The sequence below is a fragment of the Weizmannia acidilactici genome (assembly GCF_008974225.1).
GTDB classification, from domain to species: Bacteria; Bacillota; Bacilli; order Bacillales; family Bacillaceae_C; genus Weizmannia; species Weizmannia acidilactici.
In genome coordinates this window covers 1-57,671 of record NZ_BKZR01000009.1, presented here as the reverse complement: position 1 = coordinate 57,671, position 57,671 = coordinate 1, and the positions used below count along the sequence as shown (strand labels likewise).

Annotated in this window: 45 protein-coding genes, 6 pseudogenes and 1 riboswitch (1 of these 52 running past the window's edge); of the genes and pseudogenes, 47 read left to right on the top strand and 4 right to left on the bottom strand. The window is 45.7% G+C overall.

Translation table 11 applies throughout. The features are described 5' to 3' along the window. From GBH70_RS05005 to GBH70_RS04990, 4 genes are all read left to right on the top strand, one after another. Positions 1 to 275, top strand: partial view of a DUF8042 domain-containing protein gene (locus GBH70_RS05005; protein WP_151680005.1) — the 3' portion only. Its footprint begins 241 nt before the window's first position; 275 of the gene's 516 nt are visible here — the last part of the coding sequence; its start codon lies beyond the left edge, outside the window; it ends in the stop codon at positions 273 to 275. Positions 276 to 657: 382 nt separating this feature from the next. Next, the gene (locus GBH70_RS05000; protein ID WP_151680004.1) at positions 658 to 3,078 is read left to right on the top strand and encodes a Lon protease family protein; all 2,421 of its coding nucleotides are present in this window, start codon (positions 658 to 660) and stop codon (positions 3,076 to 3,078) included. Positions 3,079 to 3,397: 319 nt separating this feature from the next. Continuing rightward, positions 3,398 to 3,727, top strand: coding sequence for a hypothetical protein (locus GBH70_RS04995; RefSeq protein ID WP_253693511.1), 330 nt, complete (start codon positions 3,398 to 3,400; stop codon positions 3,725 to 3,727). Between the two features lie 22 nt (positions 3,728 to 3,749). Further along, complete coding sequence (locus tag GBH70_RS04990; RefSeq protein WP_151680003.1) at positions 3,750 to 4,349, top strand: DNA-3-methyladenine glycosylase; 600 nt, start codon at positions 3,750 to 3,752, stop codon at positions 4,347 to 4,349. A gap of 446 nt (positions 4,350 to 4,795) precedes the next feature. Here GBH70_RS04990 and ymaG read toward each other — a convergent pair whose 3' ends face one another. Next, positions 4,796 to 5,074, bottom strand: a complete 279-nt coding sequence (gene ymaG, locus GBH70_RS04985) for an inner spore coat protein YmaG (protein ID WP_151680002.1) — start codon at positions 5,072 to 5,074, stop codon at positions 4,796 to 4,798. 214 nt (positions 5,075 to 5,288) lie between these two features. Between ymaG and flaG the strand changes: the two genes are divergently transcribed. From flaG to GBH70_RS04860, 25 genes and pseudogenes are all read left to right on the top strand, one after another. Further along, entirely contained in the window at positions 5,289 to 5,666 is a 378-nt protein-coding gene (gene flaG, locus GBH70_RS04980) for a flagellar protein FlaG (RefSeq protein ID WP_151680001.1), read from the top strand. A 21-nt stretch (positions 5,667 to 5,687) separates the two neighbouring features. Further along, positions 5,688 to 7,763, top strand: coding sequence for a flagellar filament capping protein FliD (fliD, locus tag GBH70_RS04975; RefSeq protein ID WP_151680000.1), 2,076 nt, complete (start codon positions 5,688 to 5,690; stop codon positions 7,761 to 7,763). A 16-nt stretch (positions 7,764 to 7,779) separates the two neighbouring features. After that, positions 7,780 to 8,184, top strand: coding sequence for a flagellar export chaperone FliS (fliS, locus tag GBH70_RS04970; RefSeq protein WP_151679999.1), 405 nt, complete (start codon positions 7,780 to 7,782; stop codon positions 8,182 to 8,184). Beyond that, positions 8,181 to 8,528, top strand: coding sequence for a flagellar protein FliT (fliT, locus tag GBH70_RS04965; protein WP_151679998.1), 348 nt, complete (start codon positions 8,181 to 8,183; stop codon positions 8,526 to 8,528). The genes fliS and fliT overlap by 4 nt, the downstream gene beginning before the upstream one ends. 262 nt (positions 8,529 to 8,790) lie before the next feature. Next, a complete protein-coding gene (gene hpf / locus GBH70_RS04960) occupies positions 8,791 to 9,351 on the top strand; it encodes a ribosome hibernation-promoting factor, HPF/YfiA family (RefSeq protein ID WP_151679997.1) in 561 nt (186 codons plus the stop codon). A 165-nt stretch (positions 9,352 to 9,516) separates the two neighbouring features. Continuing rightward, entirely contained in the window at positions 9,517 to 10,059 is a 543-nt protein-coding gene (locus GBH70_RS04955; RefSeq protein ID WP_371862235.1) for a chromate transporter, read from the top strand. Then, positions 10,056 to 10,586, top strand: a complete 531-nt coding sequence (locus GBH70_RS04950) for a chromate transporter (RefSeq protein ID WP_151679996.1) — start codon at positions 10,056 to 10,058, stop codon at positions 10,584 to 10,586. The genes GBH70_RS04955 and GBH70_RS04950 overlap by 4 nt, the downstream gene beginning before the upstream one ends. 379 nt (positions 10,587 to 10,965) lie before the next feature. After that, positions 10,966 to 13,482: a preprotein translocase subunit SecA gene (secA, locus tag GBH70_RS04945; protein WP_151679995.1), complete on the top strand. Its 2,517-nt coding sequence runs from the start codon at positions 10,966 to 10,968 to the stop codon at positions 13,480 to 13,482. A gap of 196 nt (positions 13,483 to 13,678) precedes the next feature. Then, positions 13,679 to 14,780, top strand: a protein-coding gene (prfB, locus tag GBH70_RS04940; RefSeq protein ID WP_151679994.1) for a peptide chain release factor 2 whose coding sequence is annotated in 2 segments (ribosomal slippage) — positions 13,679 to 13,750 and positions 13,752 to 14,780 — 1,101 coding nt in all. Because the reading frame shifts where the segments join, the coding sequence is not laid out codon by codon here. A 246-nt stretch (positions 14,781 to 15,026) separates the two neighbouring features. Beyond that, entirely contained in the window at positions 15,027 to 15,890 is an 864-nt protein-coding gene (locus GBH70_RS04935; RefSeq protein WP_151679993.1) for a YitT family protein, read from the top strand. Positions 15,891 to 15,942: 52 nt separating this feature from the next. After that, positions 15,943 to 16,269, top strand: a complete 327-nt coding sequence (gene cccB / locus GBH70_RS04930) for a cytochrome c551 (RefSeq protein WP_151679992.1) — start codon at positions 15,943 to 15,945, stop codon at positions 16,267 to 16,269. Between the two features lie 633 nt (positions 16,270 to 16,902). Continuing rightward, complete coding sequence (gene ftsE, locus GBH70_RS04925) at positions 16,903 to 17,589, top strand: cell division ATP-binding protein FtsE (protein ID WP_151680043.1); 687 nt, start codon at positions 16,903 to 16,905, stop codon at positions 17,587 to 17,589. Continuing rightward, a complete protein-coding gene (ftsX, locus tag GBH70_RS04920; RefSeq protein ID WP_151679991.1) occupies positions 17,579 to 18,463 on the top strand; it encodes a permease-like cell division protein FtsX in 885 nt (294 codons plus the stop codon). The genes ftsE and ftsX overlap by 11 nt, the downstream gene beginning before the upstream one ends. A gap of 160 nt (positions 18,464 to 18,623) precedes the next feature. Then, positions 18,624 to 19,913 (top strand): murein hydrolase activator EnvC family protein, encoded by a 1,290-nt coding sequence (locus GBH70_RS04915; protein WP_151679990.1) that lies wholly within the window; start codon positions 18,624 to 18,626, stop codon positions 19,911 to 19,913. 289 nt (positions 19,914 to 20,202) lie between these two features. Further along, a complete protein-coding gene (cls, locus tag GBH70_RS04910) occupies positions 20,203 to 21,651 on the top strand; it encodes a cardiolipin synthase (protein ID WP_172967418.1) in 1,449 nt (482 codons plus the stop codon). A 138-nt stretch (positions 21,652 to 21,789) separates the two neighbouring features. Further along, positions 21,790 to 21,897, top strand: a riboswitch (SAM riboswitch). 136 nt (positions 21,898 to 22,033) lie between these two features. Further along, positions 22,034 to 23,332, top strand: a complete 1,299-nt coding sequence (locus tag GBH70_RS04905) for an O-acetylhomoserine aminocarboxypropyltransferase/cysteine synthase family protein (RefSeq protein ID WP_151679988.1) — start codon at positions 22,034 to 22,036, stop codon at positions 23,330 to 23,332. A gap of 29 nt (positions 23,333 to 23,361) precedes the next feature. Further along, positions 23,362 to 24,420 (top strand): homoserine O-acetyltransferase MetX, encoded by a 1,059-nt coding sequence (gene metX / locus GBH70_RS04900; protein ID WP_253693506.1) that lies wholly within the window; start codon positions 23,362 to 23,364, stop codon positions 24,418 to 24,420. Positions 24,421 to 24,422: 2 nt separating this feature from the next. Continuing rightward, on the top strand, positions 24,423 to 25,403 hold the full coding sequence (locus GBH70_RS04895) for a homoserine dehydrogenase (RefSeq protein ID WP_151679986.1): 981 nt from the start codon (positions 24,423 to 24,425) through the stop codon (positions 25,401 to 25,403). A 118-nt stretch (positions 25,404 to 25,521) separates the two neighbouring features. Then, positions 25,522 to 26,958: a S41 family peptidase gene (locus tag GBH70_RS04890; protein ID WP_151679985.1), complete on the top strand. Its 1,437-nt coding sequence runs from the start codon at positions 25,522 to 25,524 to the stop codon at positions 26,956 to 26,958. A gap of 84 nt (positions 26,959 to 27,042) precedes the next feature. Next, complete coding sequence (locus GBH70_RS04885) at positions 27,043 to 28,239, top strand: PDZ domain-containing protein (protein ID WP_253693502.1); 1,197 nt, start codon at positions 27,043 to 27,045, stop codon at positions 28,237 to 28,239. A gap of 410 nt (positions 28,240 to 28,649) precedes the next feature. Continuing rightward, positions 28,650 to 28,883 (top strand): annotated as a pseudogene (locus GBH70_RS17100) (aldo/keto reductase); the annotation flags it as partial. 280 nt (positions 28,884 to 29,163) lie between these two features. After that, positions 29,164 to 30,108 (top strand): annotated as a pseudogene (locus GBH70_RS04875) (ABC transporter permease). Continuing rightward, a pseudogene (locus tag GBH70_RS04870) lies at positions 30,101 to 31,050 on the top strand (iron chelate uptake ABC transporter family permease subunit). The pseudogenes GBH70_RS04875 and GBH70_RS04870 overlap by 8 nt, the downstream one beginning before the upstream one ends. Further along, positions 31,044 to 31,787, top strand: a pseudogene (locus tag GBH70_RS04865) (iron ABC transporter ATP-binding protein); the annotation flags it as partial. The pseudogenes GBH70_RS04870 and GBH70_RS04865, both read left to right, overlap by 7 nt. A 12-nt stretch (positions 31,788 to 31,799) precedes the next feature. Further along, a pseudogene (locus GBH70_RS04860) lies at positions 31,800 to 32,359 on the top strand (siderophore ABC transporter substrate-binding protein); the annotation flags it as partial. 289 nt (positions 32,360 to 32,648) lie between these two features. On the opposite strand, the gene fdxA reads toward GBH70_RS04860, so the two are convergent. After that, positions 32,649 to 32,885 (bottom strand): 4Fe-4S ferredoxin, encoded by a 237-nt coding sequence (gene fdxA / locus GBH70_RS04855; RefSeq protein WP_172967415.1) that lies wholly within the window; start codon positions 32,883 to 32,885, stop codon positions 32,649 to 32,651. 299 nt (positions 32,886 to 33,184) lie between these two features. Here fdxA and GBH70_RS04850 point away from each other — a divergent pair, with 299 nt between their 5' ends. Both GBH70_RS04850 and pnpS read left to right on the top strand, forming a co-directional pair. After that, complete coding sequence (locus tag GBH70_RS04850) at positions 33,185 to 33,883, top strand: response regulator transcription factor (protein WP_151679981.1); 699 nt, start codon at positions 33,185 to 33,187, stop codon at positions 33,881 to 33,883. Positions 33,884 to 33,913: 30 nt separating this feature from the next. Next, positions 33,914 to 35,701, top strand: a complete 1,788-nt coding sequence (gene pnpS / locus GBH70_RS04845; RefSeq protein ID WP_151679980.1) for a two-component system histidine kinase PnpS — start codon at positions 33,914 to 33,916, stop codon at positions 35,699 to 35,701. A 185-nt stretch (positions 35,702 to 35,886) separates the two neighbouring features. On the opposite strand, the gene hemG is transcribed toward pnpS, so the two are convergent. After that, positions 35,887 to 37,293, bottom strand: a complete 1,407-nt coding sequence (gene hemG / locus GBH70_RS04840; RefSeq protein WP_151679979.1) for a protoporphyrinogen oxidase — start codon at positions 37,291 to 37,293, stop codon at positions 35,887 to 35,889. A gap of 224 nt (positions 37,294 to 37,517) precedes the next feature. Between hemG and GBH70_RS04835 the strand changes: the two genes are divergently transcribed. The 15 genes from GBH70_RS04835 to GBH70_RS04765 all read left to right on the top strand — a co-directional run bounded on the left by GBH70_RS04835 (position 37,518) and on the right by GBH70_RS04765 (position 55,364). After that, on the top strand, positions 37,518 to 38,417 hold the full coding sequence (locus GBH70_RS04835) for a phosphate ABC transporter substrate-binding protein (protein WP_151679978.1): 900 nt from the start codon (positions 37,518 to 37,520) through the stop codon (positions 38,415 to 38,417). 118 nt (positions 38,418 to 38,535) lie between these two features. Beyond that, a complete protein-coding gene (gene pstC, locus GBH70_RS04830) occupies positions 38,536 to 39,474 on the top strand; it encodes a phosphate ABC transporter permease subunit PstC (RefSeq protein WP_151679977.1) in 939 nt (312 codons plus the stop codon). After that, positions 39,474 to 40,358, top strand: coding sequence for a phosphate ABC transporter permease PstA (gene pstA / locus GBH70_RS04825; RefSeq protein WP_151679976.1), 885 nt, complete (start codon positions 39,474 to 39,476; stop codon positions 40,356 to 40,358). The genes pstC and pstA overlap by 1 nt, the downstream gene beginning before the upstream one ends. A 17-nt stretch (positions 40,359 to 40,375) precedes the next feature. After that, on the top strand, positions 40,376 to 41,221 hold the full coding sequence (gene pstB / locus GBH70_RS04820; RefSeq protein WP_151679975.1) for a phosphate ABC transporter ATP-binding protein PstB: 846 nt from the start codon (positions 40,376 to 40,378) through the stop codon (positions 41,219 to 41,221). A gap of 28 nt (positions 41,222 to 41,249) precedes the next feature. Further along, a complete protein-coding gene (pstB, locus tag GBH70_RS04815) occupies positions 41,250 to 42,035 on the top strand; it encodes a phosphate ABC transporter ATP-binding protein PstB (RefSeq protein ID WP_151679974.1) in 786 nt (261 codons plus the stop codon). Between the two features lie 15 nt (positions 42,036 to 42,050). Then, complete coding sequence (phoU, locus tag GBH70_RS04810; RefSeq protein WP_151679973.1) at positions 42,051 to 42,710, top strand: phosphate signaling complex protein PhoU; 660 nt, start codon at positions 42,051 to 42,053, stop codon at positions 42,708 to 42,710. A 152-nt stretch (positions 42,711 to 42,862) separates the two neighbouring features. Then, positions 42,863 to 43,507 carry an HD domain-containing protein gene (locus GBH70_RS04805; RefSeq protein ID WP_151679972.1) on the top strand — a complete coding sequence of 215 codons (645 nt, stop codon included), beginning with the start codon at positions 42,863 to 42,865 and terminating at the stop codon, positions 43,505 to 43,507. 87 nt (positions 43,508 to 43,594) lie between these two features. Then, positions 43,595 to 43,840 carry a CsbA family protein gene (locus GBH70_RS04800; RefSeq protein WP_151679971.1) on the top strand — a complete coding sequence of 82 codons (246 nt, stop codon included), beginning with the start codon at positions 43,595 to 43,597 and terminating at the stop codon, positions 43,838 to 43,840. Positions 43,841 to 44,014: 174 nt separating this feature from the next. Then, the gene (uvrB, locus tag GBH70_RS04795; protein ID WP_151679970.1) at positions 44,015 to 45,997 is read left to right on the top strand and encodes an excinuclease ABC subunit UvrB; all 1,983 of its coding nucleotides are present in this window, start codon (positions 44,015 to 44,017) and stop codon (positions 45,995 to 45,997) included. Between the two features lie 5 nt (positions 45,998 to 46,002). Further along, positions 46,003 to 48,867 carry an excinuclease ABC subunit UvrA gene (gene uvrA, locus GBH70_RS04790; protein WP_151679969.1) on the top strand — a complete coding sequence of 955 codons (2,865 nt, stop codon included), beginning with the start codon at positions 46,003 to 46,005 and terminating at the stop codon, positions 48,865 to 48,867. A gap of 324 nt (positions 48,868 to 49,191) precedes the next feature. Further along, the gene (gene tagD / locus GBH70_RS04785) at positions 49,192 to 49,590 is read left to right on the top strand and encodes a glycerol-3-phosphate cytidylyltransferase (RefSeq protein WP_151679968.1); all 399 of its coding nucleotides are present in this window, start codon (positions 49,192 to 49,194) and stop codon (positions 49,588 to 49,590) included. Beyond that, a complete protein-coding gene (locus tag GBH70_RS04780) occupies positions 49,583 to 50,773 on the top strand; it encodes a CDP-glycerol glycerophosphotransferase family protein (protein ID WP_151679967.1) in 1,191 nt (396 codons plus the stop codon). Before tagD ends, GBH70_RS04780 begins: the two co-directional genes overlap by 8 nt. Positions 50,774 to 50,780: 7 nt before the next feature. Next, complete coding sequence (locus tag GBH70_RS04775) at positions 50,781 to 52,928, top strand: CDP-glycerol glycerophosphotransferase family protein (RefSeq protein WP_151679966.1); 2,148 nt, start codon at positions 50,781 to 50,783, stop codon at positions 52,926 to 52,928. Continuing rightward, positions 52,925 to 53,728 carry an ABC transporter permease gene (locus GBH70_RS04770; protein ID WP_151679965.1) on the top strand — a complete coding sequence of 268 codons (804 nt, stop codon included), beginning with the start codon at positions 52,925 to 52,927 and terminating at the stop codon, positions 53,726 to 53,728. Before GBH70_RS04775 ends, GBH70_RS04770 begins: the two co-directional genes overlap by 4 nt. A 52-nt stretch (positions 53,729 to 53,780) precedes the next feature. Further along, the gene (locus GBH70_RS04765; protein ID WP_253693500.1) at positions 53,781 to 55,364 is read left to right on the top strand and encodes a glycosyltransferase; all 1,584 of its coding nucleotides are present in this window, start codon (positions 53,781 to 53,783) and stop codon (positions 55,362 to 55,364) included. A gap of 288 nt (positions 55,365 to 55,652) precedes the next feature. Here the strand turns inward: GBH70_RS04765 and GBH70_RS16655 are convergent. Continuing rightward, positions 55,653 to 56,723 (bottom strand): annotated as a pseudogene (locus GBH70_RS16655) (IS1380 family transposase); the annotation flags it as partial. A gap of 442 nt (positions 56,724 to 57,165) precedes the next feature. On the opposite strand from GBH70_RS16655, the gene GBH70_RS17095 reads away from it, so the two are divergent. After that, entirely contained in the window at positions 57,166 to 57,480 is a 315-nt protein-coding gene (locus GBH70_RS17095; protein WP_253693497.1) for a hypothetical protein, read from the top strand. Positions 57,481 to 57,671: the final 191 nt, after the last annotated feature.

Here is a 57,671-nt window from a genome sequence, read left to right as displayed (position 1 = left end):
AAGTGCTGGAAGTCTTAACCGGCCCTTTAGCTGAAGAAGCATGGCAAATGTTATCCGGGCTTATGGAAAAAATGCGGTGGATGGTCCGGGCAGTTGGAATAATTAAACAAAATAAAGAGAAACTTTTCAACTGGCTGCAAGTCGCCAAAACTGCTGATTCAATGGAAGAGTTCCTGCAAGATTTGTCAGCAGCGATTGAAGAAAAAGAAGTGGTGCAGGCAGTGGGCGCTTTAAAGCCTGATTTCCTCAGCCGAAAAATTGCTCGATGCGCTTGAAGTTTCCATGGCAACGGCATGTTGCCGTTAAACGAAACAGGGGCAGCATCTGTTCAATGCTCCCCCTGTTTTTTTATTTGCTGTTTTCTTCCTCCCTATCCATCGCCCGTCGGCCTGCTTCTTTGTTTCCCTTTGATTTTTTCTTCTTCCTTTTTCAGCTGCTTTTCCGCCATCATTTCCACTTCTTTTTTCTAAAATATTTCCCTTCGTGCATCGGCATAAAACATATCGGCTGGAGTCGGCCATTTCCGTAAATATGCCTGCTTTTTTGCTCACCCTTAAACATTCTTCCCGAACTTTGCAGGGAATCCGGTGAACATGTCGAATGTTTTATGTAAGGGCATGCCGTATGCCAGACATGGCCCATATGGGAGGGATTGGTATGAATCAGGAAGAATATGAAACCGTCTTATCTATTCACCGGGTGCCTGTCTCAAAATTGCGTTCGGAATGTAGCCCAGAGCAGTTTCCCTTTGAAACGACAGCAGATTTGGAAACGCTGCCGAATGAAATGATCGGGCAGCAGCGGGCGGAGCAGGCAATGGATTTCGGGTTGTCTGTGGAACAGTCCGGCTACAATTTATTTGTTGTCGGCCCGTCCGGAACAGGGAGAATGACGTACACACAGCACAGCGTCAAGAAACTGGCGAAAGAGCGGCCGGTGCCGGATGACTGGTGCTATGTGAACAATTTTGAAAACCCGGACCGCCCGCTTGTCATTAATTTGCCGGCAGGAAGCGGCATCCAATTCCAGCGCAGAATGGAAAACCTTCTCATTGACATTGAAAGGGAAATCCGCGCGACATTTTCCAATGAAGAAACGGAAAAGAAAAAGCGCAGCATCATTGATGAGTCTCAAAACCAGGTCGAAGCGCTTTGGAAAGAGACGGAGGCGTTTGCGGCTGATTTGAATTTTAAATTGGAGCGCACGCCCGCAGGCATTCAAAGTTTCCCGCTCTTTTTCGGCCGGCCGATGGAAAAACAGGAATACGAACAGCTGTCGGATGCAAATAAAGAAAAGTTGAAAGAGCGGGAAAAACAGCTCGGAGAAAAAATCAACGAAACCCTTTACCAAATCCGGAAAATTGAAGAACAGCTCCGGAAAAATTTGGACCGTTTTAATAAACAGACGGCTGCGTTTGCAATTGAAGGCCTTTTCCAGCCATTGAAAGAAGCTTATCACGATATTCCGAAAGTGCTCAACTATTTGGAAGAATATTACCATGATGTAGTCGAGCATTTTTCCCTTTTCTTAACGGACCAGGAAGAGGAAAACATTGTCGCTCAGGCGCTGGCCGGTAGCAAAGAACAGCAGCTGCACCGCTACGCCGTCAATTTGCTTGTCAGCCATAAAAATCGGTCGGGCGCTCCTGTCATTTACGAAACGAACCCGACGTACCAAAATCTGTTCGGGAAAATTGAATACCGCGGCGCTTTCGGCAGCTGGACAACCGACTTCACGTTTGTTAAACCAGGCGCCATGCATCTGGCCAATGGCGGGTATTTAATTTTACAGGCAGCGGAACTGCTCCAGCAGCCGTATGCGTGGACGCTGTTGAAACGCGCGCTGCAGACGGGGCAAATCCAGATCGAGGACCCGTTTGCGGAACGGGGCGTATTTCCGGCAAGCGGCCTGAAGCCGGAGCCGATTCCGCTGAAAATTAAAGTGATCATCATCGGTTCCTATTATTTGTACGATCTTTTGTCGAGCGTGGACGAAGATTTCCATAAGCTTTTTAAAGTAAAAGTCGAATTTGACACCGTCATGAAGCGGAATGAAGAGAACCGGATCAAAATGGCTCACTTTATTAAAAACTACGCCGAAAGAAAAGGGCTGCTCCCGTTCCACCGGCGCGCGGTCGCAAAAGTCATTGACCACAGCTCCCGGCTTGCGGAAGAACAGGAAAAATTGACGGCACGCTTCCAGGACATCACAAAAATATTGGTCGAATCAAGCTACTGGGCGAAAAAAGAAGGGGCCCCGTTTGTGGATGAGGGCCATATCCGCAAAGCTTTGGAGGAACAGTCGAACCGTGCGAACCATATATCCGAGCAGTACCGCGAAATGATTGCAAACGGCACGATCATGGTGGATACGGACGGTGAACGCATCGGTCAGATCAACGGGCTTGCCGTGATGGGCACAAGGGATGCGACGTTCGGCATTCCGACGAAGATTACGGCCCGGACATTTGTCGGAAAAAGCGGCATCATGAACATCGAACGCGAAACGTCATTGAGCGGTCAAATCCACAATAAAGGGCTTTTGATTTTAACCGGCTTTCTATCCGGCGTGTTTGCGAAAAACCATCCGATCCCGCTTTCGGCAAGCATCACCTTTGAACAAACATACTCGCTCATTGACGGTGACAGCGCCTCGAGCACGGAACTGTATGTATTGCTTTCTTCTCTTGCCGGGGTGCCGATTCAACAGGGTATTGCCGTGACGGGTTCGGTCAACCAATGGGGCGAGATCCAGCCGATTGGCGGCGTGAATGAAAAAATAGAAGGATTTTTTGCGATTTGCAAGGAACGCGGCTTGACGGGGCGCCAGGGGGTCATCATCCCGCAGCAAAATATTGCCAACCTGATGCTCAACGATGAAGTGGTGGAGGCGGTGAAAGTCGGCAAATTCCATGTCTGGGCCGTCCGCCATATTTCGGAAGGCATTGAAATTTTAACAGGGGAAAGCGCGGGTGCGGAACGGAATGCCGGGGGCCGTTTTCCGGAAGGGACCATTTTCGCGAAAGTGGAAGAACGGTTTCATAAAATGTATGAATCCGTGAAAGAAGCAAATCAATAATTGGAAACATGCAGGCGGGCAGAAATGGAAGCCCGCTTTTTTTTAGCTTCAAACATTCACAATTTTTTGTTAAAAACTAGTCGGAAAGTATTGTTTCGTTTGAATGCGATGATTCTATATAAATGGAAAGTATCTTTGCAGTTATAATAGAAAATGGGCAGATTGTGAAAAATCCGGCAATGGCCGCCAAGCAAATCAAAAAAGGGAAATCGCTTCAAACCATTTTGCATAGGGGGGGAGGGGGAGCCGGATTGCAGTAAATCCATGATTTTCATCTGCTTCCGGCATTTTGCACATATTTTGTAGAAAGGATTTGTGATTGGCTTTGATCAAGATACCAAATGATGATTTTAAAAAGATCCCGTTGAGTGAGAATCAAGTCAGGGAAATTCTCCACTCTCTCATGCAATCATTTGAAACGATTGATATTCAGATCAGCGAACACAAGCATCAGGAATTGACGAAAGATCAGGTAATCGATTTGTTGGTCCGCTACATGAGCTGGGAAAGTATTCTTGAATTTATTACCCAGCTCAATATCATCCGCAGGCGCGGATCTAATGCGCTTTCTTATGTTAAATATATTTTAACCGCTGTGCTGCAGCGGCTTGAACGTTCCGACAGCAAAAAATTGTATAAAACCCTATAAATGCGTGAAAGGAGGAATTGACGTGAGTGAACGACCGCTGCTTCAGCCGGTGGCAGCGCCGTTTTTTGAAAAAAATACATTGGAACTGGCCCGCACGTTGCTCGGATGCCTGCTCGTGAAGGAGACGGAAGAAGGGGTGGCGGCCGGTTTTATTGTGGAAACGGAAGCGTATATGGGGGCTTGGGACAGGGCCGCGCACAGTTACGGCAACCGGCGGACGAAAAGAACGGAAGTAATGTTCCAAAGCCCCGGGTATGTTTATACATATCAAATGCATACCCACTGCCTTGTTAACGTTGTCAGCGGACTGGAAGACATACCTGAAGCGATTTTGATCCGCGCCATAGAACCGTACATTGGCACCGGCCTTATGTTTGCACGCAGAAAAGTCAAGGAAGTGAAGCAGCTGACGAACGGGCCGGGAAAATTAACGAAAGCGTTGGGCATTACGATGAAAGATTACGGGCGCGTATTTTACGAACGGCCGCTTTTTATTGCGGAAGGGTTCAAACCTGAGCAGATTATGACCGGCCCGAGAATCGGGATTGACAATACAGGGGAGGCAAAACATTACCCGTACCGGTTTTGGGTAAAGGACAACCCGTTTGTCTCGAGGCGCTGATGGAAAGGGGCTCCAATTCAGGATTTTAAAGAACGTTTGAAGGGAAAAATCGATTGCCAATCGTCTTGATACAGGATGATCTCAGAACCGTTTCAAAGAAAAAGTTGGGAGCAATCGGTCTTGATACAAGATCTCAGGACCGTTAGGAGAGAAAAATGGAGCTTGAGAGAGCACCTCAGAACCGTTTGGAGAGGAAAAATGAGAGCAACCGGTCTTGAAAGGGAAACTCAGAACTGTTTGAAGGCAAAACTTAACTTAAACAGGTCCTACTTAAAATCTTAAGTTTGTCAGGCGTTCTTTACTGACTTCTTCAAACCTCCTGATCAGAGGAACAGAATCTCTTGCTTAAAAAAGGGCTTCAAACAGAGAAATCCCGTCAAGAAAAAATTCGACGGGATTTCTTGATGAAAAAGAGCTTTTCTTTTAGGACAGCCCCTTCGACAATTTTACCAGTAATACGGGTAGCCGCCCCCGTACCCGTAGCCGTAATAAGGATAACCGCCGTATAATCCCGGGCCGAGCAGTGCGGAAGTGGCCAGGCCGCCTACTAGGCCGCCAAGGAACGGTCCGCCGAAACCGCCCCCCCACGGCCTGAATCCCCACGGCCTGAACCCCCAAGGCCGGAACCCGAATCCCCCAAATCCTCCAAAACCGAACGGTCTCCTTACATCCTCGCTTTCATATGTTTCGTGATAATAGGGTATTTCCGGATAACCTGTATTCATTTCATTTTCCTCCTCAATACTGGTGATTTTGTTTACGATAAAGCATATGTGAATCACCCATTGCCTGTATGGGTATCCGCCTTTTAAAAGAAATTTTCCCCTGCAGTAGGTGTTAAAATTCACCGGAAACATCCGATACAATAAATAGAACAAAAATCGGGGCACCACCCAATCCGCACATGGTCTGGTGCCGGTGAATAAGGGGATACTTGCGATGATTGAAGCGATGAAGCGCCAGACTGCACAAACGCCTTTCATAACAAGTACAGCACAGAAACAGGCAGAAAAGAACACAGGGGCGGAGCAGACCCAAACAAACCAACTTCAGCAAAACGGGGATGAAGCCCTTTCTGTTAACGGTGAAGTTACAAAAGAAAAAGTAAAAAAAGCGGTGGAACAGTTGAACCAATTTTTATCCGGATCATCCACCCATTTAAAATTTCAATTTCACGACCGATTGAAAGAATATTATGTCACCATTGTCGATGACCAGTCGAACAGGGTGATCAAAGAAATTCCGCCGAAAAGGATTTTGGACACCTACGCGGATATGATGCGCAATATTGGGTTTCTCATCGATGAGAAGATTTGATAGAAGGGGGATTGAAGGACGATGGTGCAAAGAATCACGGGCCTGGCGAGCGGCATGGATATTGACTCTATTGTTGAAAAAATGATGACAGCCGCAAAGCAGCCACTCATTAAACTGCAGCAGCAAAAGCAGATACTCGAATGGCAGGAAGACGATTACCGCACGCTGAACCAGAAATATTACGATTTCCGGACGACCTTGTCGGATATGAAACTGACTTCAAAATACAGGGCACGCACGACGACTTCATCAAATGAAAGCTATGTAACGGCAACAGCGGCGAATAATGCATCGCTGGGGTCAACGACAATTCAAAGTGTAACACAATTGGCGACGGCAGCGACGAGGGTAGCCGCAGCCCCAATTTCAACAGATTCATCCAATAAGGTTGATTTGAATCAATCCTTATGGAAACAGTCAGGAAATTTCAGCGGGTCAATCGAATGGAGCCAAGGGGGAGTAATATCGGATACCATAACAGCCAAAGGGGACTCCACAGATCCAACGTCTGTTACGTTTGACTTAAAGGGCACACTTAACAGTAATATGCCAATGAATGTAAAAATGAACGGAAAAACTTATGAAGTGGTGACAGATCCGTCCGTTACGCTCAGTGATAACCAGGTTTTACTTACAACTGCTGGCGGGCAGGCAACATTAAAATTTAATTCAAATATTTCCGCCGGGACGAGCATTAGTGTTGAATACGTGGTGGATAAAGCAACAAAAAGTGCAACCGTCTCGTCTGATACGAAATCAATACAATTGGACTTTGGGGACATTATCACCGATTCATTTACTATGACAGTTGGAAACAATAACGTATCACTCTCCCAAGGCACGGACGGAAATATGAATTTATTCATTGGTTCGACCCAGATCGGCACCCTTAATCCGGAAACGGGAAAAATTGATTTTAATAGCGATTTCGGGTCAACTTATAGCGGTTCTGCTATCCAAATCAGCTACCAGCAAAACTACACTTCTTTTAACTTAAAAACGTATACTTCAAGCGGGCTGGTGAACGGCAATTTTTATATCGGCGCGGACAAAACGTTAAATGATGTCATTTCTAAAGTGAACAATTCAAACTTAGGTTTGACAATGTATTATGACGAATATAAAGATATGTTTACGCTGACGAGAAAAGAGACCGGTAATTTTAATTCGTCTTCATCTGTGGATAACGGTAATGAAATCATTATTTCTTCTGATACAGATACTTACGATTTTTTGCGGGATACATTAAAATTTAGCGGCAGCACTGAATACGGTGGTACGAATGCCGTGTTCAACATAAATGGGTTGGATACCGAACGGACATCAAACACCTTCACCATCAGCGGCGTCACCTATACGTTAAAAAGCGAATTCGACTCGCCGGTCACCATCTCGGTTTCCAACGACGTGGACACCATCTACAACAACATCAAAAATTTCGTGGACCAGTACAACAGCCTGATTGATGCTGTCCAGTCTAAACTGGATGAGGAGCGGTACTCCGATTATGCGCCGCTGACGGACGACCAGCGTTCCCAAATGACGGAAACGCAGCAAAACCAATGGGATGCGAAAGCGAAAAGCGGCTTGCTGCGGAACGATATGACGCTGCAAAGTTCGTTGTCCAATATGCGGACATTAATCTATACAAAAGTGGACAATCCGAATATTTCATCGACATACAATACGCTTGCGAGCATCGGCATCACTACGACTTCAGACTGGCTCGAAGGCGGAAAACTGGAAATCGATGAAGACAAACTGAGGGCTGCCATTCAAGAAGATCCCGACTCGGTTGAACTCTTGTTCCGCGGCACCGGCAGCACGACATCGGAGGAAGGCATTATCCAAAGACTTTACGACAGTGTCAATAATACGTATAACACCATTGTGGACAAAGCCGGCAAATCCACCTATGTTAACAGCCAGTTCAGCATCGGGAAAGACATCGATGCGCTAACGGAAAAAATTAACGATATGAACGATAAGCTGAACGATCTCGAAGACCGCTATTACGCGCAGTTTTCGGCGATGGAACAAGCGATACAAACTTATAATAACCAAGCAACTTATTTATCCAGCTTTTTCAGCAGTTAAAAAGGAGAGAGCTTAATTGGCAACACGTAATCCTTATCAGGCGTACCAAAACAACGCAATTACAACAGCATCTTCCGGCGAGCTGACATTAATGTTGTATAACGGCTGCCTCAAATTCATCCATTTGGCCAAAAAAGCATTGGAAAATAAAAATATGGATGAGAAAAATAAAAATATCCAAAAAGCGCAAAATATCATCCGGGAACTGATGGTCACCCTTGATACGGAAAAATTCGCTGCGGCGGAAAAAATGCTGGCACTTTACGATTTCATGCTGCGTGAATTAATCCAGGCCAATATTAAAAACGACTCCTCGAAGCTGGATACAGTCGAAGAATTGGTGGCGGATTTCCGTGACACTTGGAAGCAGGTGATCCAGTTGAACCGCCAGCAAACTTACGGACAGGGCGGTAAGGCATGATGGGAGATTTAACAACCTGCCTGAAATTGACGGAAGATCTGCTGGAAGAATTCAACAAAGGGCAATCAAGGGAAGAGCTGATTGGAAACATCAATCGTCTGCTTGACAAGAGGGGGGCGTTGCTTGCTTCACTAAAGCCCCCTTTTTCGCCGGAGGAGCAATTGCTCGGGAAGAAAATCGCGGCATTGGACAAGAGGCTCAAGCCTCTTTTGGAGGAAACGCTTTTGGAGATCCGCCAAGATATCAAACAGACCGTGAAAAAGAAAACATCCATGAAGAAATACATTAATCCGTACCAGTCGCTGCAATTAAATGACGGAAGGTTTTATGATAGAAAAAGATAGGGATCCCATTTCCACTGGGATCTCATTTTTATAAAGCTGATAACCGGATACCGCCGATCAACACGAAATTCGCAAAAAAGTTTGTAACAAATTTCTCAAAAAAATTCGCCAAAAAAGAAGGAATTTAGACAGGCAATGTGTAAATATATAAATGTAAGATCATTAAAGAAGGCAGCGTTTCTAATGCTAAAGTGAAAGCCCAAACAAATGGCGGATACAAGCCGTTTGCGAGGGTGCTGCCAGTTGAATAGGAGGGGTCCACATGATGAACTACAACATTCGTGGCGAAAACATTGAGGTAACTCCGGCAATCAGGGATTATGTTGAGAAAAAAGTGAACAAGTTGGATCGGTATTTTGTAGAAACGCCAAACACTTCCGTCAATGTAAAACTAAAAGTGAACCCGGATAAAACTTCTAAAGTTGAAATAACCATTCCAATGCCGCATCTCGTATTACGCGCAGAAGAATCCAATGAAGACATGTATGCGGCGATTGACTTAATTACAGACAAATTGGAGCGGCAAATCCGTAAACATAAAACAAAAGTAAACCGGAAATTGCGCGAAAAAGGAAGTACAAGGGAGCTTTTCACCCCTGATGCCGGATTGAAAGACAACCAAGCCGAGAAAGAAGAAGACACAGAACTGCAAATTGTGCGGACCAAACACTTTAACCTCAAACCAATGGACAGTGAAGAAGCGGTGCTGCAAATGAACCTCTTGGGCCATAACTTCTTCATCTACACCGATGCGGAAACCAACAATACCAACATCGTATACCGCCGGAAAGACGGGAAATACGGGCTGATTGAAACGGTATAAAGCAAAAACACCCGCGGCAAAAGGCTGCGGGTGTTTTATATTTATGCCCCCTGAATACGGAATACCATGAAAAGCTCCTTCAAGGCATTTACCTGTGGTATAATAGGTGGCAGTTCACCATAAAAGGATCGTGGTAGTGTGAAAGTGAAATATCGGGATATCTTTATGGCATTTTGCAGAGCCGGCCTGCTCGGCTTTGGCGGCGGGCTTTCTGCGATTCCGCTCATGCACCGGGAAGTGGTGAAAGTATATAAATGGATGGGAGACGAAGAATTTTCCGACATCCTTGCCCTGGCCAATACGCTTCCGGGCCCGATCAATACAAAGATGTCGGGCTATCTCGGTTACCGGGTGCGCGGAATCCCGGGAATGCTGGTGGCACTGGTGGGGACTGTTGTGCCGACGGTCATTCTGATGATCGTTTTTTTGACGGCGCTGAACGCTTATAAAGATAAGCCCTGGGTGCAGGGCATGTCAAAAGCGGTTGTCACTGTGGCGGGGGTGATGCTCGGCATGCTGACATGGGGTTTTGTGAAAAAATCCATTGAAGCAATCGGCTGGCTGCTTACGATGATCGTCATGGCGGCGGGCGTTGTCGTCATGGTTGTATTGGGCATCCATCCCGCATTTTTGATTGGGGCGCTGTTGGCCATTGCCTTATTGACAAAAAAAGATTTTGATCAGAAAAAACAGGAGCATGCCTCATGATATACTGGAAATTATTTTTAGCCAACCTGATCGCCAATTTACTCGGTTACGGCGGCGGGCCGGCGTCCGTTCCGCTTTTGGAGCATGAAGTGGTTGACCGTTACCACTGGTATTCAGTCCATGAATTCAGCGAAATGGTCGCGGTCGGAAATGCGCTCCCCGGCCCGATTGCCCCGGAGCTTGCCGGGTATATTGGATTTGACAAAGCGGGTGTTTTGGGTGCGACCGTTGCCCTGTTCGCCACCATTGCCCCGTCATTGATTTTGTTGATGATGCTACTCGGACTGTTGATGAGAAACCGGAACTCGCCAAAAGTAAAAAATATGACAAAATTCGTACGCCCGGCAATCGCCGTGCTGCTGGCCATGGTAGCATTTGACTTTTTTGCAAATGCCTACCATACAATCGGCATCATTCATGTGCTGATGATATCCATCGCCAGTTTTTTCCTGCTCGAAAGATGGGGGATCAGCCCCGTCTATGTCATATGCGGCGCGCTGCTTTATGGGGCCATTTTTTTAAGATAGGCGCTGTTAAGTTTTTTTGTTGATGATCGTTTGTTTATGGGACACCTGCGGGGTAAACTCGCGGACGCGCTATGAGCGAAGCGGATTTTGCGATAACACATCCTTTAGATGAATCATGCGAAAACATGAGTTGTTTTTTAAACTACACCCGGCCGGTATATCCCGCCCGGGTTCTTAAGTTGTACATGCCGGGTTTCGGTGTTAAAATGAAATAAGGTGTACTTGCAAGGAACAAAATAAAGGGGCGGACCATAAGAATGATGGTACAACAAATATTTACAAGGCGGTTGCCTTATTGGAACCGGTGTACAGGCCAGGAATTGCGGCAGGTTCTATGCAAATGGCCTCTTTGATTTTGAAATTAAAAGGAGCGTTTTGAATGGTGGCTTTTTTAGATAAAGTGTTTGATGCCAACAAACGTGAACTGAAACATCTTGAGAAGATTGCAAACCAGATTGAAGAATTGGCCCCGGACATGGAAAAGCTTTCGGATGAGCAATTGCGCGCCAAAACGGAAGAATTCAAGCAGCGCTATCAAAACGGCGAAAGCCTGGACGACCTACTTGTGGAAGCTTTTGCGGTCGTCCGCGAAGGTGCAAAACGCGTGCTCGGGCTCTATCCCTATCATGTCCAATTAATGGGCGGCATTACGCTTCATGAAGGTAATATTGCCGAAATGAAAACCGGTGAAGGGAAAACCTTGACCGCAACGATGCCTGTTTACCTGAATGCTTTGGCCGGCAAGGGCGTCCATGTTGTGACCGTCAACGAATATCTGGCGAAGCGCGATGCCGTTGAAATGGGTGAACTGTATAAATTTCTCGGTCTGACAGTCGGCTTGAATCTAAGCAACATGTCGAGCGAAGAAAAAAAGGAAGCTTATGACGCGGATATCACATATGGGACAAATAATGAATTCGGCTTCGATTACCTCCGCGACAATATGGTGCTGTATTTGGAACAAAAAGTGCAGCGCCCGTTGAACTTTGCGGTCATCGATGAAGTTGACTCGATCTTGATCGACGAAGCCCGCACGCCGCTCATCATTTCCGGACAGGCCGAAAAATCTACCGCGCTGTATACACAGGCGAATGCGTTCGTACGTACACTGAAAAAAGATGAAGACTACACGTATGATGTGAAAACAAAAAGCGTGCTGCTGACAGAAGAGGGCATAACGAAAGCGGAAAAATACTTCCATATTCAAAACCTATACGATATCAGCAATGTCACGATCAACCACCATATTAACCAGGCGCTGAAGGCCAATGTCGCGATGCACCGCGATGTGGATTATGTCGTGCAGGATGGGGAAATTATCATTGTCGACCAGTTCACAGGGCGTTTGATGAAAGGCCGCCGCTTCAGTGAAGGGCTGCACCAGGCAATCGAAGCGAAAGAAGGTGTGCAGATCCAGAACGAAAGCATGACAATGGCAACGATCACGTTCCAAAACTACTTCCGGATGTATGCAAAACTCGCCGGGATGACCGGTACGGCAAAAACAGAAGAAGAAGAGTTCCGGAACATTTACAATATGCGCGTCGTCGTCATCCCGACAAACCGCCCGGTCATCCGCGAAGACCGCCCGGATTTGATCTATAAGACGATGGAAGGCAAATTCAAGGCCGTTGTCGAGGATATTAAACAGCGCCATGACCTTGGCCAGCCGGTGCTTGTCGGGACGGTCGCCATCGAAACTTCTGAATTGATTTCTTCGATGCTGAAAAAGAAAGGCGTCCCGCATAACGTATTGAACGCGAAAAACCATGAGCGTGAAGCGGAAATCATCAAGCAGGCCGGGCAAAAAGGCGCGGTCACGATCGCAACGAACATGGCCGGGCGCGGTACCGATATTAAACTTGGGGAAGGCGTCGTCGAACTCGGCGGCCTTGCCGTCATCGGGACGGAGCGCCACGAATCAAGGCGGATCGATAACCAGCTGCGAGGCCGTTCCGGGCGCCAGGGGGATCCGGGGGTGACGCAATTCTACTTGTCGATGGAAGATGAGTTGATGCGCCGCTTCGGATCGGATAATATGAAGAGTATGATGGAACGGCTCGGGATGGATGACAGCCAGCCGATTCAGAGCAAGATGGTGTCAAGGGCCGTGGAATCCGCGCAAAAACGGGTGGAAGGCAACAACTTTGATGCCCGGAAACAATTGCTCCAGTACGATGATGTATTGCGGCAGCAGCGCGAAATCATTTATAATCAGCGTGATGAAGTATTGAGCGCCGAGAACTTGCGCGAAATTGTTGAAAAAATGATCCGTTCGGTTGTGGATCGGGTGGTAAACGCCAATGCGCCGGCACATGAGGATGAGGAAGAATGGAACCTCCGGGGCATTGTCGATTATTGCCACAGCAACCTGCTCCATGAGGAAGATATTACACTGAATGATTTGCGCGGCAAAGAACCGGATGAAATGGTTGATCTCATCATGGCGAAGGTGAAGGCGCGCTATGATGAAAAAGAAGCCGCATTCGGGCCGGAAAGAATGCGCGAATTTGAAAAGGTCATTTTGCTGCGTTCCGTCGACTCGAAGTGGATCGACCATATTGATGCAATGGACCACCTCCGCGAAGGCATCCATTTGCGCGCATACGGCCAGATTGACCCGCTGCGCGAATACCAGTCGGAAGGCTTTGCCATGTTTGAAAATATGATTGCATCAATCGAGGAAGATACTGCAAAATATATGATGAAAGCAGAAATCCAGAACAATTTGGAACGCCAGGAAGTGGCAAAAGGCCAGGCAGTCGTTCCAGGCGGGGAAGGTGAAACGGTGAAGAAAAAACCGGTCCGCAAAAAAGTGCGCATCGGCCGTAACGATCCTTGCCCGTGCGGCAGCGGCAAAAAATATAAAAACTGCCACGGCCGTCTGGAGGCGTAATCGTGCGCCGGCAAAAACGGAAAATGCGCCTCTTTTTCTTAATCCAGATGGGAAAAATGTCCCGGCATGAGCAGGAAAGTATGAAGGAGGGCTGAAACGCCGCCCTTCTTTTTTGCGGTTAAACCATGGGCCGGTTTTTTCAAAAAGCGTATCAGCAGGCAAATGGCGAGTGAAAAATTTTATGAGGTGATGTGAAATGGAATTATCAGAAATCAGAGCAGAACTTGAAAATACAGCTAAGAAATTAGCGGGCTTCAGGGGGTCTCTTTGAATTAGAAGAAAAAGAGACGCGTATTGCCGAACTGGAAGAAAGAATGCTTGAGCCGGATTTTTGGAACGACCAGCAGGAAGCGCAGAAAGTCATTAATGAGTCCAACGCTTTAAAAGAGCTGGTGAACGGTTACCATGAGCTAGAATCATCGCAGGAAAACCTGGAACTAACTTATGAACTGGTGAAAGAAGAAAACGATCCGGAATTGAAAGCAGAGCTTGAAAACGAGCTTGAGGAATTTACGGAAAAATTAAATGAGTATGAGCTGCAGCTGCTGCTGAACGGCCCGTATGACGCCAACAATGCCATTTTGGAATTGCATCCGGGGGCGGGCGGAACGGAGTCGCAGGACTGGTGCTCGATGCTGCTCCGGATGTATACGCGCTGGGGAGAGAAAAAAGGCTTTAAAGTCGAAACGCTTGATTATCTGCCGGGTGAAGAAGCCGGCGTAAAAAGCGTAACGCTCCTTTTTAAAGGGCATAATGCGTACGGCTATTTAAAAGCGGAAAAGGGCATTCACCGCCTTGTCCGGATTTCACCGTTTGATGCCGCCGGGCGCCGCCATACTTCTTTCGTGTCATGTGAAGTCATGCCGGAAATGGATGACAATATCGAGGTTGAAGTTCGCCCCGAAGATTTGCGCGTGGACACATACCGGGCGAGCGGCGCAGGCGGACAGCATATTAATAAAACATCATCTGCCGTCCGGATTACCCATATTCCTACAGGGATTGTTGTGGCCTGCCAGTCTGAACGGTCGCAGATCCAAAACCGTGAGCAGGCCATGAAAATGTTAAAAGCGAAATTATATCAGAAGGAATTGGAAGAAAAAGAAAAGCAATTGGCGGAAATCCGCGGCGAGCAGAAAGAGATTGGCTGGGGAAGCCAAATCCGTTCTTATGTGTTCCACCCGTATTCGATGGTAAAAGACCACCGCACAAACGTGGAAACGGGGAACGTCCAGGCCGTGATGGACGGCGAGATCGATACATTTATCGATGCATATTTGCGTTCCCGCATTTCATAATGAACGGCCCTGCCCTAAAAAAGCCGGAACATGTCAATGATGCCATAATCCAAAGAATATATAAGGGATACAAAAAATTGGAGGCCCTATATATTGGTGCATGGCATCGTTTTTTTTTGGAAGGCTCTGGTATGTTCATGGGCGATATTTTTTGAGGTTCCTGATAGGTAAGACCGCGCGATATAGCCTTATGAAAAGATCGCCGGTGCCGGAAGAGAATACAGGCTTTTTGATAGGAGGATTGAAATGGGAAAGAAAAGGAAGCAAGCGGGTGGCAAATACCGGATGATGCTGATGGAATATGTATATATCCTTGTTGGATCAGCCATTGTGGCCATTGCTTTTAATGTTTTCCTGCTGCCGAATAATATTGCATCCGGTGGCGTCAGCGGGATCAGCACGATTTTGCACGGGTTGTTTGGATGGAAGCCTGCCTATGTGCAATGGGGGCTGAATATTCCGCTGTTTATTGCCGGCCTCATTTTTTTAGGGTACCAATTTGGAATTAAGACGCTTGTCGGCACTGTTTTTTTGCCGTTCGTCGTTTTTTTGACGGAACATTGGCAGCCGTGGACCCATGATGCGCTTCTCGCTTCACTGTTTGGCGGGATCGGTGTCGGGGCAGGTCTTGGGATTGTTTTTCTCGGCAGGGCCTCCACGGGTGGAACGGATCTTGCCGCCCAAATCATTCATAAATTTACCGGCATTTCGCTCGGAAAATGTGTGATGTTTATTGACGGGCTTGTGGTCCTGTCGGCTGCCGCCGTTTTTGATATTGAAAAGGGCTTGTATGCGATCATCGGGCTGTTTGTGACTAGTAAGACGATTGACCTTGTCCAGGTTGGGCTGAACCGATCCAAAAATGTGCTGATCATTTCCGATAAACATGCGGAAATACGCAAGGAGATTTTGTACCAAGTTGACCGCGGCGTCACGAAGCTGCAGGCATACGGCGGCTTTACCGACCGGGAAAAACCGATCCTGATGTGCGTCATCGACCAGACGGAATTTATCAAGCTGAAAAACCTTGTGAGAGCGATAGACGGAAAAGCATTCGTGGTGGTGATGGAAGCCGCCGAAGTGCTTGGCGAAGGTTTTAAAATGCCGTAGCAATCCGGTATAATGGGGGGAGAAAGACAAGCTCAGGATGGGAGGATTTTCAATGAAAAAACAGCTTGCGATGGCAGCGGCGCTTTTGCTTGCAATTGGGCTTTCCGCGTGCGGGAACGGCTCCTCATCGCAGGGCGGAGGCTCAAACAACACGGTAAGCGGCGGAGATGCCGAGAAGCTTGTGGACCAGAAATGTTCCGCCTGCCACGGCAACAATTTGGAAGGCGATGTCGGGCCGAACCTGCAGCATATCGGCTCAAAATTAAGCGAAAAGCAGATTTTGCATGTGATTGAAAATGGAAAAGGGGACATGCCGGCAGGGCTTTTAAAAGGAAGCGACGCGAAAAAAGTGGCAAAATGGCTGTCCGAAAAGAAATGACGAGGCTGTCCCGAAAGCCCCTTTTAAGTAGAAATTTTTCGAGCTGTGTCAGGCCCGTTTTAGGAGTTTTATTTTGCTCTAACGGTCGTAACAAAGTTTCTCAGAACCGTTTCCACAGGAAAATTTTGATCTAAAGGTGCTGTCCCACTGGTTCACTTTTCCCTCAGGAGTCTCGTAAATTTCAAGATCATCAACATTCTCAGATAACATAACCTTACATAAAAAAAGGGGGTGCCCCTGGTCAATCTACCGACTTTTGGGACAGCCTCGTTTTTTCCTGTCCGGCTTTTTTCCCGCCTTTCCAGATTTTACACGGCTTGGCGAGAAAAATTGAAATATAACTGTAATGTTTAAGCAAATGTGGGATGCTATAATAATTTATGTGCGAATTTCGGGTAATTGTGCCGATTCTCGCAGGTTGAGAGAGAAAAAAGTCGAATTTCCATAGAAGGTGCCTTAGCCTTAGAGGCAGCCTTTCTTGACAGTAAACATGCCTTATTGCCGGAATATTTGCGCCGTTTGCAAATATTTAAAGCGGGACACATGTGTAGTGCAAAAAATGGTGTTTTTTGTTGCAGCGTAATGATCAGTTCCGCATCTTGGGAGTACAGATTGAAAAAGTCAGGTGATGAAATGATTGAATTAAAGGATGTGTATAAAAAGTATCCGAATGGCGTAATGGCTGCGAACGGTTTAAATATTAAAATCAAACAGGGCGAGTTTGTTTATATTGTCGGCCCGAGCGGCGCGGGAAAGTCGACCGTTATTAAGCTGATTTACCGCGAAGAAAAACCGACAGCTGGTACAGTGCTCGTCAACGGGGTAAACCTTTCGAAAATCAGGGATAAAAGAGTTCCTTATTTCAGAAGGCAGATCGGCGTCGTTTTCCAGGATTTTAAGTTGCTTCCGACATTAACCGTCTATGAAAATGTCGCGTTTGCCCTTGAAGTCATCGAGCAGGATCCGCCGTATATCCGGAAACGCGTGATGGAAGTGCTGGATCAGGTAGGGTTGAAGAATAAAGCAAGGATGCTGCCTTCCGAATTGTCCGGAGGGGAACAACAGCGTGTTTCGATCGCGCGCTCGATTGTCAATATGCCGAAAGTGGTCATTGCGGACGAGCCGACGGGAAACTTGGATCCGGAAACTTCCTGGGAAATTATGAAAATACTGGAAGACATCAATTTAACCGGAACGACTGTCGTGATGGCAACCCATAACCGTGAAATTGTCAACACAAACAAGCACCGCGTGATCGCTATTGAAAGTGGAAAAGTCGTGCGCGATGAGCAGCTGGGAGGTTACGGTTATGAAGATTAATACGGTAAAACGCCATTTCCGGGAAAGTTTTAAAAGCCTCGGCCGCAACGGCTGGATGATGTTTGCTTCGGCCAGCGCCGTAACCATAACCTTGCTGCTTGTCGGCGTGTTTTTCGTGATCATCCTGAACATGAACAAGTTTGCGAACGATATTGAAAATGACGTGGAAATCCGCGTCCATATCGATTTAACGGCGAAAGCCGCCGACAGGGAAAAGCTGAAAAGCGAGATTGAGAGTATAGGCGCGGTCAAATCCGTCAAGTTTTCTTCTAAAGAGCAGGAATTGAAGGAGTTGATCAAAACGATGGGCAGCGACTTTAAGCTGTTCCAACAGGACAACCCTTTGTATGACGTGTTCATTGTCAAAACAAAACAGCCGACGGATACGCCGAAAGTTGCACGCCAAATTGAAAAGATGGACCATGTTGAATCGGCGATTTACGGAAAGGGCAAAGTCGAAAAACTGTTCCATGTCCTTAGCATCTGCCGGAATATCGGCCTAGTCTTGATCATCGCCCTTCTATTGACCGCAATGTTCTTAATCTCGAATACCATTAAAATTACGATATTTGCAAGAAGAAAAGAAATCGAGATTATGAAACTGGTCGGGGCGACAAACTGGTTCATCCGCTGGCCGTTCCTGCTTGAAGGATTATGGCTCGGGATTTTAGGGTCCATTCTCCCGATTCTCATCATTTCTTTCGGCTACTTCTATTTATACGAACTCATATCGCCGAAACTCCAAAACAATATTATCCATCTGCTGAATTACAGCCCGTTCATTTATGGAGTTGACGGCCTGCTGCTTCTGCTTGGTATTTGCATCGGCGTGTGGGGCAGTTCGATGTCCATCCGCCGCTATTTAAAAGTGTAATGGCGGAATAAAAGGCACGGCGGGAAGCTTTTCCCGCTCTGCCCCCGCCACAAGCGTAATCGTTTGTCATTCAATACCCACATAAGGCCATGCCTAAACATATAAAACCGGGGACTGTTCCCGGATACATAATGAATATTGCATTTAAAGGGGGAGAAACATGAGGAAGCGTTCCATATTGCCTGCGGCTATCGCGTGCACATTGAGCCTCGGCGGCCTGTTTGGCTATCAGACGGGTGCTTCTGCTGCAAGTATATCGGAATTGCAGCAGAAAAAGAGCGAGATTGAGAGCAAAAGCTCGAAACTACAATCCCAAATCAACGAAAAAGACAGCCAAATTTCTTCCATTAACAGCAAACAGGCTTCCCTGGGCAGCCAACTTGAGGAAATCGAATCCAAAATCCAATCTGCTAATGAAAAAATCAATGAAGAAGAGCATAAAATCAGCGAAACAAAAAGCCAAATTTCCGAACTGAAGAAAAGCATCGGGAAATTAAAAAAGAGAATTGAAGAGCGGAATGGAATTTTAAAAGACCGCGCCCGCGCGATGCAGAAAAATGGCGGCGGTTCTGTCAATTATTTGGATGTCATTTTGGAAGCAAAAAGTTTCGATGATTTAATTGACCGGATTGCGGCTGTGAAAACGCTTGTCGAAGCGGACCAAAAAATTATCGAAGAACAGAAAAAAGATGAGCAGGATCTGAAAGAAAAGCAGACTGCCATTGAAAGTAAACTGGCAGATTTGGAATCGATGCTTTCCAATCTGAAATCATTAAAAGCGAAATTAAAAGATGACCAGAATGCGAAATCCGCATTGGTCAAAAAACTTGAAAAGCAAAAAGACAGTTTGCAAGAAGAAAAGATGTCTCTGAGTGAACAGAAGAGCATCTTGGCCGACCAAAAAGCTTCGGTTGAAAAGGCGATTGCATTGGCGAAAAAGCAGCAGGCCGCAACCAAACCGCAGGCGGAAACCGGATCCTCTTCTGGTTCAAGTTCTACGGGCAGCAGCAGTTCTGCAGGGTCTGGCGGACCGCTTCCGAAAGTATCTTCCGGGGCATTTACGCGTCCGGTAGCGGGGTATATTTCATCTGAATTTGGTGCGCGTTCCGGCGGTTTCCATCCGGGCATTGATATTGCCAACAGCATCGGTACGCCGGTTGTTGCGGCAGCCGACGGGATTGTGTTCAGGGCATACCATTCTTCTTCGTACGGAAATTGTGTGATGATTACCCATTATATTAACGGGAAACTGTACACGACGGTTTATGCCCACTTGAGTTCTTACTCTGTAAGTACAGGGCAGTCAGTCAGCAAAGGTCAGCAGATCGGCGTAATGGGCAATACAGGCGAATCTACGGGGCCACACCTTCACTTTGAAATTTATAATGGCCGCTGGACTCCGCCACCGCATAATGGCGCCCAAAATCCGAGAAACTTTATCAATTTTTAATAAAAGGCTCTTGATGCCGCGGTGTATTAGAGAGCCGGAAAAAGAACTGCATCCAATGGGTGCGGTTCTTTTTTAGTGGTGGAAGAAAAGTACATGAAAATAAAAGTGCATTTACGTGGGTCAGGAACAAATATTATGGTATGATACAATTGTCATTTTTCCCGCTACATCAAACAATAAACGATTTGGGCATCCGCCCCGCAGCCGCCTTCCGTACGCCGGCATTTTCCAAAAGGCGGAACGGCGGCAGACACGGCAAAAACGAAGAAGGGTGCATGAAAAGGAGAACATAATGATTGTAACGGTATTATTGGTGATTTTATTTCTTTTAAACTTTATCCTGGCGGGAACCGTTATTTTCCTTGAACGGCGGGATGTCGGAGCAACTTGGGCGTGGTTGCTGGTGCTTTTATTCATTCCGATCGCTGGATTTGTACTCTATTTAGTTTTCGGGCAGAATTTAAGCCGGCGTAAAATATTCGATTGGAAAGTTCAGGAAAAAATTGGGATTAAAGAAATTGCCCAACAGCAAATTGAACTTTTGCGGGAGAACCGTTTCCCATTTCATGATGAACGGACGGTGCAGTACAAAGACCTTGTTTACATGCTGCTGGTGAATGACGGTGCGATTCTCTCCCAGGATAACCACGTCGATATTTTTACAGACGGTAAGGAAAAATTTCTGGCATTGTTTGAAGACATCCGGAAGGCAAAGGACAGCATCCACCTCGTTTATTACATTTTCCGCAACGACCGCCTTGGAAATGAAATGATCGAACTGCTTACCGAAAAAGCAAAAGAAGGCGTAAAGGTGCGGCTGCTTTACGATGATATGGGATCGCGGATGCTGTTCCGCCGCAGTTTTTTCCGGCCGCTTGTCGAGGCAGGCGGCGAAGTGGCGGCATTCTTCCCGGCGCGCATTCCGCTCATCAATTTGCGCGTCAATTTCAGGAACCACCGGAAACTGGCGATCATTGACGGCCGCATCGGGTACATCGGCGGCTTTAATGTCGGAGACGAATATTTGGGGCTGGACAAAAAATTCGGCTATTGGCGCGACACCCACTTGAGAATTGAAGGTAGCGCCGTTTATGGGATGCAGACCCGGTTCATTTTAGACTGGAACCAGGCGTCGCCGAACGATATTAAAAATGAAGAACGGTACTTTCCGGTGATCGAGCCGCAAGGGGAAACGGATATCCAAATTGTCTCAAGCGGCCCCGATTCCGAATGGGAGCAAATCAAAAACAGTTATATCAAAATGATCAATTCCGCCAAAAAATATATTTATTTGCAAACGCCTTATTTTATTCCAGATGACAGTTTGCTGAACGCGCTGAAGCTTGCGGCCTTATCCGGGGTTGATGTCCGGATCATGATCCCGAACAAGCCTGACCATATGTTTGTATATTGGGCGACGCTTTCGAATATCGGTCAGCTTTTAAAAACTGGCGTGAAAGTGTACATTTACCAAAATGGTTTTATCCATGCAAAAATGATTGTGGTGGATGGGAAAATTTCCTCTGTCGGGACGGCCAATATTGATGTACGCAGCTTCCGCCTGAATTTCGAAGTGAATGCTGTGCTGTACGACCGCAAGCTTTCGGGCAGGCTCTCCCACATTTTCAGAAAAGATATGGCGGATTCAACCGAACTGACGCTGCAAGATTATCAGAAACGCCCGCTTGTGATCCGTTTCAAAGAATCGATCTCCCGCCTGTTATCGCCAATTTTGTAAAAGTGTGCAAGGGGCGGAAACATCCCCCCCGCATGATCGAAAAGAAAAATTGAAAAAATGGGTTGACGATTCAGAAATTGTAATCTATAATTTTTACCAATGAGTCATTTAAAAATTTTCATAATTTTAATTGAAACACTCTTATCAAGAGCGGCGGAGGGACTAGGCCCTGCGAAGCCCGGCAACCTTCAGGCATATGCTTGAAAAGGTGCTAATTCCTACAGACATTCGTCTGAAAGATAAGGGGAGGAACTTACATAACGTAGCCCTCTTCCTTATGAAGAGGGTTTTTCTATTCCTCTTCTAAAAAAGTGCCTTGTCTTGTCGGAATTGTTTTTTATCTTTTCCTAGGCAAATTTTACTATAGTAGGAGGAATTGTAAATGACAGAAGAATCTTTACGCCCTGAAACTTTATTATTGCACGGAGGACAGGAACCGGACCCGGCCACAGGTTCGCGCGCGGTACCTGTATATAGAACGACCTCTTACGTTTTTAAAGATACGGATTACGCGCAGGGCGTCTTCAATTTAACGCAAGAAGGCTTTATCTATACACGGATCGGCAACCCGACTCTGGATGTATTTGAAAAACGCGTGGCGCAGCTTGAAGGCGGCACGGCGGCGGTTTCCTTTTCATCCGGCGCGGCGGCGATCGCATTTTCAATTTTAAACATTGTGCGGGCAGGGGATGAAATTGTTTCGGCCAGCAACCTGTACGGCGGCACGTACAATTTGTTCTCCGTCACGCTGCCGAAATACGGCATCAATGTCAAATTTGTCGACGGTTCTGATCCTGAAGCGTTCAGGAATGCCATTACCCCGAAAACGAAAGCATTGTACGCAGAAATTATCGGCAACCCGAGCCTGCAGGTGCTGGATATCGAAAAAGTGGCGGAAATTGCCCATGAAAACGGGATTCCATTAATTGTAGACAATACATTCGCATCCCCATACTTGTGCAACCCGATCAAATGGGGGGCGGATATTGTCGTCCACTCCGCCACAAAATGGATCGGCGGCCACGGCACGGCAATCGGTGGCGTTGCGGTCGACGGCGGCCATTTTGACTGGAATACGGAAAAATTCCCGGACTTCAGCGAACCGGATCCGAGCTACCACGGATTGCGTTACGGCGTCGATACGGCGGAGGCAGCTTTTGCTACGAAACTCCGCGTCCAATTGCTGCGCGATTTCGGCCCGACATTAAGCCCGGATAACGCATTCCTGTTCCTGCAAGGGCTCGAAACGCTGCATCTGCGTGTCGAAAGGCATAACGAAAATGCTTTGAAAGTGGCGAAGTTCCTGCAAAACCATCCGGACGTTGCTTGGGTGAACTACCCTGGGCTGAAAGATCATCCTTCACATGAACTGGCGAAAAAATATTTAAAAGGCGGTTTCGGTTCGATTGTCAACTTCGGGGTTAAAGGCGGCCGGGAAGCAGGCAGAAAAGTGATCGACAATATTAAACTGTGGTCGCATGTTGCCAATGTCGGCGATGCCAAATCGCTCATCATTCACCCGGCAACAACCACGCATTCGCAGCTGAGCGACGAAGAACTGAAAAAATCGGGCGTAACGGAAGACTTGATCCGCTTGTCTGTCGGCCTGGAAGCAGTTGAAGATATAACGGCCGACCTAGATCAGGCAATACGAAAAGCAACGGCAGTTACAGCACAATGACAAAAAATGTACTGTATGGGGGGAAGAAAGTGAAAAAGGTAGAAATCGGTACGTTGGTGCTGGAAAGCGGAAAAAAGATCCCTCATGCAGAATTGGCATATGAACGGCGTGGCCCTTTGGACGCGCCGGTTCTTTTAATATGCCATGCCTTAACCGGCAGCCAGTATGCGGTCGGGACTGATCAAGAACCCGGCTGGTGGGGCGGATTGATCGGTAGGGGCAGGCCGGTTGACACGGAAAAATACCAGATGATTACGTTTAATGTGATCGGCGGCTGTTACGGCAGTACCGGCCCGCAATCGATGAACCCGGAAACCTCAAAGCCTTACCGGATGGATTTCCCGGCCATTACGATCCGTGATATGGTGCATGCGGAGCGGAAAGCACTCGACAAACTCGGAATCGGGAAAATCAAAGCGGTGATCGGCGGATCGCTCGGTGGGATGCAGGCACTCGAATGGGGGCTTTTATACCCGGATGATATGGAGCAGATTTTTGTGCTCGCTTCAACCCCGTATTACAGCGATTACGGCATTGCATTCAATGAAATCGGCATTGCTGCAATTGAAAACGATCCGGCATGGAAAAACGGGCATTACCGGTCTTCAGCGGAAGTCAAGGGGCTTGAGATTGCGCGCATGGCCGGCATGGTCACGTACCGCAGTGCCGCTTTGTTTAAAAACAGGTTCGGTCGGGCAGTCAAAGAAACGAAAAACGGGGTGTCGGTATTTGAGACGGCTTCCTATTTGAGATACCAGGGAAAAAAACTGTCCGCCCGTTTTGACGCAAATAGTTATTTGTATTTGCTGCGCGCGATGAATACCCATGATATCGGTGTCGGACGCGGCGGATGGAAAAAGGCGGCGGCACGATACAAAGCGGAAGTGTTTGCATACAGTTTCGAGCATGATCTGCTGTTTCCTCCGGAGGAAATTGAGACATTTGCCCGCACTGTGAAACACGGGGAATATTTTTTCATTCCGACCGAATACGGACATGACGGATTTTTAGTCGAATTTGAGAAATGGGGCCATCTGATTACCCGGGCATTGGAGAAAAAGGACAAAATTCTGGTAGGGAGGTCATGATCATGGGGACCATTAAAGCAGCGCTGCTCGGCTTCGGGACAGTCGGCCAAGGTGTGTACGAAGCGGTCCGAAGTCATCGGCAACAGCTGAAGGCAAGGCTTGGCGCCGAAGTCGAAATTGTTGCGGTACTGATTAAAAACCCTTATAAAAAACGGGACGTCGGCCGTTCCGTGCTTGTCACAACCGATTTTGAAGAAATCCTTGCGATTCCGGGCCTTGAAGTGGTGTTTGAAGCCATTGTCGGGGAGGAGCCGGGTTTTTCCTATTGTATGAAGGCCATTGAAAAAGGTTGCCATGTGATTACAGCCAATAAAGTCATGTTTGCCAAATACGGGGAAATTTTATTGGAACATGCAAAAGCGCATGGCGTGTATGTCGGCTACGAAGCGACTACGGCAGGCGGCGTCCCTGTCATCCGGACGATCGCTCATCAGTTGCAGGTGAATGATATCCAGCGTGTGCAGGCCATTTTAAACGGTACTTCCAATTTTATTTTAACGGAAATGCGGGAAAAACATCTGCCCTTTGAAGAAGCGCTTGCGATTGCTCAGCAGCACGGATATGCGGAAGCGGATCCGGGCAATGACATCGAAGGGAAAGACGCCTTTTGCAAGCTGATGATTTTGAGCAGGCTTGTCTTCGGCGGCCAGCCGGACTGGAAAGAAGTCGAAGTGGAAGGCATAAATGCGCTGACACTTGCCGATGTGGAAAAAGCGGAAAAAAAGGGGCTCCGTTACAAACATATTGCCGACGTCTACCGTTATGGGGATACGTTGAAAGCATCCGTCAAACCCGTTCTCGTCCCTCCTGAACATGCCCTCTATGCGATTGAAGGCGTCAATAATGCTGTGACCATTTACGGCAGCCTGATCGGAAAAATCACCCTAGCCGGACCGGGTGCCGGAAAATTCCCGACCGCAAGCGCGATGATCGAAGACCTTGCCGGAGGCTACCGGCGGATTCCGCAAATGAACGCCATATAATTCCCTTCTGCTTCTGCGAATATACCGGCATAAGAAACCCTGCTTGTACATATATTGAATTACCGAAAGGAAGAGCCCCGGTGCCGGCGGCTCTTCTTGTACAAGGAGGGCATCTTCCATGAAACGAAAATGGCTGTCGCTTGTCATCTCGGGTTCACTGTTTGCAGGCGCGGGAGGCGGTTACGCGGCGGGCCAATGGTTTTCACATGTGGACCATACAACCCCCGCCCGGCAAGAAGCATCTGGCAAAAAAAGCGATATCCCGGATTTAACGAAAATTGCCCAGGCATACCATTTAATTAAAAGTTCCTACGTCCAAAAAGTAGATGATGAAAAACTGGTGGAAGGCGCGATCAAAGGAATGGTCAGCACGTTAAACGATCCGTATTCCGTCTACATGGACAAAGAAACTGCCGCGCAATTCAATGGCTCTTTAGACTCCTCTTTTCAAGGCATCGGCGCCGAAATCACTAAGAAGAACGGAAAAATCATGATCGTCTCTCCTTATAAAAATTCTCCGGCAGAAAAAGCGGGGCTCCGCCCGGAAGATGTCATTGTGAAAATCAACGGAAAAAGCACGGCGGGCATGGATTTATATGAAGCGACCAAGCGCATTAGGGGGAAAAAGGGTTCAACCGTCACGCTTGGAATCATACGGGGCGGGACCGGAAAACAGATCACCGTTACAGTGGAACGCGACGAGATTCCGATGAAAACCGTTTTTGCCAAAATGGAGCGGGAAAATGGAAAAAAAATCGGTTATATCGCCATTACCCAGTTTTCTAAAGACACGGCGGAAGATTTTACAAATCAGTTGAAGAAACTGGAAGCCGGGAAGATCCAAGGGCTGGTGATTGATGTCAGGGGAAATCCCGGCGGCCTGCTTTCGAGCGTGGAAGATATATTGAAGCAATTTGTGACAAGGGATAAGCCTTATTTTCAAATCGAGGAGCGCAGCGGCCACCGTGTGCAGTATGTGTCCAAATTAAAAGAGAAAAAATCATATCCGGTTGCGGTGCTCGTCGACAACGGCAGTGCGTCCGCATCCGAGATTTTGGCGGCGGCGCTTCATGAAGCGGAAGATTATCCTTTAATCGGTGTCAGAACGTTCGGCAAAGGGACGGTACAGGAAGCGGTCCCGATGGAAGATGAGAGCATCATCAAGCTCACCATGTTTAAATGGCTGACGCCGGACGGCCACTGGATCCACCATAAAGGCATTGCACCGACGATTGAAGTCAAGCAGCCCGAATTTTTTAACGTCCAGGCTTTACAGGTGAGCCGCACTTTAAAAAGGGATATGAACAATGCGCTAGTTAAAACTGCCCAGCAAATATTAAACGGGCTCGGCTTTGCGCCGGGTAGGGAAGACGGCTATTACGATATCCAAACCGAAAATGCCGTGAAAGCCTTCCAGTTTGATAAAGGGTTGCCGGCAACTGGAGAAATTGACCAAAAAACGGCGGAGCAGATGGAAAAATCGCTCTATGCCGCGGCCCACGAAGAAAAAAATGATTTGCAGCTGCAAGTGGCTCTGAAAGTTGTCAGCAAATAATTTGTTCTATCCGCCTGCCCCTATAGAGATTTTTCGCCAAAATCTGCTAAAATAAAACTACAAGTATTGTACGTGCAGGGGACGGTGTTACGGTTGGAACAGCTTTGGCTCACAGAAATTTTGAAAAGCATTGGAAGGTTTTTTCTGCATCCGGTTTTCTATTATGCTATCATTCTCGCACTGGTTGCCGGGGCGGCCCGGGTAAAGCGGGAAAGAAACGATTTCCATATCAGAATTTACAGTAGTTTTCTCGAATTGCGCGATTTGTTTCCGGCCGGGCTACTCGCCGGCCTTGTCCTTTCCGCCGTCTCGGTTGCAGTAGGAGTTGCGGTTCCGCTTACGGTCCTCGCAGCTGTGGCAGCGCTCACGATTGTATTTTCGCTCGCCGGCAACTTCCGCTTTTTGTCGCCGGCTTTTACCATCGGCATTCCGATCCTTGCGTTTTCTGCTGTAAAATGGTTGCCGGCAGGGGTTCAGGAAAAGATTGGCAGTCCATCGTTTGGGATGCTGGCGGGGATTTCCGTGATGACGGGTCTCCTTCTGATTGCGGAAGGATTCTTGATGCTGACAAGCGGAGCCAAGAACATTCCACCGAAACTGCGGAAAAGCAGGCGCGGTTTAACGGTCGGCGCGTTTTCGGCTAAGCGGCTCTGGCTTGTCCCGGTTGTCTGTTTCCTGCCGTCCGGCCTGATTTCACTTCCTTTTTCGTGGTGGCCGGTAATGGGGTGGGGCGGGCATACCTTTTCGCTTGTGCTCGTGCCGTTTTTGCTCGGGTTTCAGCACCAAATCCAAAGCACCTTGCCTGCACCTGCAGTGAAGAGGATCGGAACCCAAGTCATTTGGGCAGGGGTGTTGACTGCCGCGATCGGTGCGGCGGGAATATGGCTACCTTACCTTCCTGTGTCGGCAGCCGGCTTTGCCGTTTTGGCAAGAGGCTGGATCTCGATCCGCCACCGCATACGCGAAAATAATGCATCGTATTATTTTACACAGCAAAACGACGGCATCATCGTTTTAAGCGTCATCCCCGGGTCGAAAGCCGACAAAATGGGGCTTGTCACAGGCGAAATCATCTCCAAGTGCAACGGGCAGGCTGTCCGCAATATGGATGAATTTTACCGTGCCCTGCAAATAAATCCGGCATATTGCAAGCTGGAAGTTATCGATACAAACGGTGAAGTGCGGTTTGCCCAGGGGGCGCTCTATGAAGGGGAACATTATGAACTCGGCATTTTGACGGTAGAGAATAAAATGAATTTGGAAACGGATGAAGCTTTATGATTGGGGGCTGTTTTGTCAGCCTCTTTTTTTTGATGGATCCGAGATTGCAATGGGCATGAAAAATTGAAAGGGTTCCGAAAACTTTGTAAAGGCCTAAATTCATGTCCGGAAACAAAGAAATGTCTTTTAGAAGTGTTTAACTAGACAACAGGGGCATCCCGCGAATAAAAAAACCACTAGAAGCAATGAAAATGACAAAATCCCAACCTGGAATCCTAATAAAGTCCTAAAGATTTCCACGATGGAAAATTTTACTTTTTTAGTAAAAGTTTCTGCCAAAGCTAGATTTTGATGCGTTATGATAAAATGGACTTGCGAAAGCGCTTTGATATCGAATAAAGAAAATAGGCTTTTTCCTTGAAAAACATTCCGGGGGAGCCCTGCAAGCATCCGAAATTGCGCTTGGCTGCATGCGAATGGCGGAGCTTTCCGAAATAAGAAGCCGGCATTCATTTCTTTGACCATACCGATATTTACGGCGACAGCAAATCGGAGGAAATTTTTGTCAAAGTAATCGGCATGAACCATGTATCAGCGAAAAAATGCTGATACAGACAAAATGCGGCATCCGTGAAGGTTTCTATGATTTTTCAAAAGAACATATTTTGGAAGCGGTTGACGGCAGTTTGAAACGGATGAAAACATCATCGGTATGACCAATACGTGAAGGTTCCAGGAAATTGTGGAGGCGCCGGATGTCTATTTGACTAGGCAGGAATGGTATGAAATTTACCGTGCTGCCGGGGACAAACAGTCATAACTAAAAAACGGGGTGCCATGCTTACAGGGGTGCCCGCCCATTTGTTAGTATTTTAAGAAAATACTACAGAAATACTAATTGGTAATGATTATCAATATCATTATAATTGATAATGAGAATCAATTTCAATCATGAACAAAGGGAAACGGGGGAGTACGGATGAAATGAAAAAAAGATATTTAGTGCCCCTGCTTGCCGTATTCTCAGTAATCTCGATATTTATCGGCGCTGAGGATATCCCGCCGGCTGAAATGCTGCACTTAAGCAAAGAGCAGGTTGAAATTTTGTTGGCAAGCCGCCTGCCACGTTTAATCAGCATCATCATTGCAGGTATGGGCATGAGTATCTGCGGATTGATTATGCAGCAATTAACGAAGAATAAATTTGTCTCCCCGACTACTGCGGACACGATGGATTGCGCCCGGTTCGGGATTTTAGTATCCATCATTCTATTTTCTTTGGCCAGCCCGCTTGTCAAAATGATGATTGCCTTTTGTTTCGCCCTGTCCGGAACCTTTTTATTTATGAAAATATTGGACCGGATCAAATGGAACGACACGATTTTTATTCCCCTTGTCGGGTTGATGTAATATCGTTAGCTCGATATCGACTTTTTTTGCGTATAAATACGATTTAATCCAAAGTTTATCGGCTTGGCTGCAGGGCGACTTTTCCGGCATGCTGAAAGGCAAATATGAAATGCTGTGCTTAACGGTTCCTGTGGTCATTGTCGCTTATCTGTTTGCAAACCGGTTTACCGTCGCCGGCATGGGGGAAGATTTTGCGAAAAATTTAGGGCTGAACTATAAACAGGTGGTAAATATCGGCCTTATTCTCGTTGCACTGATTACTTCAGCTATTGTGCTTACGATTGGCACCATCCCGTTTCTCGGTCTGATCATTCAGAATATCGTTTCCATTTACCGCGGCGACCATATGAAAAAAACATCACGATGACTGCGCTGCTTGGTGCGGTGTTCCTGCTGTTTTGTGATATTTTGGGGCGCATCGTCATCTATCCGTATGACGTGCCGATCAGTTTGACAGCAGGTATGATCGGAAGCGGCATTTTCGTGTATTTGCTGCTGAGGAGACAGGTCTATGCGTAATCGTTCAAAGCTTTTTATACTTACCGTTACCGCGGTGGGGCTCATCACGGCATATATCTGCATCGGCTCTTATTGGGATCGGAAATACATTATCCCGTCGAGAATCGGGAAAATTTCCGCCATTGTATGACAGGCTGCGCCATTGCTTTTTCAAGCCTGATTTTCCAAACGATTACGAACAACCGGATTTTGACGCCGAGCGTGCTTGGCCTTGATTCACTTTACTTGCTGATCCAGACGGCAGTTGTATTTGCAATGGGGGATAAAGCGCTTACTATGATACAGAGTCATGTGAATTTTGCGGTTTCGCTTGCGGCAATGGTGCTGTTTTCTGCAATCCTGTTCCATCTCATTCTCAGCAGGGGAAGGCAAAACGTTTATTTTCTCCTGTTAATCGGGATAATTTTTGGAACCTTGTTTGGAAGTTTTTCCTCTTTTATGCAGATGCTGATCGATCCGAATGAATTCCAGGTGTTGCAGGATAAAATGTTTACAAGTTTTAACAATGTGAATGTGAGCCTGCTTTGGGTTTCGTTTGTGCTTGTTGTGTTTTCAGGGCTGCATTATATGCGATTTGCCCGTTATATGGATGTGATGCTGCTCGGCATGGACCAGGCTGTGAATTTGGGCGTCGATTATAACCGTGTGGTGCGCCACTTGCTGCTGATCGTTGTCATTCTCGTTTCGGTATCTACAGCTTTGGTCGGCCCGATTACGTTTCTCGGCCTGATCGTTGTCAATGTCGCCTACCAGTTTTTTTATACATACCGGCATAAAGTCCTGATTCCCGGGAAGATGCTGATCAGTGTTGTCTTCCTGACAGGCGGGCAGCTGGTGGTGGAAAGGATTTTCCAGTTTTCAGTGCCGCTGAGTGTCATCGTTAATTTTATCGGGGGCATCTATTTTATCTACTTACTGTTAAAGGAGAGTTGTGCATGGTAAATGTGATGAACGTCTTAAAAAACTATGGGAATAAGAAAGTCATTGATCATGTGTCCGTGAAAATTCCAAAGGGGAAAATCACCGCCTTCATCGGGCCGAACGGTGCAGGAAAAAGTACGTTGCTTTCGATTATCAGCAGGCTTGAATTTTCGGACGAGGGCGACGTTTACATAGACGGGGAGGCCGTCAGCCGGGCTGACAACAAAGAACTGGCCAAAAAAATCTCCATTTTGAAACAGTCCAATCATATGAATATCCGGTTAACAGTGCGTGAACTCGTTGCATTCGGCCGCTTTCCGTATTCGCAGGGGCGGCTGAATAAAGAAGATGAAAGATTGATAGATGAAGCGATTGCCTACTTGGGGCTCGAAGAATATGGGGACCAGTATCTCGGCCAATTGAGCGGCGGGCAGCGGCAGCGCGCCTATATTGCGATGGTGCTTGCCCAGAATACGGAGTACATTTTGCTGGATGAACCGCTCAACAATTTGGATATGAAGCATTCGGTGCAAATCATGAAAGTGCTGAGGGAGCTTGCCGATGAGCTGGGAAAAACGATTTTAATTGTCATCCATGACATAAATTTTGCCTCTGTTTATTCGGACTACATTGTCGCGATGAAAAACGGCAAAATCGTGAAGCAGGGAAAAACGGAAGAAATCATCCGGCCGTCTGTGCTCAAAGAAATTTATGACATGGATATCCATATTCAAAATTACTGCCAAAATAAAATTTGCTTTACCATAGATAAAGTCACAGGTGTGCCGCAGGATAATCTCCCGGCTTATTTGAAAAAATACAAGATCAGCAAATACGAAAATGTCGGAAGTACATCGAACCGGATTTTGATAAAATCAGCCAAATCCACCCTGATTTAATCATCATTCCGGAAGGCAGAGAGACAATTACAACGAGTTCAAAAAGATTGCCCCGACAATTTATATTGGCGTGGACGACCGGCGGAAAAGTGAGCGCGTACGGCCCAGGCTCCCGATTCGGCATCATTCATGATGTGTTCGGAATTCCTGCTGCAGATAAAAATATTAATGTGTCGACGCATGGCCAAAACATATCGTTTGAATATATTTTAAAACAAAATCCGGATTATTTGTTTGTTGTGGACCGTGATGCTACAATCGGGCAGGACGGCAATGCAAAGAGCGTGATTGAAAACGACCTAGTGAAGAAAACAAACGCTTATAAAAACGGCCATATTGTGTATTTGGATCCGGGTTACTGGTACCTCTCCGGCGGCGGGCTTGAATCGGTGCCTGAGATGATGAAAGAAATCCAAAAAGCAATCGAATAATCGAAAGCAAAAGGGGCTGTCCAAAAAGTCCTTTTAAAACAAGAAAACCCGTTGAGCAATTAAATTTTCTAGACGGGTTTTCTCATTTAAAGCAAAATTTCTCGGAGAAACTGTTCTGAGAAGCTATGTCAGAACCGTAAGAGCAAAATTTCTCGGAGAAACTGTTCTGAGAAGCTATGTCAGAACCGTAAGAGCAAAATTTCCCGGAGAAACGATTCTGAGAAGCTGCGTCAGGACCGTTAGAACAAAAATTCTATTTAAAAGGAGCTTTTGGTACAGCTCCTTTTGCTCACGTTGTATAAAATTTGCGCGCTTTTTCCAAAAAGGCCATATCTTCTTCCTGCAGTTCTTCTTCATGGTAGATTGCTTCAACCGGGCAGACCGCCTGGCATGCACCGCAGTCAATACAAATATCCGGGTCAATAAAGTATTGGTCTTCACCTTCAGCAATACAATCTACCGGGCATACCTCGACGCATTCCGCCGCTTTTTCACCGATGCAGGGTGAAGTGATTACAAATGCCATTTTCCAGACCACCTTTTTCATATGTGTATTTAGTATAAGTTTACCGTTACGATCGTATACAATTTTCGGCTGCATTGCACGGAGCACTAGCCCGGGTGTTTATGCTCCCCATCATCCCAGCCATCCCCAAGAATGATACTGTAACCGATCATTTCCAATATAGCAGAATGGTGTGAATCTTTCAATCAAAAGAGCCCGGTGCCGGATATGCCCGCACAAAATACTTTTCCGCCGGCTTTACAATTCAAACCGCTAAACTATACAATAAAGAAAAACAGGACAGGGAGCGGGGGGTAAAGTTGGCCAAAAAAGTTTTGGTTGTGGATGACGAACCTTCTATTGTGACGCTTTTGAAATTTAATTTGGAGCAGGCCGGTTTTGAAGTGCTGACTGCCTATGACGGAAAAGAAGGCTATGGTATGGCGTTGAAAGAAAAACTGGATTTTATCATTCTCGACTTAATGCTGCCGGGGATGGACGGAATGGACGTATGCAAACAGCTGCGCCAGGAAAAAGTCAACACGCCGATTTTAATGCTTACGGCAAAAAGCGATGAGCTGGATAAAATTTTGGGTCTTGAACTCGGCGCTGATGATTACATTACAAAACCGTTCAGCCCGAGGGAAGTCGTCGCGCGCGTCAAAGCGATTTTGCGGCGGGCAAAAACGGAAGAAGAAACAGATGCCGATACTGCTGTAACCATTGAAATCGGCGACCTGCGCATTTTGCCGGAACAATTTGAAGCTTATTTTAAAGGGAAAAAACTGGAGCTGACCCCGAAAGAATTTGAACTGCTTTTATATTTGGCGAATCACCCTGGGAAAGTCTTAAGTCGCGACCAGCTGCTGGATGCCGTTTGGAACTTTGATTTCGCGGGCGATACACGAATCGTGGACGTGCATATCAGCCACCTGCGCGAAAAAATTGAAGAAGATACGAAACAACCGCAGTATATTAAAACGGTCAGGGGATTCGGCTACAAATTGGAAGCCAATTGACGTCCGTATTTAAACAGGAAGGGCTTTTCAATGAACAAACTATGGATCCGCCTCACTTTGGCATTTTTAACAATATTAGCCGCCGTACTGCTCAGCATCGGCTTTTTTGTTGCCGACTTGATTAAAAATACATATATGGATATGACGAGGACGCAGCTTTCCCAGGATGCCGACCTTTTGATGAAAACGCTCCGCCCGCAAACGTTAAAAGACAAGACGGATGTGCTGCAAAAGAAGGTCAGGCATTATTATTCAAACCATGATCCGCGCATTACCATTATTGATACGAACGGCAAAGTGCTGGCCGATTCGGACGATGACCCGGCGAAAATGGAGAACCACGCAAGCCGCCCCGAATTTAAGCAAGTTGTCTATCAGCATAAAAGCAGCGGGGAGGCGATCCGTTTTAGCCATACGCTCGGGTACAACATGATGTATGTGGCAAAACCGCTGAAAGAAAACGGGAAGACCACGGCTGTTGTCCGTATTTCGATTGCGCTGGACCGGATTGATACGGTATTGGAGAGGCTGTGGTTCAGCCTTGCTGTCGCGATGGTGCTTGCCTTTCTGATTTCCGGCTGGATTAGTTATATCATGGCAAGAAAATTTACGCGCCCGATCGAGGCAAGCATCGAAGTCAGCAACCGCCTCATTGAAAAGGATTATGACAGCCGCGTCCATGTAAAAGCAAGCGGAGAATTGCTGCAGCTCACAAAAGCGATAAATAATCTCGCGCATAATTTAAAACAGCAGATGGATGAAATCAAGGAAAACCAGCAAAGGCTGACTGCCGTTTTGGAAAATATGGACAGCGGTGTCATGCTCATCCAGACGTCAGGGCGGATTATGCTCGTCAATCGGGCAATGGAAGAGATGACGGGGATTTCTTCCGGCCAGCTGATCGGGAAACGCCATATTGAAGCGGGAAAAAGCTTCGGGCTCAGCCAGCTGATCGACCGCTCTTTAAAAACAGGCGAACGGTTTCACGATGAAGTGCATCTTTATTTTCCGAAAGAACGTATATTAGATGCCCACATTGCGCCTTATGTCGGTGAAAATGGGGAACTGCGCGGCGTTGTAGCGGTACTGCATGACGTCACGGAGACGAGGCGGCTGGAGCAGATCCGCAGCGAATTTGTCGCGAACGTATCCCATGAACTGAAAACGCCAATTACATCTGTAAAAGGGTTTGCGGAAACGCTCTTAGACGGCGCGATGTACGACGAAAAGACGTGCAGGGAATTTTTGCAAATCATTTATGAAGAAAGCGACCGTCTGCATAGGCTGATTTCGGACATTCTCGATTTGTCGAAAATCGAGCAGCACCGCATCCCGTTGAAAACGGAGAAGCTAAACGTCGTGGATGTGGTAATGGAGACGGTCAATACGACTCGGAAAAGGATTGAGAAGAAACAGCTGGAACTCATTTTGCCGGAGCAGAAAGCGGTCATGATGGAAGCGGACAAAGACCGGCTGCAGCAAATTATTTTGAATCTGGTCACGAACGCCATTGCCTATACGCCCGAAAAAGGCAGGATCGAAATCCGCTTGGAAGAAAGGGAAAGCGAGCTCGATTTGATTGTCAGCGACACGGGCATCGGCATTTCCAAGAAAGACTTGCCGCGCATTTTTGAACGTTTTTACCGGGTGGACAAGGCGCGGTCAAGGCAGTCCGGGGGCACCGGGCTCGGCCTTGCCATCGTCAAGCATCTTGTTGAATCGTACCACGGGAAAATCCATGTCGAAAGCGAAGAAGGAAAGGGCAGCACGTTTACCGTAACCCTGCCGAGAACACAAGAAGGGCCGGACGCCGCATAAATGGCGCCCGGACTGGCATCTAAAGGACATTTCTTTGCTTCGGATTTGGGATCTGAAGGACATTTCACTTCTTCATTACACTTCCAAACTGCTTTGTTCCAAAATTTTCCCCTCAACGCAGGGCCCCTTTTGTCTATTTGAATGCTTTAAAAAGACATTCCCAATCGGCGCAGGTCTCCTTTTGTCTAGTTAACCGCTTCTAAAAGACATTTCCTTATCACCTTTTCCGCTGTTTTCTTCCCGTTCATGATGCAGTCGGCAATCCCGACCCCGTAATAGGAGCAGCCTGCCAGCAGCACATTCGGATCGCTTTCGGCGAGTTTTCCGGTTAATGCTTCGATCGTTTTACGGTGGTTTAAATCGTATTTCGGCATGTTGTTCTGCCATTTTGTCACTTCCGCAGCCACCGGTTTACCAGTAACGCCCAATGCTTTTTCAACATCTTTCATGGCAGTTTTAATGAGCGCGTCTTTGTCCATCGCATTCAGACGCCCAAACCATTCCGGATCCGTACTTTTGTAAAAAAGGCGCAAAAGCAGGCGGCCGTTTTTCGAAGTGTGCGGCCATTTCCGGCTTGTCCATGTGCAGGCATCACACATAAGACCGCTGTCTTCCGAAACAATAAAGCCTGTGCCGTCATTTGGCAGTACCGCATCCGGCACATTGAACCCAAGATAGACGCTAATCAGCGAAGCTGTCTTCAATTTGTTAAATTCTTCATCTAAAGCAGCATTCCGGAGTAGCAATTGCGCGGCGGCATGCGGCAGCGCCAATACAACGACATCCGCTTCCAGTTTCCGCCCGTCCGATAACGCAACTACATACCCGTTTTCGCGCCGTTCAAGTGCAACGGCTTTTATCCCTTTTAAAATCTCCGCCCCGTCCGATTTCTGTTCCAAGCGGCCGATGATTTCAGAAAGTCCGTTTTCGAATGATACGAATTTTTTCCGCTCCGGCGACAAAAAGGCCTGCTTATGTTCGGACAAGCCTTTGATAATGCTGCCGTATTGGTTTTTATATTCAACGAGAAACGGCATCGTCGTCGCCAAAGTCAGCTCATGCAAATTGCCCGAATAAACGCCCGACAAAACCGGTGCGATTTGCTTTTCCACGAGTTCCTTCCCAAAAAAAGCCTCCAAAAACTCGCCGGCGGAACTGTCTTTTGTGAAAGATTGATTTTTTGTAAATAAGTCTTTTAATGCAACCAATTTTCCTTTCGTAGAAACGAGTTCGCTGCGGAAAAGCGCGTCAAGGCTTGCCGGGATGCCGAACACCGTTTCAGCGGGGATCGGCTTCAGCCCGTCTTCCCGGAAAAGGTACGAGATGCCGGTAGCGTTATGGCGTATCCGGTTTTGCAGCCCAAGTTCGTCTAAAAAGGCGGCCACCCCTTTTTTCCGCGCAACAATCGAGTCGGCCCCAGTTTCCATTGTAAATTCCCCGTGCCGGATCGTCCGGATTTTCCCCCCAAGCTCCGGGTTTTCTTCAACCAATGTTAAAGAAACTTTCGCCCCGGCCCGCTTGATTTGTTTTTGAAGTTCGTACAATGCGGTAAGCCCGGTAATCCCGCCCCCGATAATGGCAACTGATTTCAAATCCAATACCTCCGTTCAAATAAATTCTTCTTCTATTATAAATCAATCTGCGTTCTTCTATTTTTATTAAATTTGCCCAAAATGTGACAGCTTATCTTTTAAAAACTTACACCCGTTTCTATCATCTTTACAAACTCTTAACATTTCATTCATATCCGCTTAATACCGGGCCATTATCTTTAATAGTGTAAGGAGCAAGTAAACAAAACACAGGGGGCAATGAAATGAGAAAAAAGTTTGCAACATTATTTAGTTTATTAACCATCTTCGCGGTGATTGCGGCCGGATGCGGGAACGCAAACGGATCGCAGAAATCCGGCAGCAGTAATAGCAGCAGCGCGAAGCAGGAAAGCATTACTGCAGTGGGATCGACCGCGCTCCAGCCGCTCGTGCAGGAAGCCGCGACACAATACATGAATAACAATGCCGGGGCGACGATTAACGTACAGGGCGGCGGCAGTGGTACCGGGCTGAGCAAAGTTGTGGAAGGTGCTGTCCAAATCGGGAATTCCGATGTTTTTGCAGAGGAAAAAGATGGCATTGATGCAAGTAAAATCGTTGACCACAAAGTCGCTGTAGTCGGATTCGCGCCAGTTGTGAATAAAGGCGTCGGCGTGAAAAACATTACGAAGCAGCAATTAATCGGCATCTTTACCGGCAAAATTACAAACTGGAAAGAAGTCGGCGGGAAAGACCAGAAAATTGTCATCATCAACCGTGCGGAAGGCTCCGGCACGAGAACAGAGTTTGAAAAATGGGCTTTAGATGGCGCAACGACTGTAAAAGCGCAGGAACAGGATTCTTCCGGGACAGTTCAAAAAATCGTCAGCGAAACACCTGGGGCCATCAGCTATCTCGCATTCTCTTACATCAACGATAAAGTCCAGGCATTAAAAGTGGACGGGGTTGAACCGACGGAAGACAACGTCAAAACAAACAAATGGAAAATTTGGGCTTATGAACACATGTATACGAACGGCGAACCGAAAGGGTTAACGAAAAAATTCATTGATTACATGCTTTCGGATGAAGTTCAGAAAAACCTTGTTCCGAAACTCGGGTATATGTCCATTTCCGATATGAAAGTGGAACGTGATGCAAAAGGAAATGTAACAAACAAATAATATCCGCAATGGGAAATGGATGCCGGAGCAGCAAACCGGCATGCGGGACATGCACGGCGGTAGAACCCGCCGGCTTTGTCCGTTTTCCAGCTGCCGGAAATGAAAGGGGACAAACAGCATGAGCGAAAATGCACTCAAGTGGACAGAGCAGGCCGCCCATAAAGCAAAACCGCGTTCGAAAATCAAAATAGAACGGCGCGGCAAAATCATTACGTTTATCTGCATCGCCTTAATGGCGGTTGTCGCTGCATCGATTTTTGTTTTTGTTGCATCGAAAGGTTTAAGCACTTTCTTTGTCAACCATGCCAGTGTACTGGAGTTTTTTACCGGCAAGGATTGGGAACCGGGCAAAACGAATGCGGCCGGGAAGCCGATGGTCGGCGCCCTGCCGATGATTTTCGGTTCCTTTGCGGTCACGTTTTTGGCTGCCATCATTTGCGCGCCATTGGCGATCGGCGGAGCCATGTTTATGACGGAAATCTCTGCGAAAGCCGGGCAGAAAATATTGCAGCCGGTCATTGAATTGCTTGTCGGGATTCCTTCGGTCGTTTACGGGTTCATCGGTTTAAGCGCCGTTGTCCCGTTCATCCGGGAACATATATCGGGAAGTGGTTTTGGGATTGCTGCAGGAACAGTTGTGCTTGCGATCATGATTTTGCCGACGATGATGAGTTTGTCGGTGGATGCGATCCGTGCGGTGCCGGATTCGCTTCGGGAAGCATCGCTTGCGCTTGGGGCGACGCGCTGGCAAACGATCTATAAAGTTGTGCTGAGAACGGCGCGCCCGGGCATTTTAACGGCGGTCATCTTCGGAATGGCGCGTGCATTCGGCGAAGCGCTCGCCGTCCAGATGGTCATCGGCAACTCGGCTGTCATTCCAAAATCGTTGTTTGAGCCAGCATCGACATTGACCAGCATTTTAACGATGGGCATGGGCAATACCGTCATGGGGAGCGTCGAAAATAATGCGCTTTGGACGCTGGCGCTCATCCTGCTCTTGATGTCGCTCGTCTTTATAATCATCGTCCGCTTTATCGGCCGCAGGAGGAATGTATGATGAAAGCAAAAATTGCAGACCGTATCGCAACATCGGTTCTCTATTTGATCGCGCTGTTTATCGTGGCCATCCTCGTCGGGCTGCTCGGTTATATTCTGGCGAGTGGCGTTCCGCATATTAGTTGGTCTTTTATCACGTCTTCGCCGCAAACTTTTACAAAAGGCGGAGGAATCGGGCCGCAGCTGTTTAATTCCTTCTATCTATTAGTGCTGACAATGATAATCAGCATTCCGATCGCGCTTGGCGCAGGCATTTATATGGCCGAGTATGCGAAAAAGAACTGGCTCACGGACCTGCTCCGGACCGCGATTGAAGTGCTGTCATCCCTTCCGTCTATTGTTGTCGGGCTGTTCGGTTTCCTGTTCTTTGTCCTGTCAATGGGCTGGGGGTTTTCAATCCTGTCCGGCGCTTTGGCACTCTCGGTTTTCAATTTGCCGCTGATGGTGCGTGTTGTGGAAGATTCGCTGCGCGGTATTTCGCCGGCACAGCGTGAGGCAGGGCTTGCCCTCGGCGTATCGCGGTGGGAAACCATTAAATCGGTGATGCTGCCGGCTGCGCTCCCGGGGATTATCACAGGAATCATTTTGGCATCCGGCCGTGTTTTCGGAGAAGCGGCCGCCCTCATTTACACAGCGGGAATGAGCTCGCCGAATCTGGATTTCACAAATTGGAACCCGTTCGACGTCACTTCCCCATTAAACCCGTTCCGGCCGGCTGAAACATTGGCCGTCCACATTTGGAAAATCAACGGAGAAGGCATTATGCCGGATGCCGCAGCCGTTTCGAGCGGTGCTTCTGCGGTATTGATCCTTTTCATTCTCGTATTTAACTTTTCCGCGCGGTTCATCGGCAAATGGATCCACCGCCGGATGACGATGCATTAATGAAGGAGGAAACGAAAATGGTAGTATCGATGTTAGCCCGAAAAGAACAAGCAGTGATTCCGGCGGCCCCGCTTTCTGTAAACAAATCCCCGGAACAAGAGCCAAAAGCGCAGAAAATCGTGCTGGAAACGAAACATTTGTATGTCTATTACGGGGAAAAACCGGCGATTAAAAATGTCAGCCTTGCTTTTCCGGAACATCAGGTAACGGCATTGATCGGGCCGTCCGGATGCGGAAAATCGACTTATTTGAGGAGCCTGAACCGGATGAATGACGAAGTGGCGGGCTGCCGGATCGAAGGAGATATCCTTTATAAAGGGGAGCACCTGAACCGCCCGGGTGTGGATGTATTTGAAGTCAGGAAACATATCGGCATGGTGTTCCAGCGCCCGAATCCGTTCGCCAAATCGATTTTTGAAAATGTCGCTTTCGGCCCGAAACACCATGGCGTCAAAAAAGCGCTGCTTGAAGAAATTGTCGAGGAAAGCTTAAAGAAAGCGGCTTTATGGGACGAAGTAAAGGACCGCCTGCACACGTCCGCGCTTGCTTTATCAGGCGGCCAGCAGCAACGGCTTTGCATTGCAAGGGCACTTGCGATGAATCCGGAAGTATTGCTGCTGGACGAACCGGCATCGGCATTAGACCCGGTCTCAACAGGGAAAATCGAAGAGTTGATCGTGGAACTGAAGAAAGAATACACCGTTGCAATCGTCACCCACAATATGCAGCAGGCGGCGCGCATTTCCGATATCACCACTTTCTTTTACATGGGCGAACTGATTGAAGCGGGGGAAACTTCACAAATGTTTACGAATCCGAAGAAAAAACAAACCGAGGACTATTTATCCGGGAATTTTGGGTAAATTTTGGGAGCAAAAAGGAGAAGGCAAAATGGCGACAATGACGGAAGAGAGAACGGAAAACAAAACACTGATCCGCGCCGAACATGTGAATGTTTTTTACAAGGACTTTCAGGCACTGTATGATATCAATCTCGATATTTTACAAAATCATGTGACGGCATTGATCGGGCCGTCCGGATGCGGAAAATCGACGTTTCTCCGCACGTTGAACCGGATGAACGACCAGGTCCCCGGATTTCGCGCAGAAGGGAATATTTTCATCGGCGGCGAGAATATTTATGCCCCGAAAACGGATGTAGTAAGCTTGAGGAAAAATGTCGGCATGGTGTTCCAGCGTCCGAACCCGTTTCCAATGTCCATTTACGATAATGTCGCGTACGGCCCGCGCATCCATGGCGTGAAAAAGAAGCGTGTGCTCGATGACATTGTTGAAAAATGTTTGCGCCAGGCCGCTTTGTGGGATGAAGTAAAAGACCGGCTCCACACGTCAGCGATGGGGCTTTCCGGCGGCCAACAGCAAAGACTCGTGCTTGCCAGGGTGCTGGCGGTCGAACCGGGCATTATTTTAATGGACGAACCGGCGTCGGCGCTTGATCCGATTTCAACAGCAAAAATTGAAGAACTGATCCTGGAATTGAAAAACAACTATACGATTGTGATCGTCACCCATAACATGCAGCAGGCGGCAAGGGTTTCTGGCCATACGGCATTCTTTTTGAACGGCAGGGTCGTGGAATATGCTGAAACGAATACAATGTTTACCAATCCAAAATCGAAACAAACCGAAGACTATATTTCAGGGCGTTTCGGTTAATAGAAAGGCGGGACAATGGTGGCGCGGAAATTATTTGAAGAAAACCTGCAGGAATTGCACGAAAGCTTGTTGAGAATGGGGCTGCTTGTCGAAGAGGCCATCTATAAAAGCGTAAAATCTTTTACAGAAAACGATACCGTCCTGGCACAATCGGTCATAGAGAATGACAAAGCGATCAACCAATATGAAGTTGATATCGAAAAGAAATGTTTTGAACTGATAGCTACCCAGCAGCCGGTCGGGACGGATCTGCGGCGGATCGGCACGATGCTGAAAGTGGTCACCGACTTGGAACGGATGGGCGACCATGCGGTGAACATCGCAAAAATTGCGATTGAATTAAAGAATGACCTTTATTTAAAACCATTTGCCCGGATCCCGGAAATGGCGGAAACCGTCAAAGAGATGGTACATGAAGGCTTGAGTGCTTATATCACCCTTAATGAAGAAAAAGCGGTGGAAGTTTCCAAACAGGACGATCAGATCGACCGCGATTTCCGGATCATTTTTAACGAGCTGATGGAAGATATGAAGCAAAATAAAGCAAATATCCATCACGCATCGTTTATGATCCTCGTTCTCCAGCACCTCGAGCGGATCGGGGATTATGTCACAAATGTATGCGAATGGATCGTCTATTTAAAAACCGGTACGATCGTCGACTTAAACCGATAACCATGTGAGAAGATAAATCCAGTTGCTTGACGCTGGGTTTATTTTTTTTTAGAATAGTGAGAATATCAAAAGCCGTTCCCTTTTGTTTTGCATAGCATACAAAAAGGGAAGTTTTACGGTTAATGTTGGACAAACAGCAAGGAGGGAGCAAGATGGGAGTCCATCAATATTTTAAAAGCTTATCAGATTTGGAAAAAATTTACCGCTGCCCGGGAAAGTTTAAATTTCAGGAACACTCGGTGGCCAGCCATTCATTTAAAGTGGCCAAAATTGCCCAGTTTTTCGGCCATGTGGAAGAGCATGCTGGAAATGAAGTCAACTGGCGCCTGCTCTACCAGAAGGCGCTCAACCATGATTATCCGGAGCTGTTTACGGGCGATATCAAAACGCCAGTCAAATACTCGTCAAAAGAGCTTCACCAGCTGTTCAGCCAGGTGGAAGAGGAAATGACAAAGAACTTCATTAACGGCGTGTTCCCGGAAGAATACCGGGCCATTTATTTGAATTTGTTCAAAGAAAGCAAAGATGATACGCTCGAAGGAAAAATTTTATCGGTTGCGGATAAAGTCGATCTGCTTTACGAGTCTTTTGGGGAAATCCAAAAAGGGAATCCGGAACCACTGTTTTTGGAGATTTACGAGGAATCATTGCGGACGATCCTGCAGTTTTCGGAAATGGCTTCCGTCCGATATTTTTTGGATTCCATCCTGCCTGACCTGCTTTCGGAACGTTTTATTGAACATAGCGAGCTGCGCGTGATTACGAACGAAATCATTGAAAATGAATTCAAAAAATAATTCATTTTCAATGATTTTTCTTGTATTTTCAAGCCTGTTGTTCAACAATAAGGATAATGGGGAGAATTGGCTTGGAGTGGGGTGATTATGATCATACAACTGTTTGCGGCCGCTTTTTTTCCGTGCTTTCTTGTCATCTTTTTTACGAGGGTCACATTCAACCAGCTGATCGGTTTAGTACTGACGGTCGCGCTCATTGTCGCTTCGGTTTACAAAGGGTATACGCGCACATGGCCGGTATACATTATGGATGCAGCTTCTTTGACAATCGGATTTTATTTTGCTAATACAATGATACAGAGGGAAAAGAAGAAAAAGGGGAAGCAAAGCTAATCATGCGGTAGGGGAATGGCCTTACCGTTCTTTCGCATGGAAAGAAAAGGGAAAGTTTGTTCGCTTTTTGTTGGTGATGCAAGTAGATATGTGTTAAAATAAAAAGACCGAAAGACGATGCACCACCTTTAATGGTTTGAAATAAAAGCCGATTGTAAATGAGGAGGCACATGAATGGAACAGCGTGCTTTTGAACTTGTTTCGAAATATCAGCCCCAGGGAGACCAGCCGGAAGCGATCCGCCAGCTTGTCGAAGGCGTCCGTGCAGGCAAAAAAGTACAGACCTTGCTTGGGGCAACTGGTACGGGCAAAACGTTTACGATTTCCAATGTGATCAAAGAAGTCAATAAACCGACGCTCGTTATCGCCCATAACAAAACATTGGCCGGGCAGCTGTACAGCGAGTTTAAGGAGTTTTTCCCGAACAACGCGGTCGAGTACTTTGTCAGTTACTATGACTATTACCAGCCGGAAGCGTATGTGCCGCAAACCGATACGTATATCGAAAAAGATGCGAGTATCAATGATGAAATTGACAAACTGCGTCACTCGGCAACATCGGCCTTGTTTGAACGAAATGATGTCATCATTATCGCAAGCGTATCATGCATTTACGGCTTGGGTTCGCCGGAAGAATACCGCGAACTGGTCGTTTCCCTCAGGACGGGAATGGAAATCGAGCGGAACCAGCTTTTACGAAGGCTTGTCGATATCCAGTACGCCCGCAATGATATCGACTTCCAGCGTGGGACGTTTCGGGTGCGCGGTGATGTCGTCGAAATCTTCCCGGCCTCCCGCGATGAACATTGCATCCGCGTCGAGTTTTTTGGCGATGAGATTGACCGGATCCGTGAAGTGGATGCACTGACGGGTGAAATCATCGGGGACCGGGAGCATGTTGCCATTTTTCCTGCCTCCCACTTCGTCACGCGCAATGAGAAGATGCAAATTGCGATACGCAATATTGAAGCGGAACTGGAAGAAAGGCTGAAAGAGCTCCGCGACAACGGAAAACTTCTGGAAGCACAGCGCCTTGAGCAGCGGACCAGATATGATTTGGAAATGATGCGGGAAATGGGCTTCTGCTCAGGCATTGAAAATTATTCCCGCCATTTGGCGCTGCGCCCGCCCGGCTCGACGCCTTACACGCTACTGGACTACTTCCCAAAAGATTTTCTGCTCGTCATTGATGAGTCCCATGTTACGCTTCCACAAATCAGGGGAATGTTTAATGGGGATAGGGCACGTAAGCAGGTCCTTGTCGATCACGGCTTCCGGCTGCCGTCCGCGCTCGATAACCGGCCGCTCCGGTTCGAGGAATTTGAACAACATATTTCCCAGATGATTTGCGTTTCCGCAACACCGGGGCCGTATGAACTGGAGCATACACCGAAAATGGTGGAACAGATCATCCGCCCGACAGGCCTTTTGGATCCGAAAATCGACGTGCGCCCGATCGAAGGGCAAATCGACGACCTGCTCGGGGAAATCCAGGACAGGATTGCAAAAAATGAGCGCGTGCTTGTCACAACGTTGACGAAGAAAATGGCGGAAGATTTAACGGACTACTTAAAAGAAGTGGGCATCAAAGTCCAGTATCTCCATTCTGAAGTGAAGACGCTCGAGCGGATTGAAATCATCCGCGACCTCCGCCTCGGCAAATACGATGTAATTGTCGGCATCAACCTGCTGCGCGAAGGGTTGGACATCCCGGAAGTGTCGCTTGTCGCGATTCTTGACGCCGATAAAGAAGGGTTTTTACGTTCCGAACGCTCACTGATCCAGACGATCGGCCGCGCCGCACGGAATGCGAACGGCCAGGTAATTATGTATGCCGATACGATTACAGAATCCATGGAAAAGGCGATCAATGAGACGAAGCGGCGCCGTGCCGTGCAGGAAGCGTACAACAAAAAGCACGGCATTATTCCGAAAACAATCCAAAAAGACATCCGCAATGCGATCCATGCGACTTACGCGGCGGAGGAACCAGCAGCTTATGAAACGGAAGAAGAGAAGAAGCCGCTCACGAAAGAAGAACGTATGCGGCTGATTGCGGAACTGGAAGCGAAAATGAAAGAAGCGGCAAAAGCGCTTGATTTCGAACAGGCCGCGCAGCTCCGTGATGCCCTTTTAGAACTGAAAGCGGAAGGATGACCACAATGGTATTAGATAAAATAGAAGTAAAAGGGGCCCGCGTCCATAATTTAAAAGATATTGATGTGACACTGCCGCGGGACCAGCTTGTCGTGCTGACGGGATTATCCGGCTCCGGCAAGTCCTCATTGGCGTTCGATACAATTTATGCGGAAGGGCAGCGGCGCTATGTGGAGTCGCTATCCGCATATGCCCGCCAATTTTTAGGGCAGATGGACAAACCGGATGTCGATGCAATCGAAGGGCTGTCCCCCGCGATTTCGATTGACCAGAAGACAACGAGCCGCAACCCGCGTTCCACCGTCGGGACCGTAACGGAAATTTACGATTACTTGCGGCTGCTATATGCCCGCATCGGACGGCCGATCTGCCCAAACCACGGTATCGAAATTGCTTCGCAGACGGTCGAGCAGATGGTCGACCGCATCATGGAATATCCGGAGCGGACGCGGCTGCAGGTGCTGGCCCCGGTCGTATCGGGGAAAAAAGGCCAGCACGTCAAAATGCTCGAAAATATTAAAAAGCAGGGTTTCGTCCGTGTCCGCATCGATCACGAAATGCACGACCTCGGTGAAGACATCGATCTTGACAAGAATAAAAAGCATTCCATTGATATTGTGGTAGACCGGATTGTTGTAAAAGATGGGGTGCAATCCCGTCTTGCCGATTCCCTTGAAACGGCGCTGCGGCTTGCTGACGGCCGCGTCATCATCGATGTGATCGGCGAGGAAGAGCTGTTGTTCAGCGAGCATTTCGCCTGCCCGATATGCGGTTTTTCAATTGACAAGCTCGAGCCGCGCATGTTTTCGTTCAACAGCCCGTTCGGCGCCTGCCAGGAATGCGACGGGCTCGGCTCGAAGCTGGAAGTCGACCTCGATCTTGTGATCCCCGACTGGTCGCTGACATTAAACGAAGGCGCGATTGCCCCGTGGGAGCCGATTAGTTCGAAATATTACCCGCAGCTTTTAAAATGCGTGTGCGAACATTTCGGCATTGACATGGACACACCGGTAAAAGATTTGCCGAAGCACCAGATGGATAAAATTTTATACGGCTCGGGCACGGAACGAATTTATTTCCATTATGAAAATGATTTCGGCCAGGTGCGCGACAACTATATTGAGTTTGAAGGCGTAATCCGCAATATTGAACGCCGTTATCACGAGACAAGCTCCGATTTTACGCGCGAGCAGATGGAAAAATACATGGCCGAGCAGCCGTGCCCGAAATGCAAAGGCTACCGCCTGAAACCGGAAAGCCTTGCAGTGAAAATCAACGGGAAACATATCAGCGAAATCACGGATTATTCGATTGCGGAAGCCCGCGATTTTTTCACACATTTGGATTTGACGGAAAAAGAGCAGGCAATCGCAAGGCTGATTCTCCGCGAAATTGATTCCCGCCTCGGTTTTTTGGTCAATGTCGGCCTCGATTATTTGACATTGAGCCGTTCTGCCGGGACACTTTCCGGCGGGGAAGCGCAGCGTATCCGCCTCGCCACGCAGATCGGTTCGCGGCTCACAGGGGTGTTGTATATTCTTGATGAACCGTCGATCGGACTGCATCAGCGCGACAATGACCGCCTGATTGCAACGCTCAGAGAAATGGCCAATATCGGCAATACCCTGATTGTCGTGGAGCATGATGAGGATACGATGCTCGCCGCCGATTATTTAATCGATATCGGACCGGGGGCGGGCGTCCACGGCGGACAGGTCGTTGCAGCGGGAACGCCGCAGGAAGTGATGGCGAACCCGGATTCGCTGACCGGACAATATTTGTCAGGAAAGAAATTTATTCCGCTGCCTGCCAAACGCCGGAAAGGGGACGGCCGTTTTATTGAGGTCAGGGGGGCTAAGGAAAACAATTTAAAAAATATCAATGTCAAATTTCCGCTCGGTACGTTTATTGCCGTTACAGGTGTGTCCGGTTCCGGAAAAAGCACGCTCGTAAACGAAATCCTGTATAAGGGGCTTGCGCAAAAATTGTACCGCGCAAAAGCGAAGCCGGGCGCCCATAAAGAAATCAAAGGCATCGAACATTTGGACAAACTGATCGACATTGACCAGTCTCCGATCGGAAGGACGCCGCGTTCGAACCCTGCCACCTATACCGGCGTGTTCGATGATATCCGCGAAGTGTTCGCATCCACCAATGAGGCGAAAATCCGCGGCTATAAAAAAGGCCGCTTCAGCTTCAATGTAAAAGGCGGCCGCTGTGAAGCCTGCCACGGCGACGGGATTATCAAAATTGAGATGCACTTTTTGCCGGATGTATACGTACCGTGTGAAGTGTGCCACGGGAAACGGTATAACCGCGAAACGCTCGAAGTGAAATACAAAGGCAAAAATATTGCCGATGTGCTCGATATGACGGTCGAAGATGCGATTGCCTTTTTTGAAAACATCCCGAAAATCAAGCGGAAGCTGCAAACGATATTCGACGTCGGCCTCGGATATATCAAACTCGGGCAGCCGGCAACAACATTGTCCGGCGGCGAAGCCCAGCGTGTGAAACTCGCTTCCGAACTGCACAGGCGCTCGACCGGCCGTTCTTTCTACATTTTGGATGAACCGACAACCGGCCTCCATGTCCATGATATTGCCAAGCTATTGGATGTGCTGCAAAGGCTGGTGGACAACGGCGATACCGTTCTTGTGATCGAGCATAACCTGGATGTCATCAAAACAGCCGATTATATTATCGACCTCGGCCCTGAAGGCGGGGAAGGCGGCGGAACGGTTGTCGCCACCGGCACCCCGGAAAAAGTCGCCGACAATCCGGCCTCATATACCGGAAAATATTTAAAACCGATTTTGGAACGCGACCGGGCAAGAATGGAAAAACAAATGGAAAGCCTGGCGCGCTGAGCACAATTAACAGGCTTCCTCCTGCAAATGCAGGGGGAACCTGTTTTAAAAAGGCAATGGCGATATGATTAGATATCTCGTGAGATATGCGGGACTTATACGTGAAAAGCGAAAGGACTCCGGTGGAAGAAACAGTAAAAATTTGATAAAGCTTAAAATAGATAGTCTGGAACCATTTTGAGATAGAACCAGCTTGACACTTTTTAAAGAAGTATTTGAATTCTAATGTAAATAGACATATAATGAGAAAAGATTGGGGAAAAATAATAGAAGATGTCACATTATGAAAAATTAATGCCTATTACTTAACAGGGAGAGAACTGTATGAAAAAGGTGATCACATACGGAACATTTGACCTTCTTCATTGGGGGCATATCAATTTATTAAAACGCGCAAGGGAGTTGGGCGATTATTTAATCGTCGGCCTTTCAACGGATGAATTTAACGAAATTAAAAATAAAAAATCATACCACAGCTACGAAAACCGGAAATTAATTCTGGAAGCGATCCGTTATGTTGACGAAGTAATTCCGGAAAACACTTGGGAACAAAAAATAGACGATATTAAAAGGCACCATGTGGATATATTTGTCATGGGCGATGACTGGAAAGGCAAATTTGACTATCTGAAGGATTACTGTGAAGTGGTTTATTTGCCGAGAACAGTCGGAATTTCAACTACAAAAATTAAGCAGGATCTTTTCTCCGTGAAAAATGGTTAGGGAACTGTTTATTTCTTTATACTTATTGCTTTTCCGGATCATCTTTTCTATATGTAATTTATTTCCTATAGAGAGAAAAGTTTCTTTTGTTGTTTCTTTTAAAAGCAATAGTGAATATGTTTACCATGCTATTAAACAATATCCCAATCCATTTACAGTTGTGTTTTTATGCACTTCTTCTTGTTTTCATCAATTAAATGATGAACTCGCACAGGAAGAAGTTCTTCTTTTTAATTTAAAAAAACCCTTTGATTTTTTTAAAAGTATTTATCATTTGGCGACATCAAGATATATTGTTGTGGATAACTATTATGGCTTTTTGGCAGCAACAAATTTTAAAAAAGAAGTGGAATGCATACAGGTTTGGCATGCTGCAGGTGCCTTTAAAACTTTTGGTTTAAAGGATAAAAGCATAAATACCCGTACAAAGGGAGCCATCACCAGGTTTAAAAAAGTGTATTCACAATTCCATAAAATCGTGATTGGCTCAGATATTATGCAATCTATATTTAAGGAAGCTTTCGGCGTTGGTTCTGATAATTTTTTGTGTACAGGTGTGCCTAGAACGGATCTTTTTTTTGATGATCTTTTAAAAGAACAAACAATTCGCAAAATTTACCAAAAACATTCTGGATTAATGCATAAAAAAATTATCTTATATGCACCCACTTTTCGGGATTATGAGTTAAATAATTTTTCGTTGAAATTAGATTTGGCATTAATGTCTCAAGAGCTCAAAGATGATTATGTGGTCATCATTAAATTGCACCCAGTTGTTAAAAATAAGAAGGCACTAGCTGATTATAAGGGATTTATTCTCGACTTTTCACATTATGATGATATAAATGAATTATTGTTGATTACTGATATTTTGATTACTGACTATTCCTCTATTCCTTTTGAGTTTTCTCTTTTAAAGAGGCCAATGATTTTTTATCCGTATGATTTAAAAAGTTATCAAGAAAATCGGGGTTTTTGGAAAGAATATGAGCAGTTGGTACCCGGTCCTATTGCGTTTAATACGGAAGAAATTATCCGATTGATCAAAGAAAATGATTTTGATATGGAACGAATAGTTGAATTCTCAACTCAATGGAATAAATATTCAGATGGAAAGTCCAGTTATAATTTAACAAATTACTTATATCAACATAGTGAAGATCCGGCTGTCGGGAGGAGTTAAAATACATATGGTGGAAATTAAAAAATGTACATTAAAAGAACTAAAATTTCAGCAATATGATTATTTGCTTGAAATGTATGTACCTCTACATATTGCAGCCGATCATTCGCAGCTGCAATTAACACTTGTAAGTCGTTATAGAGGTTTGGAAGAAACTTATTATGTATTTGAGCTATCAAGAAGTGAAGAAATATGTATATTCGGTTCGAAAATAGAAAGAAAAGAACTTGATCACTTAATGTTGCATGATGATATTTGGGATGTATATTTAACAAAGGAAAAAATAACAGAATTGGACACCGAGGAAGATGAAGAGACAGAAGAGCCGCTCAGGTACAGGTTAATGAGTAATTTAAAACATATAGAGTTACTGTATTACATTAATCATAAAGAGAATAAAATATTATTGCCATATTCAACCAATAAAGGTAATCTCTCTTTTCAGGTAAAGAATCCGGGCATCATCGCAAAGGTTGAAAGAGCTTCTATTGATAAATCAGGGCTTATTTCTTTAAGCGGTTTTGCAGTAGATCCAACAGGTAAGGATCAGATTGAAAAAAGAACATTTATTTTACGAAATTCTGGACAGGGAATTGAACTTAAATATCCAGTTCAATTTATAGAGCGCGCGGATTTAACGGAGGAATATGGCCATCACGGCTTGGACTTTAATCATGCTGGTTTTTATGCTGAAATAAAGGCTGAAGATATCGCGCTCTTAGGGGAAGGTAAGGTACGGTATAAATCTTATTTGAAAATGGATGTGGATGGAGAGGTAAAAGAAACACCCCGCTTAAAACTGATTCCGGATAGCTCATTTTCAAGAGTAGAAAAATATATTAAAAAATTTGATGGCCGAAAGAAAAAATTTGTAGTAACCAGAACAAAAAAGAAGAAATTTTTATCAATTTCTGTGGATGACTATCGTTTTTCTACTCATGTGAAATCATTATTAAAGAAAAAACTAAGAAAGATAAAGAAGAGCAAATATACCAAAAGGGCTTACCAACTTGCTTTTAAAATAATTGGAATGCTTCCCGCTGATAAAAAACTGGTCATGTTTGAAAGTTTCCTCGGAAAGCAGTACAGTGATAATCCCCGAGCCATTTATGAATATATGAAAGAAAACCTGCACGGTTATAAGCTATATTGGAGTATTGATAAAAGGTTTATTTACAATTTCGAAAATCGGAACTTAGTCTATATAAAACGATTTTCTATAAAATGGTTATTTGCGATGGCAAGGGCACGTTACTGGGTCACAAATAGCAGGATGCCGCTCTGGATTCCGAAACCTGCCCATACAATATATCTTCAAACTTGGCATGGGACTCCATTAAAAAAATTAGCTGCTGATATGGAAGAAGTTCATATGCCGGGCACAACTACTGAAAAATATAAACGTAATTTCCTTAAAGAAGCAAGTAATTGGGATTATCTTATTTCGCCAAATGCCTACTCAACTGAAATTTTCAGAAGAGCATTCCAATTTAATAAGGAGATGCTTGAAACAGGATATCCGCGCAATGATTTTCTCTTCACCAATAATAATGCGGAAGAGATTCGTGCATTTAAAGCGAAATACGGTCTTCCAGAGGACAAAAAAGTTATTTTATATGCTCCTACTTGGAGGGATAATCAGTTTTATGGCAAAGGCAGGTATAAATTTGATTTGCCTTTAGATTTAGATAAACTAAGAGAAAAACTTGGCGATCAATATATTATTGTGGTGAGAATGCATTATCTTGTTGCAAGCAGCCTGGATTTAACACCTTATGCGGGATTTACTTATGATTTCTCTAATCATGAGGACATTAGGGAGCTGTACCTTATTGCGGATCTATTGATTACGGATTATTCTTCAGTATTCTTTGATTACGCGAATTTAAGGCGACCAATGATCTTTTTTGTCTATGATATTGATGATTATCGTGACAATTTACGTGGATTTTATTTTGATTTTGAAAAAAATGCTCCGGGTCCACTTGTGAAAACTACGGATGAAGTTATCCGCGAAATTCAAAAACTTGATGTCAATGGTTATCAGCTTCCGGAAACATTTGAGGCTTTCTACAAACGCTTCTGTTACTTAGAATCCGGAAAATCGTCCCAAAAAGTGGTGGAACGCGTTTTTCTAGGAAGGAAAGAGATATGAAGTCAGCGATTACTGTTTTAAAAGAACAAGTAAAAAGTTTTTATTTAATTTTAAGGTTATCTTCATATGAATTGCGTAGCCAAAACAAAAATAATTATCTTGGCATCCTTTGGGAAATCATTAACCCATTAATACAAATTTCGATTTATTGGTTTGTATTTGGTTTTGGGATCAGGGGAGGACATCCACGCCCTAATTATGTTCCTTGGCTGCTTGCCGGGATTTCTGTTTGGTTTTTTATTAATCCAGCGGTGATACAAGGATCAAAATCTATTTATACCAGGATACGCATGGTTGCAAAAATGAATTTTCCGCTTAGTGCAATTCCAAGCTACATTATCATGAGCAGGTTTTATCAACATTTGATGATCTTGGGACTGATTATTATATTTTTGCAATTTTTAGGTCATCCTATTTCACTGTATTATTTGGAACTTCCTTATTACATGATTAGTTCCTTAATTTTTACTCTGGCGCTTGCTTTTGTGACTTCAACTTTAGCAACTATTGTAAGGGATGTACAAAACATAGTGCAAGCCATTATGAGAATGATGATTTATTTAACACCTGTACTATGGAACCCTTCAAGTTTATCACCAACGATACAAATGGTTCTGAAATTTAATCCTTTTTATTACATTATAGAGGGTTATCGATCTTCTCTGCTTGGTAATATGGGGTGGTATTTTATAGAACATTGGCACTATACATTATACTTTTGGGCTGTTACCATTATTTTATGGATAATAGGGTCTTCTTTGCATGTGAGATTTAGAAATCGATTTGTTGATTTCTTATAAAAATTATTTATTGATGAGTTAAATGAATTTAATTTTATTGGAGGAAAATAAATTGGGAAATGTAACACCAATTTTCATTTTTAATTCATTAGATACGATTAGAGGAGGACTTACAAAAGCTGTATTGACGAGGGCCAATGCACTAATTGATACGTTTCCTCAAATATACATTTTCACACTAAAATACCAAAAAAATCATGAGCAAATTATAAATAAATTGTATGAAAGCGGAAAGCTTGATCGGCGTGTCAAAGTTTTAAATATGTTTGTTGATATTGACCCTTTTAAAGAAAAGGAAAAAGTTACTCTTGATCCAAAAATTTATGAAATCAAAGAAGATGGCTTCGTTGAATTTAAAGATAATGGCTCAAAGGAATTATCTTTTAGATACTATAAAAATGGTTTATATGTCAAATACAAACGCTTTGACAAAAAAAATCGTTTAATGTTGATTGATTATATGAACGAAGGTCGCCATCGCATTAGGAGAGAAGAATACAACCAAGATGGCACGCTTTCAAGAGTGCAACATATGGATCTGTTTCAAAATAAACCGAAACTCGAACGTTATATGAGCAAAAACGGAGAATGCTTTCTCTCCTTATGGATTGATCCAAAAACCGGAAAAGGAGGGAGATGCCAATTATATTATCCACATCCAATTGAATTTAAAAATCTTAATGAGTTGTATAGTTTTTGGATAACGGAGAAAATTAAAAAAATAGACAATCCAATTTTAATGACTGACTCCCGAAAAACGGACGAAATTTTATTGAATGTAACTGATTCAAAATGTAAAAGAATAGCTATTCTTCACAATAACCATTTTGCCAAACCATATACTGCCGGCAGTGATATTAAGGCAACATGGAAACCATTGTTTAATAATATAGAGAAATTTGATAAAGTTGTTTTTTTAACGAATGAACAAAAAAATGATGTAAGCGAGAGATTTGGTAAGCATAATCACTTTACTGTAATACCACATAGTGTTATTCCTACCTATATTGATCCAAAAATTACTTTTAATCCTTACCTCGCTGTTACTCTAGCAAGGTATGAGGAACAAAAAAGGTTGGATGAAGCTATTCACGCTTTTAAATATGTAGTTGATGCAATACCAACAGCTGAATATCATATTTATGGTTTTGGACCTGATGAAAATAAATTAAAAGAATTAATTGAAAAACTAAATCTTAATAAGAATGTTTTTTTGAAGGGATTTACAGATAACCCGACCTCTGTGTATCAAAGTGCCAGTTGCTCCATTTTGACTTCAGATTACGAAGGTTTTGGACTTGTTATCACTGAAAGTCTTGCAGCTGGAACACCTGTTATCGCATATGACATTAAATATGGTCCTAAGGATATCATACGAAATGGTATTGATGGATATCTTGTTCCTAAGGGAGATCAAAAACAGCTGGCAGAAAAAATAATTAAAATTATGACAAATCAAGACTTGCGCAATCAGTTTTCTCAAAATGCCTCAGAGGTTGTAAAAAGATTTAGTTATGAAATGTATCGACAGAAATGGGTAGAATTGTTTAAGGAATTTAAGGATGATACACCGCAAGTAGAAACAAAGCAGAGTAAAAAAACCCCCGGGCGTTTTTGGTCTCTCTTTAAAAAATAATAATTTATATAAGATAAAGTAAGTCAAATGGTTAAATCTCACAATTTTACATTTTTTGGTAAAAAATTTTTACACTGTTTTCTCTTTTATGTTTGTTCGCATATTGAAATAAATTTTTTTATCTCTAAAAGATGTTTAAAAAGTAGTAATATTTTTATGAAATTAATTCATTAAAAAACTGGGGGTTAGCAAATTGGGCAGAAAGTCACTGGCAGAATATCTGTAATTCTGCTTTCTATCTTGCTGACTTTAAGTAGTTTTGGTTATTTACCGAAAACAGTTAAAGCATTGGCGCCCCTGGTGAACCAGCTTCGAAGCCATGATGATCATGTTCTGGATGACGGTTCTAATTCTCCTCCTCGTGGCTCTCTTTTTCAGAGGGGCATCCTGTTCTCTCAAGCCTTCCTGCCCGATTATACGAAGCAGATTGTATGCAAAAACGCCGAAATGGAGAATAAGTCTATTGGTTTCATACTTCCCGGAAGGCAGGCGTTCGAGATCCAGTTCTGTCTTGATTTCACTATGGAACTGTTCGCATGTGCCATGGTCATGATAGAGCGAGACTATCACATGAGCCGGGACATCCAGGGGCGTCCAGTAGGTTTCAAATTCATATTCCGGCATCAAAAAAATCTGGCCGTCTCTTGAGATCGTTCTTTCGATCACTTTGAACACTTTCCGGACGGTTCGTTCCTGCTCATTCATTTGAATGGTTGCGGGGATAGACCCTAAATAAACTTTTTTGCCTTCCCGTTCTTCGTAGCAAATACCATGTTTTTGGGCGATTTCAATCCAGTCCTCTGCTTTTTCCTTGCGGGGATTGCGTTTAATAATAAAATCTGTTTCATTTTCCAGGAAAATCACGATATTATCCCGGCTGTCGTTTCCCGAATCAAGCCTGAAAAGCAACGGCTTGTCTGTCAGCTTTTTGGCGGATTACAAGGTTTTCCGGATAAAATCCGGTGTTCCGTTTTGGCAGTGTACGCTTCCTTTGCGCATCTCAACATTCAGACAATAGCCTTCCTGCCCGATGTAAGCGAACATGGGGGCGTAACCGTCACAGCCTTTATAGGTTCTTTCCACTCCTTCCCTTTTCGTCTGGGGATTGTCAAAGGGGGAGACATCTAGGTCAACCGGGATATATGCCTTGTCTTTGGTGTAAATAGGGCTGATTTCAGCATTTGTCCGGCGGATGAGATTCAGTGATTCTTCATGCAGGATCTCTTTCCACTTTTTCGTCAAGGCAGCCTGGTCTAGACGCTGCCTCAGGGTTGGGCTGGAAGGAACCCTTTGGATATCCAAAGCCAGTTGAAAGAAGGCATCACCCCGGAATGTTTCAATATGATCAAAATCGCTTTTACATCGCCATTGGAGCATCCGGGATTTCTGGAAATCCCCGGCAGTTTATAGGCATTTAACTTTGAAGCTAAATTTGTTTGATCTAGTAAATTTCCTACAATAATCCAGGTTGGCAACAATCCGTTCATTGGTATATTCTATAATAAATTTTTTCACTAGATCACCTGATTGTGGAATTGGTTAAATTGGATTTATGCCCATATTATACTAGATTTTAAGCGAATTGCATGACTTTGTGTGAAAATTTCGTCACGGATTCAGGTGTCAGAAAAAACGCCGTATTATGATACAATTGTGAAACTGTTGAAAGCACGTTAATCTTATGCTTATGGAAGCCCAAAAATTACAAACTATAAATCTAATACATCGAGCACAGAAGGTAAGGATCTAATCGCCAGTGTACGTTACGGAAATGACCGTAATACCGGTGTAGCAACAGTGGTTGGAAACAATCCGAAAACCGATACAACGATTAAAAATGGGTTCTAAGCATGCCAACCAAGTTTTTAAAGATGCGACAGGATTCCATTCGGAAAAACTTGTAACGGATAGTAAAGGTGTATTGACTGTCCATGTAAAAGGCACACAAAATACTCAAGTTAAGGGATATTTGTGTGTATGGGTGCCGACAGAAGATACAATGCCAACCCTTTCATTTGTGAGCGGTAAAAGAGCCGGCAAGGCCACGATTACGGCTTATTACAAAACACAAGGCGGCTATACAGTTACAAAAAAATTTACAGTAACAGTTAATTAAATAGATAGTTAGGGCTTGCTGAATAAGCAAAAATTCCAGATTTGACAAGGGTTTTAGCCACTTTTGTCGAATATAAAGTGTAAGAATTTTATGGAAAATACGTGAAAAACCTTGCACTTGGAGGCCATTTCAATGTACAAAAAAACGGAACATCAGTTAACTTTCGTAGAAGATTTTTTTCTACCATTCGG

Bases quoted from the DNA above. Each gene is read 5' to 3' on its own strand.
- GBH70_RS04800 (WP_151679971.1), top strand. From the start codon at position 43,595: ATGATCATACAACTGTTTGCGGCCGCTTTTTTTCCGTGCTTTCTTGTC.
- cccB (WP_151679992.1), top strand. From the start codon at position 15,943: ATGAAAAAACAGCTTGCGATGGCAGCGGCGCTTTTGCTTGCAATTGGG.
- GBH70_RS04895 (WP_151679986.1), top strand. From the start codon at position 24,423: ATGGGGACCATTAAAGCAGCGCTGCTCGGCTTCGGGACAGTCGGCCAA.
- ftsE (WP_151680043.1), top strand. From the start codon at position 16,903: ATGATTGAATTAAAGGATGTGTATAAAAAGTATCCGAATGGCGTAATG.
- GBH70_RS04835 (WP_151679978.1), top strand. From the start codon at position 37,518: ATGAGAAAAAAGTTTGCAACATTATTTAGTTTATTAACCATCTTCGCG.
- GBH70_RS04905 (WP_151679988.1), top strand. From the start codon at position 22,034: ATGACAGAAGAATCTTTACGCCCTGAAACTTTATTATTGCACGGAGGA.
- GBH70_RS04805 (WP_151679972.1), top strand. From the start codon at position 42,863: ATGGGAGTCCATCAATATTTTAAAAGCTTATCAGATTTGGAAAAAATT.
- uvrB (WP_151679970.1), top strand. From the start codon at position 44,015: ATGGAACAGCGTGCTTTTGAACTTGTTTCGAAATATCAGCCCCAGGGA.
- secA (WP_151679995.1), top strand. From the start codon at position 10,966: ATGGTGGCTTTTTTAGATAAAGTGTTTGATGCCAACAAACGTGAACTG.
- GBH70_RS04770 (WP_151679965.1), top strand. From the start codon at position 52,925: ATGAAGTCAGCGATTACTGTTTTAAAAGAACAAGTAAAAAGTTTTTAT.
- pstC (WP_151679977.1), top strand. From the start codon at position 38,536: ATGAGCGAAAATGCACTCAAGTGGACAGAGCAGGCCGCCCATAAAGCA.
- GBH70_RS04890 (WP_151679985.1), top strand. From the start codon at position 25,522: ATGAAACGAAAATGGCTGTCGCTTGTCATCTCGGGTTCACTGTTTGCA.
- GBH70_RS04775 (WP_151679966.1), top strand. From the start codon at position 50,781: ATGGTGGAAATTAAAAAATGTACATTAAAAGAACTAAAATTTCAGCAA.
- hpf (WP_151679997.1), top strand. From the start codon at position 8,791: ATGATGAACTACAACATTCGTGGCGAAAACATTGAGGTAACTCCGGCA.
- GBH70_RS04915 (WP_151679990.1), top strand. From the start codon at position 18,624: ATGAGGAAGCGTTCCATATTGCCTGCGGCTATCGCGTGCACATTGAGC.
- uvrA (WP_151679969.1), top strand. From the start codon at position 46,003: ATGGTATTAGATAAAATAGAAGTAAAAGGGGCCCGCGTCCATAATTTA.
- ymaG (WP_151680002.1), bottom strand. From the start codon at position 5,074: ATGAATACAGGTTATCCGGAAATACCCTATTATCACGAAACATATGAA.
- GBH70_RS04950 (WP_151679996.1), top strand. From the start codon at position 10,056: ATGATATACTGGAAATTATTTTTAGCCAACCTGATCGCCAATTTACTC.
- pnpS (WP_151679980.1), top strand. From the start codon at position 33,914: ATGAACAAACTATGGATCCGCCTCACTTTGGCATTTTTAACAATATTA.
- fliT (WP_151679998.1), top strand. From the start codon at position 8,181: ATGATGGGAGATTTAACAACCTGCCTGAAATTGACGGAAGATCTGCTG.
- GBH70_RS04935 (WP_151679993.1), top strand. From the start codon at position 15,027: ATGGGAAAGAAAAGGAAGCAAGCGGGTGGCAAATACCGGATGATGCTG.
- phoU (WP_151679973.1), top strand. From the start codon at position 42,051: ATGGTGGCGCGGAAATTATTTGAAGAAAACCTGCAGGAATTGCACGAA.
- ftsX (WP_151679991.1), top strand. From the start codon at position 17,579: ATGAAGATTAATACGGTAAAACGCCATTTCCGGGAAAGTTTTAAAAGC.
- GBH70_RS05000 (WP_151680004.1), top strand. From the start codon at position 658: ATGAATCAGGAAGAATATGAAACCGTCTTATCTATTCACCGGGTGCCT.
- pstB (WP_151679975.1), top strand. From the start codon at position 40,376: ATGGTAGTATCGATGTTAGCCCGAAAAGAACAAGCAGTGATTCCGGCG.
- tagD (WP_151679968.1), top strand. From the start codon at position 49,192: ATGAAAAAGGTGATCACATACGGAACATTTGACCTTCTTCATTGGGGG.
- fliD (WP_151680000.1), top strand. From the start codon at position 5,688: ATGGTGCAAAGAATCACGGGCCTGGCGAGCGGCATGGATATTGACTCT.
- GBH70_RS04780 (WP_151679967.1), top strand. From the start codon at position 49,583: ATGGTTAGGGAACTGTTTATTTCTTTATACTTATTGCTTTTCCGGATC.
- fdxA (WP_172967415.1), bottom strand. From the start codon at position 32,885: ATGGCATTTGTAATCACTTCACCCTGCATCGGTGAAAAAGCGGCGGAA.
- flaG (WP_151680001.1), top strand. From the start codon at position 5,289: ATGATTGAAGCGATGAAGCGCCAGACTGCACAAACGCCTTTCATAACA.
- GBH70_RS04955 (WP_371862235.1), top strand. From the start codon at position 9,517: ATGGCATTTTGCAGAGCCGGCCTGCTCGGCTTTGGCGGCGGGCTTTCT.
- pstB (WP_151679974.1), top strand. From the start codon at position 41,250: ATGGCGACAATGACGGAAGAGAGAACGGAAAACAAAACACTGATCCGC.
- pstA (WP_151679976.1), top strand. From the start codon at position 39,474: ATGAAAGCAAAAATTGCAGACCGTATCGCAACATCGGTTCTCTATTTG.